36 protein-coding genes and 7 pseudogenes are annotated in these 43,371 nt (G+C 53.6%); 19 read left to right on the forward strand and 24 right to left on the reverse strand.

Annotated features, from left to right (window positions below; all coding sequences use genetic code 11):
* Positions 1–359: 359 nt before the first annotated feature.
* Positions 360–1,802 (reverse strand): IS701 family transposase, encoded by a 1,443-nt coding sequence (locus ACWUI7_RS12825; RefSeq protein WP_496642602.1) that lies wholly within the window; start codon positions 1,800–1,802, stop codon positions 360–362.
* 162 nt (positions 1,803–1,964) lie between these two features.
* Here ACWUI7_RS12825 and ACWUI7_RS12830 point away from each other — a divergent pair, with 162 nt between their 5' ends.
* The 3 genes from ACWUI7_RS12830 (at position 1,965) to ACWUI7_RS12840 (ending at position 5,044) form a co-directional block, all read left to right on the forward strand.
* Positions 1,965–3,902: an archaea-specific SMC-related protein gene (locus ACWUI7_RS12830; RefSeq protein ID WP_496642603.1), complete on the forward strand. Its 1,938-nt coding sequence runs from the start codon at positions 1,965–1,967 to the stop codon at positions 3,900–3,902.
* A 111-nt stretch (positions 3,903–4,013) separates the two neighbouring features.
* Positions 4,014–4,610, forward strand: coding sequence for a rod-determining factor RdfA (gene rdfA, locus ACWUI7_RS12835; protein ID WP_496642604.1), 597 nt, complete (start codon positions 4,014–4,016; stop codon positions 4,608–4,610).
* Complete coding sequence (locus ACWUI7_RS12840) at positions 4,586–5,044, forward strand: DUF7260 family protein (protein ID WP_496642605.1); 459 nt, start codon at positions 4,586–4,588, stop codon at positions 5,042–5,044. The genes rdfA and ACWUI7_RS12840 overlap by 25 nt, the downstream gene beginning before the upstream one ends.
* Before the next feature lie 366 nt (positions 5,045–5,410).
* Here ACWUI7_RS12840 and ACWUI7_RS12845 read toward each other — a convergent pair whose 3' ends face one another.
* Positions 5,411–5,764 carry a hypothetical protein gene (locus ACWUI7_RS12845; protein ID WP_496642606.1) on the reverse strand — a complete coding sequence of 118 codons (354 nt, stop codon included), beginning with the start codon at positions 5,762–5,764 and terminating at the stop codon, positions 5,411–5,413.
* A 955-nt stretch (positions 5,765–6,719) separates the two neighbouring features.
* On the opposite strand from ACWUI7_RS12845, the pseudogene ACWUI7_RS12850 reads away from it, so the two are divergent.
* Positions 6,720–7,463: pseudogene (locus tag ACWUI7_RS12850) on the forward strand (IS5 family transposase); the annotation flags it as partial.
* Positions 7,464–7,468: 5 nt separating this feature from the next.
* On the opposite strand, the gene ACWUI7_RS12855 reads toward ACWUI7_RS12850, so the two are convergent.
* Complete coding sequence (locus ACWUI7_RS12855) at positions 7,469–8,521, reverse strand: IS630 family transposase (RefSeq protein WP_496642607.1); 1,053 nt, start codon at positions 8,519–8,521, stop codon at positions 7,469–7,471.
* A gap of 47 nt (positions 8,522–8,568) precedes the next feature.
* Here ACWUI7_RS12855 and ACWUI7_RS12860 point away from each other — a divergent pair.
* Positions 8,569–8,658 (forward strand): annotated as a pseudogene (locus tag ACWUI7_RS12860) (IS5/IS1182 family transposase); the annotation flags it as partial.
* A 609-nt stretch (positions 8,659–9,267) separates the two neighbouring features.
* Here the strand turns inward: ACWUI7_RS12860 and ACWUI7_RS12865 are convergent.
* The 5 genes and pseudogenes from ACWUI7_RS12865 to ACWUI7_RS12885 all read right to left on the reverse strand — a co-directional run bounded on the left by ACWUI7_RS12865 (position 9,268) and on the right by ACWUI7_RS12885 (position 11,651).
* Positions 9,268–9,606: a toxin-antitoxin system TumE family protein gene (locus ACWUI7_RS12865; protein ID WP_496642636.1), complete on the reverse strand. Its 339-nt coding sequence runs from the start codon at positions 9,604–9,606 to the stop codon at positions 9,268–9,270.
* 86 nt (positions 9,607–9,692) lie between these two features.
* Positions 9,693–10,213, reverse strand: a pseudogene (locus ACWUI7_RS12870) (DUF7342 family protein).
* Between the two features lie 94 nt (positions 10,214–10,307).
* Positions 10,308–10,769 carry an HTH-type transcriptional regulator Lrp gene (gene lrp / locus ACWUI7_RS12875; protein WP_496642608.1) on the reverse strand — a complete coding sequence of 154 codons (462 nt, stop codon included), beginning with the start codon at positions 10,767–10,769 and terminating at the stop codon, positions 10,308–10,310.
* 53 nt (positions 10,770–10,822) lie between these two features.
* The gene (locus ACWUI7_RS12880) at positions 10,823–10,960 is read right to left on the reverse strand and encodes a hypothetical protein (protein WP_496642609.1); all 138 of its coding nucleotides are present in this window, start codon (positions 10,958–10,960) and stop codon (positions 10,823–10,825) included.
* A gap of 121 nt (positions 10,961–11,081) precedes the next feature.
* Positions 11,082–11,651 (reverse strand): Cdc6/Cdc18 family protein, encoded by a 570-nt coding sequence (locus ACWUI7_RS12885; RefSeq protein WP_496642610.1) that lies wholly within the window; start codon positions 11,649–11,651, stop codon positions 11,082–11,084.
* A gap of 1,111 nt (positions 11,652–12,762) precedes the next feature.
* On the opposite strand from ACWUI7_RS12885, the pseudogene ACWUI7_RS12890 reads away from it, so the two are divergent.
* The 4 genes and pseudogenes from ACWUI7_RS12890 to ACWUI7_RS12905 all read left to right on the forward strand — a co-directional run.
* Positions 12,763–13,017, forward strand: a pseudogene (locus tag ACWUI7_RS12890) (DUF7983 family protein); the annotation flags it as partial.
* 119 nt (positions 13,018–13,136) lie between these two features.
* The gene (locus tag ACWUI7_RS12895) at positions 13,137–13,430 is read left to right on the forward strand and encodes a hypothetical protein (protein WP_496642611.1); all 294 of its coding nucleotides are present in this window, start codon (positions 13,137–13,139) and stop codon (positions 13,428–13,430) included.
* Positions 13,431–13,531: 101 nt separating this feature from the next.
* On the forward strand, positions 13,532–13,969 hold the full coding sequence (locus tag ACWUI7_RS12900; RefSeq protein ID WP_496642612.1) for a TRAM domain-containing protein: 438 nt from the start codon (positions 13,532–13,534) through the stop codon (positions 13,967–13,969).
* A 341-nt stretch (positions 13,970–14,310) separates the two neighbouring features.
* Entirely contained in the window at positions 14,311–15,894 is a 1,584-nt protein-coding gene (locus ACWUI7_RS12905) for a pentapeptide repeat-containing protein (RefSeq protein ID WP_496642613.1), read from the forward strand.
* A 1,044-nt stretch (positions 15,895–16,938) separates the two neighbouring features.
* Here ACWUI7_RS12905 and ACWUI7_RS12910 read toward each other — a convergent pair.
* Both ACWUI7_RS12910 and ACWUI7_RS12915 read right to left on the reverse strand, forming a co-directional pair.
* Positions 16,939–17,196, reverse strand: a complete 258-nt coding sequence (locus tag ACWUI7_RS12910) for a restriction endonuclease (RefSeq protein WP_496642637.1) — start codon at positions 17,194–17,196, stop codon at positions 16,939–16,941.
* Positions 17,157–18,644 (reverse strand): restriction endonuclease, encoded by a 1,488-nt coding sequence (locus ACWUI7_RS12915; RefSeq protein WP_496642614.1) that lies wholly within the window; start codon positions 18,642–18,644, stop codon positions 17,157–17,159. Before ACWUI7_RS12915 ends, ACWUI7_RS12910 begins: the two co-directional genes overlap by 40 nt.
* Before the next feature lie 110 nt (positions 18,645–18,754).
* Here ACWUI7_RS12915 and ACWUI7_RS12920 point away from each other — a divergent pair, with 110 nt between their 5' ends.
* Positions 18,755–19,390 (forward strand): IS6 family transposase, encoded by a 636-nt coding sequence (locus tag ACWUI7_RS12920; RefSeq protein ID WP_496642615.1) that lies wholly within the window; start codon positions 18,755–18,757, stop codon positions 19,388–19,390.
* Here ACWUI7_RS12920 and ACWUI7_RS12925 read toward each other — a convergent pair.
* Positions 19,383–19,772, reverse strand: a complete 390-nt coding sequence (locus ACWUI7_RS12925) for an AAA family ATPase (protein WP_496642616.1) — start codon at positions 19,770–19,772, stop codon at positions 19,383–19,385. The genes ACWUI7_RS12920 and ACWUI7_RS12925 overlap by 8 nt on opposite strands.
* A 512-nt stretch (positions 19,773–20,284) precedes the next feature.
* Positions 20,285–20,599 (reverse strand): DUF6788 family protein, encoded by a 315-nt coding sequence (locus ACWUI7_RS12930; RefSeq protein ID WP_496642617.1) that lies wholly within the window; start codon positions 20,597–20,599, stop codon positions 20,285–20,287.
* A gap of 204 nt (positions 20,600–20,803) precedes the next feature.
* On the opposite strand from ACWUI7_RS12930, the pseudogene ACWUI7_RS12935 reads away from it, so the two are divergent.
* Positions 20,804–20,902, forward strand: a pseudogene (locus tag ACWUI7_RS12935) (RNA-guided endonuclease TnpB family protein); the annotation flags it as partial.
* A gap of 94 nt (positions 20,903–20,996) precedes the next feature.
* On the opposite strand, the gene ACWUI7_RS12940 reads toward ACWUI7_RS12935, so the two are convergent.
* Both ACWUI7_RS12940 and ACWUI7_RS12945 read right to left on the reverse strand, forming a co-directional pair.
* Positions 20,997–21,398: a type II toxin-antitoxin system VapC family toxin gene (locus ACWUI7_RS12940; protein ID WP_496642618.1), complete on the reverse strand. Its 402-nt coding sequence runs from the start codon at positions 21,396–21,398 to the stop codon at positions 20,997–20,999.
* The gene (locus tag ACWUI7_RS12945; protein WP_496642619.1) at positions 21,398–21,667 is read right to left on the reverse strand and encodes an AbrB/MazE/SpoVT family DNA-binding domain-containing protein; all 270 of its coding nucleotides are present in this window, start codon (positions 21,665–21,667) and stop codon (positions 21,398–21,400) included. Before ACWUI7_RS12945 ends, ACWUI7_RS12940 begins: the two co-directional genes overlap by 1 nt.
* Before the next feature lie 175 nt (positions 21,668–21,842).
* On the opposite strand from ACWUI7_RS12945, the pseudogene ACWUI7_RS12950 reads away from it, so the two are divergent.
* From ACWUI7_RS12950 to ACWUI7_RS12960, 3 genes and pseudogenes are all read left to right on the forward strand, one after another.
* A pseudogene (locus tag ACWUI7_RS12950) lies at positions 21,843–22,023 on the forward strand (type II toxin-antitoxin system HicA family toxin); the annotation flags it as partial.
* 454 nt (positions 22,024–22,477) lie between these two features.
* Positions 22,478–22,690: a hypothetical protein gene (locus tag ACWUI7_RS12955; RefSeq protein WP_496642620.1), complete on the forward strand. Its 213-nt coding sequence runs from the start codon at positions 22,478–22,480 to the stop codon at positions 22,688–22,690.
* Positions 22,691–22,915: 225 nt separating this feature from the next.
* On the forward strand, positions 22,916–24,082 hold the full coding sequence (locus tag ACWUI7_RS12960) for an ISH3 family transposase (RefSeq protein WP_496642621.1): 1,167 nt from the start codon (positions 22,916–22,918) through the stop codon (positions 24,080–24,082).
* A gap of 566 nt (positions 24,083–24,648) precedes the next feature.
* Here ACWUI7_RS12960 and ACWUI7_RS12965 read toward each other — a convergent pair.
* The 5 genes and pseudogenes from ACWUI7_RS12965 to ACWUI7_RS12985 all read right to left on the reverse strand — a co-directional run bounded on the left by ACWUI7_RS12965 (position 24,649) and on the right by ACWUI7_RS12985 (position 33,049).
* Complete coding sequence (locus ACWUI7_RS12965; protein WP_496642622.1) at positions 24,649–25,983, reverse strand: IS4 family transposase; 1,335 nt, start codon at positions 25,981–25,983, stop codon at positions 24,649–24,651.
* 84 nt (positions 25,984–26,067) lie between these two features.
* Positions 26,068–26,764, reverse strand: a pseudogene (locus tag ACWUI7_RS12970) (IS630 family transposase); the annotation flags it as partial.
* 260 nt (positions 26,765–27,024) lie between these two features.
* Positions 27,025–28,485, reverse strand: coding sequence for a PGF-CTERM sorting domain-containing protein (locus ACWUI7_RS12975; protein ID WP_496642623.1), 1,461 nt, complete (start codon positions 28,483–28,485; stop codon positions 27,025–27,027).
* Positions 28,486–28,700: 215 nt separating this feature from the next.
* A complete protein-coding gene (locus ACWUI7_RS12980; RefSeq protein ID WP_496642624.1) occupies positions 28,701–30,896 on the reverse strand; it encodes a PGF-CTERM sorting domain-containing protein in 2,196 nt (731 codons plus the stop codon).
* Positions 30,897–31,009: 113 nt separating this feature from the next.
* Entirely contained in the window at positions 31,010–33,049 is a 2,040-nt protein-coding gene (locus ACWUI7_RS12985; protein WP_496642625.1) for a hypothetical protein, read from the reverse strand.
* 1,024 nt (positions 33,050–34,073) lie between these two features.
* On the opposite strand from ACWUI7_RS12985, the gene ACWUI7_RS12990 reads away from it, so the two are divergent.
* Genes ACWUI7_RS12990 through ACWUI7_RS13000 form a run of 3 tightly spaced genes read left to right on the forward strand, consistent with a single transcriptional unit; the run spans position 34,074 to position 36,483 of the window.
* On the forward strand, positions 34,074–35,069 hold the full coding sequence (locus ACWUI7_RS12990; RefSeq protein ID WP_496642626.1) for a DUF58 domain-containing protein: 996 nt from the start codon (positions 34,074–34,076) through the stop codon (positions 35,067–35,069).
* Positions 35,066–35,620 (forward strand): DUF8163 family membrane protein, encoded by a 555-nt coding sequence (locus tag ACWUI7_RS12995; protein WP_496642627.1) that lies wholly within the window; start codon positions 35,066–35,068, stop codon positions 35,618–35,620. Before ACWUI7_RS12990 ends, ACWUI7_RS12995 begins: the two co-directional genes overlap by 4 nt.
* Entirely contained in the window at positions 35,620–36,483 is an 864-nt protein-coding gene (locus ACWUI7_RS13000) for a DUF7982 domain-containing protein (protein ID WP_496642628.1), read from the forward strand. Before ACWUI7_RS12995 ends, ACWUI7_RS13000 begins: the two co-directional genes overlap by 1 nt.
* A gap of 58 nt (positions 36,484–36,541) precedes the next feature.
* Here ACWUI7_RS13000 and ACWUI7_RS13005 read toward each other — a convergent pair whose 3' ends face one another.
* From ACWUI7_RS13005 to ACWUI7_RS13015, 3 genes are read right to left on the reverse strand one after another with little or no spacing between them, the layout of a single operon-like run.
* The gene (locus tag ACWUI7_RS13005) at positions 36,542–37,522 is read right to left on the reverse strand and encodes an AAA family ATPase (protein ID WP_496642629.1); all 981 of its coding nucleotides are present in this window, start codon (positions 37,520–37,522) and stop codon (positions 36,542–36,544) included.
* Positions 37,515–38,630 (reverse strand): DUF4350 domain-containing protein, encoded by a 1,116-nt coding sequence (locus ACWUI7_RS13010; protein WP_496642630.1) that lies wholly within the window; start codon positions 38,628–38,630, stop codon positions 37,515–37,517. The genes ACWUI7_RS13005 and ACWUI7_RS13010 overlap by 8 nt, the downstream gene beginning before the upstream one ends.
* A gap of 1 nt (position 38,631) precedes the next feature.
* The gene (locus ACWUI7_RS13015; protein WP_496642631.1) at positions 38,632–38,907 is read right to left on the reverse strand and encodes a DUF8044 family membrane protein; all 276 of its coding nucleotides are present in this window, start codon (positions 38,905–38,907) and stop codon (positions 38,632–38,634) included.
* A 232-nt stretch (positions 38,908–39,139) separates the two neighbouring features.
* Between ACWUI7_RS13015 and ACWUI7_RS13020 the strand changes: the two genes are divergently transcribed.
* Entirely contained in the window at positions 39,140–40,414 is a 1,275-nt protein-coding gene (locus tag ACWUI7_RS13020) for an RNA-guided endonuclease InsQ/TnpB family protein (RefSeq protein WP_496642632.1), read from the forward strand.
* 945 nt (positions 40,415–41,359) lie between these two features.
* Here the strand turns inward: ACWUI7_RS13020 and ACWUI7_RS13025 are convergent.
* Both ACWUI7_RS13025 and ACWUI7_RS13030 read right to left on the reverse strand, forming a co-directional pair.
* The gene (locus ACWUI7_RS13025) at positions 41,360–42,598 is read right to left on the reverse strand and encodes an RNA-guided endonuclease InsQ/TnpB family protein (RefSeq protein WP_496642633.1); all 1,239 of its coding nucleotides are present in this window, start codon (positions 42,596–42,598) and stop codon (positions 41,360–41,362) included.
* Positions 42,599–42,603: 5 nt separating this feature from the next.
* Complete coding sequence (locus ACWUI7_RS13030; protein WP_496642634.1) at positions 42,604–42,732, reverse strand: AbrB/MazE/SpoVT family DNA-binding domain-containing protein; 129 nt, start codon at positions 42,730–42,732, stop codon at positions 42,604–42,606.
* 137 nt (positions 42,733–42,869) lie between these two features.
* Between ACWUI7_RS13030 and ACWUI7_RS13035 the strand changes: the two genes are divergently transcribed.
* The gene (locus tag ACWUI7_RS13035) at positions 42,870–43,262 is read left to right on the forward strand and encodes a hypothetical protein (RefSeq protein WP_496642635.1); all 393 of its coding nucleotides are present in this window, start codon (positions 42,870–42,872) and stop codon (positions 43,260–43,262) included.
* The last annotated feature ends 109 nt before the right edge of the window (positions 43,263–43,371 follow it).

A 43,371-nucleotide genomic window follows, 5' to 3' on the forward strand; every position in this document is an offset into this window, starting at 1 on the left:
CCAACGTCTCCGTTTCCACGACATTGAAGAACGATTCTACCGAAGGATCATCCTGCAGGGTCGCTGAACTCATTCCACCTCAGCGTTCACCCTGCTCTTTGGTATGTGAACTGTTCTATCAGTACTTCCGAGGTTCGGCGGTACAGATCGGAATTAACGACCAGATTTTCGGTGAGCATGCTGGCTGAAACTATGAGCCGTCGGAACCAGTGGCAACCGAAGCCAATGCCCGAGTCGATCGGGACATGACTCCACCCGCTGGTGTAATATTGTCCGACTGAACAGGATTCTACTTCCGATATACGGCCGGTGAGAGAGCGCTGCCGCTCAGCGGCAGGCGCTCTCGTCGAGCTTAACGCCTACCACGGAGAGTAGCTCTGGAGCATATACTCCGCTAACTCCTCTGCTCTCTCTCGATCACATCCTTTGTCATCGATCAGCCCTTGGATCGCTGACTCTCGCACAATCTGGTTGATTACCTCCTCGAACGACGAGAAGTCTAAACGGTTCTCACCTGTCTCAAACCGTCGCCGTACCACGAATGCATGGGCTAACATCACCACCGCGAGGTGGTGATGGACACCCTTCCACGTTTGCCCCTGATACTCGTCAGCTCCAAGATTCTGCTTGATGTCTCTGTGAAACTGTTCTACGCACCAACGGACTTGTGCCCAAGACACTAACTCCTCCAGAGATGCCTCGTCAACCCCCCAACACATCCATGCTTTGAGTTCACCATCTTCTCCATCACCGTCTTCATCGTCAGTTTTTCTCAGCAGTAACCAGCCTGTTTCGTCGCTCACCCACCCTGTATCCCGTCGTTTCACCTCCCGAATCCGTGTTCGATAGAACTCACCAGAGAGGGATTCCTTCGTTCCCTCATTCCACGTAATCTCGGTCCAGTCGTCGCCGCCGAGTGCCTCGGCGACTTCCTCTGGTGTCTCTGAACTCACGTCATCAGGATGAGCAGCATGTTTCCGGTTAGGATGATCGTCTGGCTGGATGAGATCGGTATCTTCAGGAACAAATCGGAGCTCCGTTGGCGAGACCTCTACAACATATGGTTCGGGAATCGCCCGGAGTTTCCGTCTGAAACTCCGGGCTTCTCCGAAGTGTCTATCAGCAACGACACAGACGTGATCGACACCAGCTGTAACCGCCTGTTCAATAAGATTCAGAGGTATGCCGGGCTTAGACCGGTGTTCAACGTCAGCAGGGACATCTGTGTCTTTCCGTCGCTGAGCGTAGCGTTCTCGTTCTTGTTGACTGTCGTAGTCTGCGCCATCGTCACCAGTCCACTTCTCGGACAGGAATAAGCGCATCCCGAGTGGCCAGGTGAGTTGATCGGCATTCTGCCGCTCGCCAGGTCTGGCGAGCGTGCAGTTAACCGTGACTTGACAGTTGTCGAGTTTTCCAGTCGCACCGCACCACTGACGGGCGACGCCGACGCTTTCATCGCCTGATTTCGGGATGCCCATACCATCGACAATCAGTGCAGCTTCTGGGCTCTGAATCGCTTCGGGAACACGTTCCCGAAGCTCGGTTTCAACGTTCTCGTGCGCCCACGGACTCTCACGAACAAACCGTTCGAGTCGTTCTTGATCGATATGCATTTTCTCAGCGATGTCAGTGACGGTGTTGGAACTTCCGGGGCGTAGCAGGCCCCGGAAGTACCGGCCTACATTCAGCCACGTTCGTTCGTGTTTTGGCCACGACGATCCGTCTGCCCGAGTTGTGAATGCTGTTTGGTAGTCGCTAAGAAACTGTAGCCCTTCCGCCTGCTTTGGTCTTACTCTGCTCATCCTGGCTCAGCCCACTCGTCCTGTGCCTGAAAATCAACTGCCAGAATTAAACCTCGGAAGTACTGCTATGACACCCTCAACCGACAAACGGTTTACTATTGTCTTTAGCAACCTCTCCTTCCAAACATAGAATATATATACGGTGGAAATCAATTAACTGGTATGACAACTACAGAAAAAACAGTAAATATCTCGATTGAAAACGTTGGAGGAATTGAAGAGGCAAATATCTCTCTATCAGATGTTGCTACAATCCTAACTGGCGAAAACGCCACAAACCGAACCTCAGCCTTACAGGCCATCATGGCTGCACTTGGTAGCAACCAAGCCTCGTTAAAAGGTGATGCCGATGAGGGGTCGGTACAGCTAGATATTGGAGATGCGACGTACACGCGATATCTTCGCCGCGACGATGACCAGGTCCGGTATGAAGGTGAACCGTATCTTGACGATCCAACAGTCGCTGATTTGTTTGCGTTCGTGGTTGAATCGAATGCTGCACGGCGGGCCGTGCGGCGAGGGGATGACCTCAGAGAGATCATCATGCGACCAATCGATATAGACCAGATTGAGTCGGATATCAAGCAGTGCCAACGTGACCGTGACGACATTGAGACCCAATTGGAGCGGCTTGAGGAACTCGAGACAGAGGTGTCGTCGCTTACGAAACAACGTGACAGCAAACAATCGACACTTGAGGACATACAGGCTGAACTCGACACCATTGAATCTCAAATTGACCAGCATGACGCCGACGTTGCAGATGAGCAGACAGTAAAAGAAAACCGCGAAGATGCGTACGCTCAACTTCGTGAAGCACAGTCCACGCTAGATTCGCTCACATACGATCTCGAAACAGAACAGGAAACGCTTGAAACGTTGAAGCAAACGCGCGAGGAGGTTACTGCAACGCTTGATGATGTCTCTGAGATCGTCCAAGACGATACTGAACTTCAACAGCGTATTGAAGACCTTCGTGAACGGAAGACTTCTCTAACACGGCGATTAACGGATCTGAACTCGATTCTCGAATTTAACGAGGAGATGCTTGATGAGCGGCCTGAACAAGTACTCCAGCAGACGCATAACCGAAAACAAGACCAAGCTGCGCTGACTGCCCAGCTGGCCGAAGAGACTACAACGTGCTGGACATGTGGTAGCGACGTCTCGACTGCTGCTATTCGAGATACTGTTGACGATCTAAAGGCCGCCAGGCAAGACATCGTTGCTGAGCAAAACGAGGTCACCTCAACGATTGATGAACTTGTTACCCGGCAGAATAAGATTGAAGAGCAAAAACGTGAACGAGAAGAGCTCACCGAACGGCTTGAGAGTGTTAACAATGATATCAAGACTACCCAGGAGACCATCGAAAAACTAGAAACACAGATTGAGGCTAAAGAAGCTGAGATCACAGAGCTCAAAGACGAGGTTGAGTCGCTTGAAACGGATACCGACGACACCATCATCCAACTTCATCAGGACGCGACCGAGAAGGAAGTTCGTATTGAACGGCTCGAAGACGAGATAGAAGAGCTCACTGAGACAATCACGACCCACGAAGCAACAATTGCGACCCGGTCAGATCTCGTCGACGAACGCGACGCACTTACCGAACGGTTGCAAGACCTCCGGAATCGTGTCGACCAAATCGAAGCAGACGCTGTCAGTGAGTTCAACGACCGGATGGAAACAGTGCTTGAGTTGCTTGGCTACGACAATCTGAACCGGATTTGGATTGAACAGAAGGAAACAGACGTTCGAGAGGGCCGTCGTACGACCTCACAATCAACGTTCGATATACATGTGGTGCGTACAACAGCTGACGGCGCTGCGTATGAGGATACCCTCGCACACCTCTCAGAGAGCGAGCGCGAAGTGACGGGACTTGTATTTGCGCTGGCTGGGTATCTCGTTCACGATGTTAGTGATACAGTGCCGTTCATACTGTTGGACTCGCTTGAAGCAATCGACAAGGACCGTATTGCCAAACTTATTGACCACTTTGAATCAGAAACAACACATCTGGTCGCGGCGCTGCTTACTGAGGATGCTGCTGGTCTCCCCGACGAATATCACTATATCGAGTCAGTAGCGTAATTTATAACTGTACGCTTGTAATTAAAGATGTTTACGCTCCACTGTGACACGGCAGTAGCAAGCATTACATCGGTACTATTGTAAGCGTAGCGTGCATATACACCGGTACTCATGCCGACACAGCAATCAAAGGTTGCGCGGGTCATCGAGACGTATGATTTGGACGATCTCGGTGCCGAACTTGAAGCTGCTTGGACTGATCCCACCGGTGATCGGACAAGCCTCCGCGACCTTGCCGATTGGTTCAATCAGAACGTCCTCGCAGCGGCACTCGATATGGAAACTGCCTCGCAGACCGAACAGGAGGTACAGCGATTGTACGAGGAGCTCATAAGTGATGCTGCCGGTGACACGGTGGCAGCACGCCGCGAATTGGAACGATACGGTATCGACGTTGACGCTGTCACAGCCGACTTTGTCACTCACCAAACGATTTACACATACTTGACAGAGGTACGTAGTGCTACTCTGCCAGCTGACGATCGTGACCGGACTGAACAACGTATCGAGACGATTGAGAAACTTCAGGGGAGGCTACACTCCGTTGTCGGTTCAACGCTCACCACGTTAGCGAACAGTGACGAGCTTGATCATAATGAGTATGAGGTACTCATCGACATGCAGTTGCTCTGTCCGCACTGTGGAGCAACCACCCCGCTCAAGGAACTATTACGTATTGGTGGGTGCTCTTGTGGAGGAGGAGCGTAGCGGACGGTCGTGAAGCAGCATCGGCGCGTGAGTCCCTCTCTGAAGCGATTGAAACCGAACTAGATGCATTAGTAGATATCAGCAAAAAGTTAGCAGCGATCGACCAACGTCGCTGTCAGTTTCTCGATCATCTAACTGATGTAGATACCAACGTCATTGGTGGGGCACTTGATATTTGGAGCCAGCTTCAGGATCTTGAATCAGAGTTGGAAGCAATAGCGCGACAGCGCCAGCAGTCGTTACATGATCCGCCGATACGAACTAACCCCCGCATTGCCAATGAGGATAGTGAGATGGGATTTTATAATTACTTGTATGGTCCGACCAGCGGCCCAGACTATCCAGTACTGGCAGAAGTTACTATCTTGATAAACAAACTAGACGAAGACATCAACCATGTTGAACATAAGATTGCAACTAGCAAAATAGAGTAGAGGCATTTCTACCTAGTATATATACTATGTAGTATCACATCATGGTATGCTATTTCAATCTAAATGAACTCAAATACGTGAATTTGCCGTGCTAATATCTATATATCTAAAATTTTGTGTGTTGTAAAGTAGCCGCTAAGAATTATTGAAGTTCTATCTATATATCTAAGCGTGACGAAGTAGTATCTTAGTCTTAGATCTTAGATATACCGGGTTTATATTACCTAGCAGAATTGAGGAAATCTACAATTTGAGACAGCACTGCAGCACTACAAGCCGGGTATCCAGAAACACGCTACGCCGGTCTTTGGACTGCTAATCGATAAAGTGGAACACCCCATATCGGTGGCCATCGACGTTGTCCGCTCACGTAGCGTCTTCACCGTACAGGACCCCATCGACTCTCGCAGATACGCCCGACTCGCCTGAGGCACCGGGTTCGAACTCCCAGAACGGATCCCCCGCGTGCACGCCTCGCGTGGGACTGTGGTCGTCCACGAGCCACCACACGACCCGTCCGGCTGTTTTGCGACTGGCAACGTCGCCTCGATCCTCCAAATTGTGAAGCTTCCGACGGGCCGTCTCTCGGGAGCACGCCACCCTCTCTGTAACGTCACCAGACGTGACCACTGGGCCCGGTACAGCGTCGAACACACCGAGGACGTGCTCGAGCGTGACGGTCTCAGTGTACTCTCCAGTATCGTTGCGTTCCCGAGACATACGATATCAGGAGGACTCCTCTGGCAAATACCTGTTGGCGTGCACCTTGTGGTGGACAGCTTATGCTGTAACCATATGGAATACAGCATGTGATAATACTCCTTGATCGTTTACAATACTATTTCCCAGCTGACAAGGCGAACATCCTGAGGCCTGACTCCAAGGCGATTCACACATGGCAAGGAGAATACATTCGGCTTGACCGAGGAGGATGTCGATGAGTGTTCTCAGCTGACTGAACTCTGAGAGCTAGGCTATGTGCAACCACTTCTGCTGTGTCTGATCAGCCGAGACTCTCGTACAACTGAGCGTAAACCTGGACGCTGGTTGATTTGCAGTGACAGCGTAGCCAGTACACTCCGGGTATCGACTGGTGAACGCCGCTAACCAGTTCACATCCCCGTCATAGATGCTGGCTCTGTCAAATTTCCACTCAATCACGGCTACGGGCGGGACCGTCGGATTTTGATCGTCGTCCCAGCAGGTCATGCGAGGGGAAGGCCAGATGACCAAATCCTTACACACCTGATCTTTTTGATTCGTGCTATCCTCATTGCCTACTGTTACCTGAGGAATTGGGACCTCTAGCCCAACCTGCGAGGGGCTGTGAAGTACCCCATCCGGATTCACCTGAGTGAGCAATGCGCCGAAGGCAAAGAGACTGACAGCTTCACGCTCTCTTTGCCCACTCCAAGATCCATCTAATGCTTTTTCAGCGAACGTTTCCAGTGCCGATTGCACAGTATTATCAAGTTTATTCACATATTGATTTGACTATAGTTTCATATAACTCTTCGCTAAGATCAAAGCAGTTGCACTCTTCTGAATCATAGTGGGATTCCTCATCCAAAACCCGGCATCCGGGAAACCCAAATAGGGGCTGTGTTGAATCGCCATACGAAGGCGAGGTAGGCCGCTAAATCAAAGGAGTTGAAGCGGGAGAGTTCCGTTGACCATGACGCAAATCTCCCGCTTCATCGGGGAGGTTGTACCGGTTGCTCAAAGAGTTACTGGCGATGGAGGCGAATCCGCCGCCCCGGAAGGTGGCGGCGGATTCGCCGACTATGCACTCGTTTCCCTTCACTGTCTGCGGATTTACCTCGATTCGTCGTACCGCATGACGATCGACCTGCTCAAAGAGATGCCACAAATAACCGGGGAGATCAGCCTCAACGCGGCCGATCTCCCTGCGCCGTCCACGTTGTGTAAGGCGTTCGACCGGATCAGCATGAGCGTCTGTCGAGTGCTGCTGCGCCAGTCGGCGCAGCTACACGATCTCTCTGAACACGCCGCGATCGACGCCACGTTCTACGACCGCTCACCAGCGAGCCGCCACTACTGCCAGCGAATCAGCTACCGCGTTCAGAAGCTCAAAGTCACGAAACTCGTCGATACAGCGTCTCAAGCCGTCCTTGACGTCCACTGCTCTACAAATCGGAAAGGAAGCGACGCAGACCTTGCTGAGCAGATCGCCCGCCGGAATGCGGGCGATCTGCGGTCTCTTGCGGCCGATAAAGGCTATGACAAGCAATCGCTTCGTGAAGGATTACGCGAGCTCGGGATCAGACCGCTGATCAAGCACCGTATCTTCGCTCCGTACGACCACGCACACAACGCCAGAATCGACGATCACCGCTACAATCAGCGCTCTATGACCGAAACCGTGAACTCGGCTGTGAAGCGCTCGCTCGGCTTTAGTGATAGTCATAACCTTTGAATAGATAGGAAGCGATCTATCCACGACTCTGCGAAGCTTATCCGATCGGCGTAGCCGTGAAAGATTGAACAGATCAGTTCTCGATACGTTTCAAGATCTGACGCGTTAAGCGGCGAGAGATCGCGTTTTACGCTTTTCCAGATCTGTTCGATCGGATTGAGATCCGGCGAATACCGCGGCAGTGCTACGCTATGTAGATCGTGTTTATTTACTATATTATCGACATACTCGGAAAAATGAGATGAAAAGTTGTCACAGACGAGTATGATCGGCTGATCTGGGTTCTTTTCTCGTATCTTGAGGGAAAAATCGCCCACAGATTCCTTGCTCAGATCATCTTTACACGAGACAGCGCTAGTTCCGTTCAGTGCGTAAAATCCGAAGACGACATCATCAAAGTTCGCTGTCGGCGTCTCCTTTTTCAAGATTGGTCGGCCGAAGCTCCACAGCCGCCGGCTGTTGTCTGTTGGACGAGGCCAGGCTTCGTCGAGAAATCCGACGACTACACCGCCATCAGCTACTGCGTCGTCGTCAAGATCATCGAGAGCGGCCTCAAGACGCTCTTCAAGTTGTTCTTCTGCGTCATCAGGTCGATCCGGCGATTCTGGTCGAAGGATCGCATAATTTAGTCCAAGATTGTTGAGAAGTCGCGATGTGTGTCGCTGAGAGTATGATACATCGAACCCATCTTCGATGAGTTGTTGAACTTGGTGGGTGGTGAGCGGTTGGTGCCGTTCGAGCACCTTTCGAAGCCGCTCGCGTTGGTGCTCGTCAAGTTTTGGCGGACGTCCACCACCAGAATTTGGTCGGAGACCGTCCACAGCGTCGTTATTCCAGCGATCGACCCAGCGGCTCGCGGTCGGCGTCGTGACGCCGACACGCGTCGCCGCTTCCGTGAGTGTATCACCGAGATAGATATTTTTGATCAGGCATAATCGCCGGACGAGATAGGATTCTTCGTCGGATTGAGCCTGATCGATCGCCTCATCGAGTTCTTCTTCACTCAGATGTTCGAGATGATCTTTCGACGGTCCAGGCATAGTTTGTGCTCGCGCTCTAACATTACAAATTTTCGGCTATCACTATCGCCGTGCGAGCGCGCCTATGGTTTCGTGAGTTCCGCGAAATCGCGCTGGTGTGTGTCGTGTATAACATCAAGCGCTTCGTCAAACGGTGAATCACTCCGCCTTACAGCGATTCAACACAGCCGTTACAGGCCTTCGACGAGTCGATCTCGCGGTCGGAGTTGGAAGCCGCGGTCGCCCTTTCTCCCGAAGACGTCGACGAGGCTTTCAAACATCTCGTAGAGAAGAACGTCGTTGACATTGACGAAGACATTATCGTCCGGAAATCGACTAATCTGTGAAGAAGATACTGAGTTCACGTCTCATCGCGTATCAAGATCCGCTTACAGGAGACGATCAATTCGACCGCAGTATGCTACACAAAACCGCTGTGGCAAAGTTCCCGAGGATGAGACACGTGCTACAAAGTGTGCGTGTAGCCTTAGGACACTGGTATCCTCACAGTAGGAGTAGTATAACTATCATACGATGACAGAATACAAATGACGATGCGCCAATCATTAAGTGAGCAGGACTACGATCAGATTGCTAAGTTTCTCGCAACCCCAGCCTACGAGCGGCGGCCAGAGTTGCTCATCCCAGAAGAAGTGGCTACTGATGAACCTACTGAGACAGAGCAGCCAAATAAACACAGCTTATCGTGACACCTATGTCCACAGCAAGCAGCACACCCAGGGCATCAGTCGTCGGAAAGCGCAACTCTACTTCCAGAGCGTATCAATGCGGTCTTCAATTCGCTTGAGCACAAGACGACTCACCTCACGATGGTCGGGAGGCCACTGAGAATTCTCTGCATCGGTACGACTGGCGGCTGGCGGTGTATGGAAATGGTCTCTGTAGTTATGGGTATTTGGATGTCGGTCCCAGCGGTATTTCCACGTGCTACCCGGGTGGTCCTCTTGATAGTGAACGCTGAAGTCGTCATTCCGGTACCACCAGATCTCAATTCGAGCAGAGACCTCACCCGGATAGTACTCGTCCGAGAGTTCGACGTTGAGATACACGTGTCCTTCCTCAATGATTTCCACGGACTCGAACAGCCGACTTCCGGCGAATCGGAGCCGTATCCGCTCTAACACCGATCGATCTATCGGCGCAGGAGTCGCGCCGTCGTCTACCGGCACCATCAGCTATGTGATGGGGCTGTGGAGCCAGCGACTTTCCGCCGCGCGCGCTCATGGAGGACACGCTCCTCAATGACAGTAGCCCACTGACCGAGCTCAACGTAGACATCGTCGATCCGTTCCGGGTCGAATGCAAGAACATCAACCTCAGCGGGTGAGTCAACGCCGTATTCATCCTCATACGTTCCGATGCGGTCTGTCAGCTCCGACACCTGTGTCTGTAGCTCCTAAACGCTGTTCTCGCGCGCCAGTTCGTTCACCCGTCGCCACTCAAAGTAGTCGTCGTTGCGTTCATATCTCACTGGCCGCCCCTCGTGTCTGACGACGATACCTAGGTCAGTATAGAAGGAGAGATGTGTCCGTGCCGACTCTGTAGAGCAATCTGCCTGTTCAGCAATCTCAGCGGCTTTTCTCGGGTCGCGAGCATGAAGCACTGCACCATAGACGCGCTGCTTCGTATCCTCGGCCTCAAATGGTTGATCAAAGGGGGGGGTGGACCGTTTCGACTGCCGGCGTCAGTCATATTTCTATCAACGTGGTTAACATATATATTCCTTGTTCCAGTCAAAATATATTGGGTGAAACTCTGATCTAAACGAGGTCGCTACCGGGGACGTTCACTCACTATCCACGTCGAGCTCGAACGATCGGTTTTCGGTCACGATATTCAGCACAACGCTTGTGTTTGATTCGTTGATATCGGCATTGCTGAGCACGGCCTTGATCTGCTCGTTCATGTGATCCGTATCGATGAACTTCCCGACCGCAATCACGTCGTAATCGCCGGTCGTCTCGTACACGCTCACCATCTGTTTTTCATCGCGAAGAGAATCTGTTACTGCAGGAAGCGCCTCGCCACGCACTTTCAGTTGGAGGATAGCCGTGACGTCGTAACCCAACTTGTCATAATCGACGATAGGCGTGAACCCCTCAATGACGCCCGCCTCCTCGAGATCAGCAAGGTGATTCGACACCGTCGTCACGGAGACATCAAGTTCCTCAGCGAGACTCCGTAAGCTTGCGCGACCATTGTGCAATAGTGTATTGACAAGCTTTCCATCCAGATTTTCGTACGTCATTGGATAAATGTACATCTGTTGGCGTAAATAGTTGTATGATTGGATATGTCATCTCAAGCCTTCGCATTGTGTTCTCGCCCGGACAGCGGCGTGAGCGGCAACTCTGCGTCAATCTCGCCGTACCACACCACCGGGCGCTGTGCGCTGCCGTTTGTCTCGGACACACGGCCGTAGTCAGCGAGTTTGATCACATTCGCAACGACCTCCAATGGGTTCTAGTCAACAAGACAGCGGGTTCACGGCGATAGCAAGGCGGATGCCCCCGGCTTTGCCGTGGGAAGAAGCCGACAAGTTGTTGTCTGAAACGAAAACCTAAGTGTAGCGACCAAGCCCAGACCGGTCGTTGGAACCGATACTGTTGAAGTCAATTGATGAAAATCGGGTCACATCCTCTAACACATCCTTGACGATCTCTTTCTCAACTTGCAGTTCAAAATGATATGCAGGACCGCCCACTGACCCACCAGTCTTTTTTCTAGCGTCAATGATTCCCTGCATGTCGAGTTCTTTCAGATGGTCGCGCATACGCCGCTGAACGAGTTTGTCGGAGCCAACCTCCTCAGCGATGCTTTTGTAGACGCCATAGATTGGTTTGGTTCGAACCGGCGTGTCGCCCGCTAACTCAACAACCGTGATAGCAGCCAGTGTGAGTTGAGCCTGTGTTGTCATTTCAAGCATCGCCTCGCGGACCGTTTCTTTCTCAACCTGTGACTCAGCAGCTCTGACGTGGCTTTCCTCAACTTGTGTATCACCGGCTTTGTCAGCTATTTCGCCTGCCTTTCTGAGGTACTTGATCGACTGTCTAGCATCCCCCTTGTCCTGAGCAGCAATTGCGGAAACGAGTGGGATCACTTCGGTTGAGAGAGCACCGCTTCGAAACACGTACTCGTCTTCCGAGTTGTCAATCGTGACGACCTTATCGTTGGACTCATTGACAGACGTGTGCTCGTCATTCGTCTTTAGTTAAGAGCAAAATCGCGGTACAGCGACCGGATCTGTTAGCAGAGAGCAGTTTTCTATTCGCCTAAGGCGGTTCCGATATTAACACAGTCAATTTGTGATTTCGAATAACGCTCTAAGAAGTCCGTGCACCGAGTGCACGAACTTCTCTACGAGTTAGATTGTTTCCGATTGCGGATAACCAGCTCTCGAGTCTTTTCTATTCTCTCTTCATCACTCTGCAAATATGCTGTGAGGATCGCTTCAACGATCTCGGAGCGGCTTGCTCCGAGATCTGAGCACTCATCGACGAGTGTATCGAGCTCTTCGACGAGTTCAGTTCGTACGGAGACACCCATTTTGGTTCGGGTCATAATCTTAGACGCTCTTAGAAACACGTGCACCAAATGCACGGTAAGCTTATCGGCTTATCGTGATTCAGATCAAAATATTATCATAATAGATCTCAGCCGCTACTTGCACAGTGAAGTAATCGTGCTGCTGTCTTGCGATTCCTTAACTAAAGACGAATGCTGTCACCCATACAGAGATACCGGCAACTGTCGAGACAGTGATCAACTGCTTGTGACGTGCCGACGTATTCCTCTTTGTAGCCGAGAAACTCTTGAATCAGGTGTTCACAGTTGTCGGACACCAACAGCCCCGCCGACCACTGTCGTCAAGTTCCAGTCGGTTCCGCACCTCATCGATCCCGGCGTCGATCGACTTATCAGCTTTTTCGCTCCGGTGGCCCGCGGCGTCAAGTTGATTCCTATATTGGCGAATCATTTCATTCCCAATTAACAGATATTTCGCCGCCAATTGTCGTTTTGACCAAGCAACCGTAAGATCATCAGTTGAAACATCACCGGAGATTTCGTACGCAATCCACCCACTCCGTTCAACACCGGGCTGTAACTCTCCACCCTCAAACGGTTCTCCTTTGTTTATCGCCTATTCATCTGGGTTGTAGAGTAGTGTACCCACAGAACCTGTCCTGAGCGATTCTTGATTCCCCTGTCTTGACCGATCTACTCTGATCGAATTAGAGAATGATTCTGTGCGAGATACGCGCTCTCTCTCTGAATCCGATGTGTGCGAAATTGAAGACAGCGAGTATGTACGGAAGGCAGACGTCGACGAAGAGATGAAACAAACCCGTCTCCAAGGGCTCAAAGACCAGTTGGCTGGAGCCGACGAAGACACAACCGAGCTCCAAGCTGAAATCGAAGAACTGGAGCAGCGTATTACCGAGCTCACCAGCTTTGACTCCGGGACATCCTTCCATACTCGTTCAACTAGTGGGTAGCCAGTACCCACATCCGTACCCGTTGGGAGACGACAGACCGGCCACGGAAATTGACTTGATGCTGTATCCGGACCTTCCTCGGGGCTGGTCTTTATCGGTGCGATGGACGAAACCACCGTATGAGCGACTTGGCGTCTCCAAGCGCCTCCATCTCGCTATCTGGGCCGACTGACGTTCCAGCAGTCCTGAATCGGGCTGGAATCGATTACGTCAGTGTTCACGATCGGCGACTACTCGCTATCTATCGCACCGGCATCTTCAATGTGGTAACTGAGCCGGAGTCAGTGTCGAATGCGCGCACACTCGAGATCGAATGCTGGGAAGCACCCCTCCCGTCTCGTGGTGATGAGCGATCTCCACAGGAGCTTCTTGACGACTTTGCTGCTGTGTTTGAGCGTGGCGATAAGCCCTGAATCGCCTCTCGGGTCTCTCGCTCGCAACGACGGTGATCAGTTGAGAGCAACAGAAACGCTAGAAACAAGTTCTCTAGCACGAGTCAAGACATACGCAATCTATGGATATTTCTGAGACACTCCAGACACTGTATACTGCGACTGTTGAGCAGGACGATGGGAGCTACCAGATCACCGTTCCGGAACGCGAGATAGCCACCGGGACAATCGCTGAAGATGAGACATACCGTGTTGCGCTTATTTCGACGACCGCATCAGATGTGGATGACACGGAGACCACTGACTCCATCCAATCCACTGATGATACAGATCAGCAGCACGAATACGATGGTCCGCCTGTTGAGGAGGGTGAACAGCGAGATGTTGAAATCGAGAATCTCGGTGACCAAGGTGACGGGATTGCGAAAGTTGAGCGCGGCTACGTTGTGATCGTTCCCGAGACGACCATCGGGGACCGCGTCACGGTCGAGATGCAACAGGTGCGCGAAAACGTTGCGTTCGCGGATGTCATCGATCGTAACCCTCGCCAAGAAATCTAACAGCTACTGATTGAACACGAACGAGGGGATGTCATAGAAGAGTTCCACACCCAGCGAGAATCATTCAGAACAGGGGGTACGCATCGATTCCGAACACAGACTTCTCCATAATATGTCAGTAGCGGCGTGTAAGATACAGAGGGTTAATTTATCACTACCTCAGGGACAGAAACCGGCCTGAAAGATTGAACACTCGGTATGGAACGTTCTGAAGGTGTCAACAGACGAATTCAAGCCGGAACAGAAGATTCGTTTAAAAACTTCGCTTTCCGGACCGCTGTCGCAATTATTCGACTTCTCTGTGCCCAAGTTTTTAATCCAAACTAGGAACAATATTTTATATGACCGCGAGTTGTAACTACCGCCACGAGTTGTCGGCTGATTATTTTGACGACGAGTCGTCGTGGGATTGTCCACATCCTGCCGACGAAAACTACTGTGTGTTCCACGGTGAGGCGTCCGATGAGGCCCGTAGACGTCGGTTTATTGAAGCGGTCGAGGAACCGGCCCCGGCGACAAATCAGTTTCTTGGTGCGACGTTTGGGGCAATCGATCTCGATTATGAACGACTTGACGGGCCGACTAACACACCCATCGACTGCCGTGACGCATCATTCGAATCGATCTCGCTGCGATTTGGGACGGTAAATCACCCGCTTGATCTTCGGGGGAGCACAGCCACTGGACAAGTTACGTTCGACGAAACACAGTTTGCCCGGCGCGTTGACCTCGGTCACGCCCGGTTCGCGGACGTCTCAATGCGGCTTACAAAGTTCGAATCTTGGCTCGACACGCGCGAAGCGACGTTCGGGGAGGTTTGTGGACGTGTCGCCCGGTTTGCCAACGGAATATACAGCGTGGACGCACGGTTCACTGGAGCCGCAGACTTCACTAATGCCCAGTTTGACGACGTAGCAAACTTTTATCGTGTACAGTTCGACGAGGGGGCGTGGTTCAAACGAACAGACTTCGCAGACAAGGCCCGGTTCAAAGAATGCACACTGGCTGGACCTGCCGTTGAGTTCGGGTCTGTCGCTGGCAACCCGAAGCGCGACCGACCAACTGCAAATGGTGCAGCGGGGATGTTTCTGGGAGTAGACTGTGACGGACCATTGCTGTTTGACGGCGCGACTCTTACTGGGGGGCTTCGTATTGACGATGCTTCCCTCTCAGATGAGGTGAGCTGTGTCGATCTCACAGTACAAGACGGACCCGTTACGATCGATCTCACAGGAACGGAGCGCGTGACCGGTACTGTCGCAGCAACCGACGGTAGCGTTGAATATGAGCTCACTCGAGCGGTGTTGGGTGATCTTGTATTAACAGAAGAGACAACGATTGATTCGCTAACGTTTAATGAGACGGTGTTTGATGGGTTCGATTTCACTCGCTACCGGAAGCAACTCGCCGCACTGGAGTACAAGATCCATGAGTCGGACGACCCGCCGTCGGTTCGTGAGATCATATACGTGCGGGCCAAAAACGGGGCCAAGCAGGTCGGCGATAACCGTGCGGTTTCAGAGTTCTTCTTTCATGAGATGGCTGCCAGACGCGGGAGCCACCGCCGAGAGTTTGCCCAGTCGGACGGCTTGACGCGATTCCGACACGCCGGACGTTACGTAGGAAACGTAGCGATGGGATTGAGTTGCGGATACGGCGAGCGACCGTTATGGACCGTGTTGTCGTCTGTGGGAATCATCGCCGTGTTCACCCTGATCTACGCCGCTGCCAGCGTTCCGCTGTCAATCGGTCAGTCGATATTGAGCTATCTCACGTTCAGCGTACAATCGTTTGTTTCGCTTGTGCTCGGCGGACCGACGGTGGAAAATACGTTCGTAAGTTTCATCGGGGCTGCTGAGGGGTTCCTCGGCGGATTCATGATCGCCTTATTCGTGTTCGCTCTCACTCGGTCAATCGCTCGGTAACCACGAGAACTTGGCGCGGGAATCCGTACAGTGACGATCTTCTGTCTCTCGGACCCACGCTTGAAGCGTAAGCCTCCGCCCGCTGATTGTTATTCGTCTTTAATTACGTCTCGCACCTTGGTTGTGTAGCGGAAGCGAGGATCGGTCGATCGCACTGGACCAGAGCAGGCGTTTAATTAGCGGGGAGTATAACGACATCACTCTATCCCAAATAAGAATGAGTAGGTCGTGGAGAGGGAATCTAGCCCCTCAGGCAGACGATATTAAAATCACTCTCAATTGATGAATTCCTTTTATGATCCTGACTAATCTGGTGGGAAAGCTACCTGAAATCCGATACCGGAGAAGCCGCGTACAAAATGTAGAGCACGAAATCAGCACTCTGTATGAGTCCTATCCAGTCAGATCAACGAGATTAGCGCCGGAACGAGCGCGTGTATTTAATCGAAAGGGATGTGTCTCCGTTGGAGACAGTCAAGCGTGTGAACGCGTTCTAACTGATTCTCTTCGATCGGTATGTGAGCGGATCGTCCTGCAAGACTCGCGCCCTGTATCTTGCACGGCTACTAGAACCTATTATCACCTGAGAATTTAATAGAGCAGTCTGGTTCAATTTCGGTGAATCTGGTGTTCGTTTCTTTATTACTCGTCTTTCATATTGTCGTATTGACATTATAAATATCGAAAGCGTCGTAATAAGCGTTCTATACGGGATTCACGAATCAGCTCAACAGAGTCGAGAGATCAGTGGAGACGCTGAAGACGATCGTCATACTGTTTGATCCGTCAGCGGAGAGCTTAGAGTGACCGACTGAACCTCTCTGTTCTGTTTGAACACCGTCTTAGCCGCCATTTTCGAGCGATAAAGTATTAGATTATCAACATTAAAATCCGAGTTTGCTTAGCTAAAGACGGATGGGGATAAAATATTCCCGCTGGGTCAATATAAAATTTGTTACAGGTTGTGGTAAAAGAGCTCACAGGTAGCTCGGACGGTGGGGCTTACTTTATTTCACGATGCTGTTGAGTGTGCTCGGTATCTTTTCACACTTTCTTTGGAATACTATGGAGCGTTAGCTGATTGATTAAATCTTCTCCGTCAACTAACTCTACCTGACTTGACCCAGCAGCATAATCTGAAGCTGTGCCAGCAAACGAAGAGCTAGTTACGATTACGATTTTGTCTGCACTACCCCGAGCTAATGTGCTCTCAAGCTTTTGGATTACTTCGCGACCGACGGTGTTCCCCTGTGAGAACTGCTTTACCTGATTGCAAGGCTTTTTATTTCGGTCTCCGCCCAGACATCAACCCCCATATCACGAGAACCTGATGTAACAGTCGTCTCGTACCCTTGTTCGGAATATAAACTGGCAATCAGATGTTCAAATTCTTGCCAAGAGAAGTTATGTAGATCCGTATAGGACCATACTGTTCCTTGCATCTGTTTCATCACTTGATATGGCTCAATCAGCGGTGAGGGGTCATCTGTTCTGCGTGCCTTAGACACTGCACGGTTCCACCCACGATATTCGACTGTCGGATGATCATGCCACTCATCAATAAATTTCTCAAGTTCATCTGAGAGCCGCCTTGTTTCCCTTCTAACAGCTTTTTCAATTTGCTCTGATGCTTGAGTAAATATACCAGAATCAACTTTTTCAATTGAACTGATTTGTTGTATCACCTTTCTTAGACTTGTTGCAATAGAAAACGATGGAAACTCATCATTATATGTATTGACTGCTCCAATCTGGTCGACCAGCACTTCAACCTGACATATACCTGTTCCCTGTTTACTTATGTTACAATTGAGAAGCGCAGATTTAATAACTAGCAAGCATTCATTAATCAGCGAGTTTGTTGTATTATTTCTTAATGTACATATCTGTTTAATCGACTGGGCAAATATCCAGCTATTATCTAGAACAGTTCGCACTTTTTCTATTCCCTCTTCATGTGTGAGGGTTAATTGACTCATAGGCAGACCGGTCATAATACCATCATCAAGTTGGGCGATGAGGGGCTTTGGATCGTCGCTCACCGCTCTGAGTTGTTCTTTGATCTGATCGTAGTTATTAATCTGAGTGGTAGCTTGGACTATATTTTCAATATCCGATTCTGTTAGTATATTGCGATAGGCTGTATATTCTAACGTGCCGCGGTAGATCTCCTCGAACTTTTTACTAGCAAGGGCTGGCAGAGCTGTGGCGAGGATTCGTTTTTCAACAGAAGATGGCGGGTCAGACACCGTGGAGAGAATCAGACCGCGAGTGGATTTTATCAGCTCAGATTGAAAACGATCAACAAAATCCTGATATTTGGGTTCAATTTCACTAATGTCCTCAAATGTCTGTAGTCGCGCCTCAATATCAAGACAACGCTTGATTGCCAATCTCTGATCACCCGCTACATACGCTTCTTCCGCTGTGGATATGATGTCACGCAGCTCATCAACCTCTCTGCGAAATCGTGCTGCAGATTTTAAAGCCGCGTTCTGATCAAGCTCCGAATTTACTTCGCTTGTGTACTTTCGAGTATCCAATTGCGCGTTAAGCTTTTTTGCAGCCTCAAAACAGTCTTCAGCATATCCATATTCTTTTTTTGAGCGCTGTTGCTTGCCGATATCTAATAATAACTCAACCAACTCCTCTGATTGGTAGGTACCTGATAACTGCGCCGCTATCTCATCTGGTAATAGCGAGCAGATCATCTGTTGATCTTTTGTTTCAGCTTTCTTTTCTTCTGACAACGTTTGGTACGTGTTTAGACTACTGTTGCTAGCAAGCTGGTTAGCAGTCTCAAAACGGCGGTGTTCAGATAAGGATTGAAGAATGAGGCGTTACGTTTTCAAAGTGACTTATGCCCGAAAACGAACGCCTCAACCGTAGTATCGACCAGATCGAGTTAGGTTTTGTGGAACGAGAAGCGACACCGGAGTTTCTGATGAAGCTCAGTATTCAATTGCATCTGTCGGGTCTCTCACTTTCGAATACTGTTCGAGTTATTGAGGTATTCGGTGTCCAACGTGCTCGATCAACCATTCATAACTGGGTTCATAAGGCAGATCTACAGCCGGAATCTGGGAAGAATCCGGATCACGTTGCGGTTGATGAGACCGTGATCCAACTCAATAATGAGCAGTATTGGCTGTACGCTGCGGTCGATCCAGCTACAAACGAATTGCTGCACACAAGCCTTGAACCAACCACAAATACGGTTATTGCTCAAAAGTTCCTCGCCGAGATTGACGAGAAACACGATGTTTCTGAGTCTGTGTTTCTCGTTGATGGCTCACACTCGTTGCAAGCTGCGTGTCACCGAGCAGGCTACGATTTCAGATATGAAAAACATGGAAATCGGAATGCCGTCGAGCGTGTCTTTCGTGAGATAAAACGCCGAACTGTCTGTTTCTCAAACTGTTTCAGCAACGCCTCAGCAGAAACTGTCGACGACTGGATCAGCTCGCTCAGCTTCGCATGGAATCAGCTTATCTGAACACTACCCGATTAACAATGCCAACAGCAACTTGATAGGAGGAAGTTTTGTGATTACCGGTCGTGAAGTTCTCGCAATTTATCCAAATGATGTTCAGCGTTACCCGTTCGTCTGCCGAGAGGTCAGCATTCTTCTGTTCAATGTCGGTAACAAGCTTATTGCGAAGATGCTTTGTGACGGCTGTTTTGCCTACGCCGGTGTCACCGTATAAAAAAGCATTCTGCGGCGGTCGGCCTTTGTATATGGGTTTGAGGACATCTGTGAAGTCACTCAACGCGTCGTTCCGGCAGAGAATCTTGTCTGGAGTGTAGTCCTCTTCAAGAACCTCAGCGTCTTCTATCAATTCAACGTCATCAGCGAAAATTGAATCGGGATCTCCCATTTAGCCTTCATTAACGTGTCCATCCATATGACTTTTCTTGAGTTTCTTGAGTTTCTTGAGTTTCTTGAGTCCACGGTAGAGCCGCCTCACACACAGCGGTTTTCTTGAGTTATTAGTTGATCGACTCTCAAGAGAGAAGGACGCCGTCTGAGAGATCATATATAAACACGATTGAGTATACGATAGATTACTCAAGAAAACCGCTGTATGACATACCGTAGTAATGCGATTACGATCACTAACATAACCAGCAATATAACGCTACTATACAAAACTATTTATAATAGTTTAGTAGTAGTATAGCCTCGTCTACTTAGATAGGCGACTGTTCTAACGCGTTACTCAGAGAAGCTACCGTCGAAACCGGTTATTGGACTGCATTCAGGCTCATCTTCTCGTCTAATTACTCAGGAAAACTGCTGTGTGAGAGGCAGCATATACTCTTTTCAACCGCTTTGAGCCGCTGTGAAGTTACCATGCAAGGCGGGAGTAGCAGCTGGCCGTGCTTGGACCTACTCAACCGATCCCTTGTATTTTGACTCTACCTTCTCGCCCTCTCGCCACTGCCAGTAATAGTAGCGGTTGTCGTTGATCTCCTTGATCGTGATCGTTGCCTTCAACGGGACCTCGGCTGGAAGATCATCGGGTCGGTCGCCGATCTCGTCGTCCTCTGACTCTTCCTTGAGGCGCGCTTCGCGAGCTTTGTGCTCTGCCAGCTCCTCGACATAGCGTGTGACGTGCTGGAGCTGGTCTAGCGAGTATCCGTTGAGCGCATCGACGATGTCTGTCGGGAGTTCCGCCGGCGGCGTCGGTGATTCGTAGAGCATCAGCGGTCCTTCACATTAACCAACAAAACGCGTATTGGAATAGATGTGTTGGTTAATTAGGTTTTGTCTCTCCACGGACAGGGAGTGAATAGCAAACGATATCGGATTGGCTTCCTCCCACGGTTGAGCCGTGGGCTCTTGGCTTGTATGGCTATAACACGTCGACTAATGTGATCTGTGGAAGTGGATTCATCGTCTGTGTTGAATAGGAGTACCGGCTGGTTGGCACAGCCCGGAGTCTACCTGTATGACTCGTCCAGTGGATTCCAACCGCAGGCTCAAGTGGTAGGTTGTAAACCCTAATATCCCAATCCAGCGGCGCGGTGTCGTAGGATTCCTGTGTCTTCGGGCGCGGGAGGGTGTCAATTGTCAGGCGTGGGTCAGGGACGTGACCCGCTCAGACACCGTCTTCGCGAAATCGCTTCACGGTCACATCGACGTCGTCGAAATCGTCGTCAGCACCTGTGTAGGCTGTCGCCTCTTCCATCGCTGCTGTGGCTAGGGTAAAGGCGTCGCCGAGTGCGACGTTGTAGTCGCGCTTGTAATCGGCGGCTGATTCCCAGACATCTTCAGCGGTAACGATATCGCACCAGTTTCGAATCCGAGTGGCGTATGCTTGCGCTGTCTGCGGGTCGTCTCGTCCGCATACGTACCGCACTTCGGTACACGTCACCGTGTTCACTGATCCCTTCAGCTGGCCGTCTTCTACGCGGTTAATAATCGCTTCGACGGCATCACTCTCAGGCTCGTCCCAGTAATAGGCAATCAGCGGTTCCGCGTCGAATACAATATGGTCCATTAGTCATCTCGCTCGAGGCGTTGACTTCGCTTCTTGTCGGCTTTCCGCTCCTCACGAAGAATGGCCGTTCCGCGCTCTGTCGTGGTTGCGGCTCCACGGAAGTCTTGGAGGCTGGGGAGTGGTTCAACAACGATCTCTCCTTGCTCGTTTTCATGAATGCGAACCCTGCTTCCCGGTTCGATTCCATGCTTCTCCCGGAGTTCTTTGGGAATCGTCGCTTGGCCCTTCTGACTCAGGTTCACGATTCGGCCTTCGTTAGTTGTACTCATGATAGTATTACTATTCGATGTACTACCTTGAAGCTTTGCCCAGTCGCTCTGAGACAGTTACGAGCGCATACCCCCGTCTTTAGACCTGCCCCTTACTGCCCTGTTTGACTGACACTCACTCATCGCTGGGTTCACATTTGTGAGGAGGTTCGTTGAGATCAGTGGCCTATTATAGCAGCGGACGGCCGGAGACCACGCACAGTTGTACTATGTGCATCCAACGAACGAAGATGGTCGCCGCCAGGTGACTGTTCCGTTGCCCAACGAGCTTTTGAACTGGGACGCTCCGTGAGATCGCCGACGGAGTGGGTGCGCAGAACTGTGACGAGGTTTGTGACTGGATTGATCGGAACGCGTGGCATATTGAGAAATCGGATATGTGTGGACTAATTCTGTTTGATCGATCAGTTATCCTCTGAGCGTTTGACGATGACTACCGTCTCCGCCGACCGCATTTGTCTTGCATGATTGCTGGAGGTGATTCGGTTCCATAACCTGTCAACACAGCCATGAGCTCACCGTTCCGAGCCACGTAGTCGTAGCCACACACGTCGTACACTGATGGGACACCCGGCTTGACAACGCGTCAAGCCGCTAACTCACCATCTGTGTGCCGTCACGCAGCGCCGTACGATCGCTTTCCCTAAACCTATGAGTAACAATACTTCTACCGACCAGAGTCGTATCGACAGTGCACACCCAGCCGACGACGACCAGCACAGGGCATCTGAGAACGCTGCTACAGGCCGTGAGAGGCCGTCCACGCCGGCGTCAGCTCACGAGAGTGACCGTGACGCGATTGCAGGATCGGTGAGCAACGTCCAGATCCAGATGCACGATAATGAGACCACCGTCACCGTGTCGCCGATTCGTGATGAGCCGGCGTTTACCGGTGTCGACCTCCGGTGGAAAACTGATACAGCTTCGATAGGAGTCGCTCTCGACACGACCGCTGCCCGGGCGCTCATCGACGAACTGCAGTCAGTTGTCGATGCGGTTGACAACGGGGCCCACGACGCGTAGGGACCTTTTGCTCAACTGCCTCACAGTCAACCTCAGAGACATTTTGCCTGTGAGCAATTCTCTGTGTTGATGGTACTCATCGCTAACCCTGCCGGGGATGGCTTCTCCTCGCACCGTATGCACCTTCTCACGGCTTGACAGTCGGCACTTCCCAATTGAGGATTTGGAAGTCAAGTTTCAGTACATCACAAAGCCGGTTAGTTGAGACGTCTGCTTGCAGAAGGTGTGTCTAAAACCCAGCAAGCAGACGATGAAATCCACGAAGACCAACTCCTTAACTTCCTCGTCAACGCTCTTGACGAGGAAGTTGCTCTCACACTCGCTGAAAACGCCGAGATCGATGCTGAAGACATCTACGAGGTCCTCGTCGGCGCGTGCGCCGACGGGACCTCGGTCTCAACGCTCTGTGAGAAAAGTGAAGACGCCCCCCACAAAAATTCGGTTCTCTACCATCTCCGCACCAAATTCGATCTTGAGACGCTTGAGCAAGTCGGAAACGCGCTCCTTCAGAAGGACGTTCTCGACGTCCTTCCCCAGCAGGTGGAGGTCGTTTCAGACCTCCACCTGCGGCCCTACTACGGCGACGAAGATGAGACAGACGGCCTGTACCACTCACAAGCGAAGTGTGGAACGACTGCGTTCCACGCCTATGCCACACTCTACGCGCGTGTGAAGAACAAACGCTACACGCTGGCGGTGCGCCGTCTCGAAGACGGCGACACCGCCAGCAGTGTCCTCGCAGAATTTCTCGGTATCCTCGACGGCCTTGACTTCGATGTCAAGGCCGTCTTTCTTGACCGCGAATTCTACGACAGCAAGTGTTTGACGCTGCTTCACGCACACAATCACGCCTACGTCATGCCGATCGTCCGCTGGGGACAGACGATCAAGCAAGAACTCTCGGAAGGCTGGAGTCGCGTGATTCAACACGACATGACGGCGAAACTCGACGGTCACAGCTGGACCGTCGAGTTTCCCGTCTACATCGACTGTACGTACCAGAACGGACGGTACGACGAACATGGGGTGGCGCGTCACGGCTACGCCGCTGACGCGCCGTTCATCGACTCACCACGAGACGCCCGATACCACTACGCGAAACGCTTCGGTATCGAGGCCAGCTATCGACTCTCCGAGCAAAGTATTGCGACGACCTCGACACAAAATCCGGTCGTACGGCTGCTGTACGTCGTGGTGAGCTTGTTGTTACAGAACGTCTGGCGGTATTTACACTGGGAGTACGTGGCGACGCCCCGCCGTGGGGGGCGTCGCCTCTGGAAGTGGTCGTTCAAGGAGTTCATCACCATGATTCAACGGGCAGCGTGGACGGCCCTCGCGACGCGTCGGGCCGTCCCCGCAAACCGACCACCAGACGACCGGTTTACCCGCTAATCTCCGACCGAGTTAGCCTTCGCCAGGAGTGGCGACGCTGTCGCGTCGGCGGCAGCCGCCGCCGACAGCGACAGCTCTCCGTCGGTTCGTCAACGATCTTCTCGTCAAGACCACCCAGCACAACCGCTCCGCCACAGAACTCAGGCTTCAGAAACAGCTAGCCGAGGATGTTTTCTGAGGTACTGAGTTTAGTTGGTGTGAGCCATTCATTCTCGGAGCGGTAGCTAAGTGAATCGAAGCGCTGAGAAGCATAGAACAGAGACAGTGAGAGCAACATTTGGGTTCATCACTTAAATGTGTACCACCGTTGACTCCCTGTGCAGGTTCCATCCGTTGTAGTTTAGCGGCGCGTCAAGGCGGTGTTTGTGCGGATAGTTGAGCAAGACGGTGTTGAGTCGAATCCCTGATGAAGCGTGATCGGAGAACTGAACGGATGTTCTTCTGTCTCGGGTTATGAGATCTGTGTCACTCTCTGAAGGCGGCGCACTCACTCCGGTGAGTGCGTCGCCGATCCAGAGCTGTCGCTACTACCTCCGTCTGAGCTGACCGGCTTCTCAGGCGAGTTTCTACCAGAACTCGCCTGACTCAACCTGCTCACGTAATCTTGGTCGATGTGGATTTGGATCTCGTGACGACCACAACAGCAATTCGTCGAGATCTGGCAGTTCATACCCGAGATCCAGCATCAGGTATAGCTGGACTAGGTGTGCGTGACGTTCGAGCGCGTGAGAACACCGACGACGTGGAAGACGCGTCGACGACGCGGCCGCGTCGTCGTCGCTCCCCTGCCGCTTTGCGTCTAATTTGCGGAGTTCATCCACGATAACGCGGCTCATCAGCAGCGAGAGCGCCGCTACGATGATCAGCGCTTCGATGATGTAGGGATCTGTCGTATTGATCTCATCGAGACCGAAGCGCGATTTGAGTTTCTTGAACAGCAGCTCAATCTCCCAGCGCGCCCGATAGAGCTGTGCGATATCGGGCGCGTGGTAGTTGTCTCTGGCAAGATTCGTTAGGTAAAGATGGTACTCATCGCTGTCCTCGTTGAGCACACCGGCGAGTCGGAACGTTCGGGTCGTGCTGACGCCCGACCCTCGCTTGCGGTCGAATGAGAGGGTAATCCGAGCGTCGATCTCCTGTCGCTGCAGGTCGTCAAGGACGTCCTGTAGCGACTTGCCTTCGAGTGGAATACTGTTTCCCCGCCATGTGCGAAGCTCTTCGATGATCTCGAAGTTTGCGTCATCTTTGACCCGTGAGACGAACCAGCCGTCGTTTTGGTCGATACGGTCGAACAACCAGAAGTCGTAGAAGCCGAGATCGAGTAAGACGAGTGCGCCAGCTACCCACTCGCCGGTGGGTAGCTGGCTCCGTTCCTGCGTTTTGGCGTCAGTCGTTTGAAAACGCGTAGGAAGTCCGGTTGAGAGTGATTCTGTGAGGTGAAGCTTCACGCCAGCTTGATCTTCGCCAGTCGCTGCGTAGACGTCTGTAGCGTCTTGGTAGAGTGAGACGATAGAGGCGTCAACAATGAGGACGTCTCGAAAGCGTTCGAGACGTCCGCTGAGGTTGGTTTGTCCCGGTTCGAGATTCTCGATGGCGTCATCGAGAATCTCTCGCAGGAGTGCAACGAACGCGGGTGAAAACCAGCCGTGGAAGGTTGGATAAGCAAGTTCGTCACAGTCAGCCATTTCGACGAACCGTTCGAGAAATGCCTGAATAGAGCGATCCGATCCAGCAGCGAAACCCAGTGAAAGGGTGTAGAACAACGCGACAGTGTCGAACTTGCGCTCTCGTTGGACGAGATTCGTTGCGCGAGCGCGCTCGCGCAACTCATCAGAGGGAAACGCTCTTTTGATCCGGTCGACAATCACTGAATCCGGTGGTTTGTAGCTCACAGCAGCCACCGGGTTTCTCTGACAGGTAGTCCCAACGGTATTCAGATCAGGAGACGGCGCTGGCGTGAGACGTTAAACTACAACGGATGCCGCACACGGCAGAAAGAACGTCTCGCCGGAATCGCTGACTGCACCGAGCAGCTTGATGCTATCCCACGCGCCCGTCACCGGCAGTGACGGGCGCTCCCCTTCCGGAAACCACGCATAGATCAGCGTCGAGAGTACCTGACGCGTCTGATCGATGGTCAGGACGGTGTATTCGTCGTCCAAGTCGTTGCGCTTTTTTTGAAACCCTCTTGCCAAGCGTCCTGAGCTCTCTCGTCGGATTTATAGACTCCGGCCGGGCTGTCTTCCAGGACAGCCCGGCCTCAGACATCAATCGTCGGATGTGCCGTTCACAGTACTCAACGTCAAATTCCTCGGAGAGATAGTGACGAGCTAGTGGAACAGACCATGCGGGTGCGTCTAGTCCAACTTCTTCAGGAAAGTCGTGAAGTACCTCAACGAACTGGTCGTGCTGTTCATCAGAGAGTTTGGATGTTCTGCCTTCACGCGGATCGTCGTAGACAACTTGCTCGACCGGCTCATCAGCGAGCCGGTCGAGCCGGCCGACCCAGCGAGACAGCCATGGACCGGTGTATCCGTACCGTTCAGCGACTTGCTTCATCGTTGCGTTGTCTTCTTCGAGGTAGTTAATCACCGCTATCAGCCGCTGTGTCGGCTTCTTGACCTCAACCTCCGCGAGAGCATCGCGGAGGTCGTCAAGAGTGGCGGCGTGGAGCGTAGCCATATGCTCTGATCATCCTCTAGCCTAAAGAATATTCAACCAACAGTATTAGCAGTAGCTGGAAGTCACAGCGGGCAAGGGTGATGCCACGCGGAGGAGGATGTCAACGACGAACTGCACTCAGTTGTTGATGCGGTCGACAGTGGAGCGCACGACGAGTAGGGAAATTTTGCCTGGGAAGGATGTCAACGCAAGCAAGCTGCTTCGGTGAGTTGGTAACCGGTACCTCTGTGGGATCCGTCCCGTTCACGCGAGGAAAGAGGTCACCGAGTATATTTTGCAGCTAGTGTCGCAACGAATAACGCGGTCAGTGCGACAAGTACCCCAAATCCAGGGGTATTTGTTTCTGTTGACTCAGTAGAATTATTGCTACTCTCGGTTGCTGATACGTCTTCGTCAGATGGCTGTTCAGCTGACGTCTCGTCTCCACCGGATGCTGCTGTCTCCGCTGGGGCCTCAACTACGGCGAACTCTGAAAATCCGGGTGTCCGCGCAGTAATGACCACATCGCTATCGTTAGTCTGTGTTATCGTCGAGGATAACACCTGAGAGTCACTCGTCGTATTCTTCACCACCTGAAGATCGGCGGGCGCTGTATTTCCAAGTTCAGTATCATTTAGCCGGAACTGAATCGTTGTCGGGGTGTCCTCAAACTGTTTTGGAACAGTTATCGAGACGGCTGTTTTCACGCGATCACTACCGAACTGTGCCGTGAATGCATCAACTATGGCCGCAGACTGACGCACTGTCATCTCACCGCTAGCTGCGTCAGATGGTGCGTCAAATGCGACATGTTCAATCGGTCCGGCGTTGACTCGGACGCGGACACCGCCTTCTCCGGGAGCTGCATCAGTAATAGACCGTGTTACTGGACCATTGGTTAGGGAGGCGTACTCAGAGGCACTTGCGCCCTCGTTTTGCGGTTCCTCTGAGGTCACTGTCTCACTGCCGCCACTACTGCCGCCGCCGCCACCGTCATTACTACCACTACCGCCTCCACTGTTACTCTCTGCTTGTTCAATTTCGAGCGTCTGTGGTGTGCTTAATCCCAGTATCTCTCGCTCATCTAACACCGTGTCTGGGCCCCGCACAACGGCATAGACGTCGTACGAGCCAGTGTCTAACTCTGCTGACGAAACATCTGCGGTGAACGTTTCACCGTCTACGCGTGCCTCTGTGACGATCTGTTCGTCAGTATCAGCTGCAGCAACGACAACATCGATGTGTTCAAACGCCTCACCACGTACCTGAGTGAATTCACCATCAATCGTAATCTCAGTTTCACGTGTTACCGATCTCGGCGGGGTAGTCGTTACCGTGTAGCCGCGGACGACGAGCGGGTGAGCCGCTTCATTCACGCCATCTGACTGGACGACAAACGCATACGTGCCTGCAGTCGATGCACCGTGGTCAGCTACTGGAATCGTAAACTCGGTGGGGCCAGTCCCTTCGTAGCCTCGCCGAATCGTCTGATTCTCATCATACAGATACATTCGGAAATCCGTCTCTGCTGGTGCATCTACGCTGACCTCAAGCTGCTCACTTGGGTCTACTTGACTCACCGCCGTTATTTCAAATGTGCTTCCACCCTGCTGGACTGTCCTATCAACGACATCAATTGTTTGATCAGATGTCACTCCATACTCGTCTGCAGCTACAACGCCTACTGACGTGAGTACGGCGAAGACACAGATGAGTGCAAAGAGCAGTTTTTTCTCAGCCATAGCTGAATTGACTACAAATAGCTAGATAATTCTTGGGGAGACCCACTGAGTCGTGGACAGCGAACGGCCTCAAAAACGTGGGGGAGTCAGCCCCGTCGTCGTCGGTGGATTGTTGCACGAAGCGGATGCGCTTCCTCCCACCCGTGAACGGGTGGGTTTCCGTGCTATTACCGCTATGAAGTATATCGGAAATGCCCCTAAGGCGCTCGCCTCGACTATTGCTGTCGGCGGGCAGCGAGGAGCGCTGCTGCGAGGAGGGCGATTACCGCGACGAGTGGGCCAAAGCCAGGCGTTCCGTCGTCGGTTTCACCGGTTTCCGTTTCAGTTTCTTCAGCCGCTTGGTCATCATCAGCCGGTTCTGTCTCCGCCGTTGTGTCGGATTCGTCTGTCTCTGCGGACTCATCTGTTTCTGCCGGCTCATCCGTTTCGGCTGGCGGCGTCACAGTGAGCGTTCCTGTCTGACTCGACTCACCGGTGTAGACCCCGTGTTCGTACTCTCCTTCAAGCCCACTGGTGTTGATTTGCGTGAACTCAACCGTTGTGTTTTCTTGCCCTTGGAGCGTTATAGACTGGCTAGCGATTGGTTCTCCCCCGATTTGGAGCTCGACGTCTCTTGTATCCTCGAGATAGCTGTCCGTTGAGATAGTTGCTGAGACACTGAGTTCATCGCCTTGTGTCACTTCGGCGGTTTGCGGTGTCAAGTTAGTAACGGTAAAGTCTGTCGAGATGCCGCCGCCACCACCACCGCCACCGCCGCCACCGCCACTATCGGCTCGCTGGATCTCTCCGAGCGCAAAGAGCGAGAAGTCTGACTCAAATTGGACGGTCAGGGTGTCACTATCAACATTCACGACTGATGTCGCGACCTGGGTGTACTCGTCTGCATCCTCATCATAGCGGAAGACTTGTGCGTCGTCCGGGTCACTGAATCGGCTTCGATCAACAGTAATCGCGGTCGTCGGGGATGAATCAGCTGTTTCTGGCTCAGCGTTGATCTCGAAGTATGCTGGTTCTGTATCACTCTCTGGAGAGACCGTCACAGAACTTGGTGCATCGGATAGCCGCGCAACACTAGCGGTGGTTCCCGCTTTGAGCCCACTAAATGAGACCGATGAGACGGTTTCATCGGCGTCGAACTCAATAGAAGTACTACCGTCTTCGGTGACGGTCTGTGAGCCCTGCGTCTCAACGCTCACATTCTCTTGGACAGAGATGGTCCCCGTCGTTGTGACGACTGCGCTCGCATTGTTGGCTGGCTTCCCGATATACACGTACTGGTATGTGCCAGGCTCCCAATCATCGGCGGTTTCAACATTGATCGTCTGTGCCGGATCCTGTTCTGCTCGTGCCGTGACAGAGGCGTCAAATCGAACGTCACCCGTTGGGGTCGTCTCTGTTTTGCCGTTAATGTCCTCTGCGACGAAGTCGACAACCTGCCCGACTGAAACAGCTCTTGATACGCGTCCATCAGATATATCAACTCCATTTACCCGAACTCCATCATCAACAGACGCGAACCCATTCACCTCCTGAATAGTATGTGATAAAGTCGCGTCTTCAGACAAATCGAGATCACGGTTGATGGCCGACTCGTTTGGAAGTTGCAACTGGAATCGACCCTGGTTGACATCGCTAAACTTTGATTGGTCATGTACTAACACGGTATGCGTGGCTGTATCTGCTGATGAGAGCGGAGTTGATGCGTCAACATCAAACGACAGTGTTTCCCCTGGTTCGGCAACTGCTGGCGCTGAGACACGTGGTGAGCCACGCTGGTAGGTCACCTGCTCAACGCCTATAATCGTTGGTGTGCCTGAATCCGATGGTGAAATTGAGCCATCTGACACAGAGAATGCGCCCTGTTCCCTGTCCACTACAAAGTACACGTAATGACCGGCACCTCCAGTGTGCTCAAATGTGGTTGCTCCATCAGACAGCGTTCCATTTTCAACGATCTCAAACGTTGCGTCCGTGTTGCCAGACTGACTGATCAGGTCGATTGCGCCAGACAAGGTATTAACAGGCTCTTCGCCGCTTGCAACCCGCGCGGCGATAAATTGTACTTCTGTATCAGAGATATCCGCACCTGATAATTGAGCCCGACTAGGATCAAAGGTTAACTCAACGGTTTCACCAGCTGTCCGAACGCCAAGGAACTCTCGATTTAACGATGCTTGCCCCCCACTTCCGAGGCTCGCTTGATAATCTCCTGTTTCAATCGTAGTTGCGGCACTCTCGAAATCATGCCGTAAGGTGAGTATCGAATCTTTCCATACGTCGACGTTATCTGTCGCACTGAATGTGTTCTCCTCTGTAAGATTATCGGGACTAGCTGCGAATGCTGGAGGAGCAAACGCTGCTGTCGCAATAACAAGGGCCATGAGAATGGCCACGCCTGACTCTGTCCTCATTATCAATTGTCAGCACGTAGGGTATCGTTAAAATACTTGTCCTGTCAACCGACACATATTGAGTTGAGCCAACGACGATTCTGCTTCAAAGAACACCAGCGCTCAACGCTATCTCACTCTTTTGGAGATTCCGCTGTTTCAGCAGGGCGCTGCGTGGATGTGTCCTGGGTATCGGAGACTGACGCTTCTGCGTTAGTGATCGCCTCTGAGGCAGTGGTCTCCGACACAGTCTCCGGGGTAAACACAGCGCGTTCAAACGCCGCCGTGAGCGAGCGCAACCGAGTTGTGTCAGCCTCTTCATCACTGCGCCACTGCTGGTAAAACTCACGATGCGTTTTGCTTGTATCTGCTGTAGACCCGCGCATCAGTCTCTGTCGAACAACTCCATACGCAATTGTAATGGCTGTCTTCGAGAGACCGCGTGAAAGCACGTCCCTTGCTCGAGTAAGCAGGGTTGCAGGAACACTCATCCCTGAGCTGTCGTCCGTGCGAGATTGTGTGCCATCAGCCCTATGCGCAGCGTCGGGAGTATCGCTAGTTCCTGACGGAGTCGCTGACCCATCTCGATCCGCTTGCGACCACTGACGAGCAGCCAAGCCAAGCCCTCCAAGAATGAGAAGCGCTATCAGTATCATCGCGGGCCGGCCGAGCGATATCAGTGCCAGGATCCCAGGGAATGCGACTGACCGCTGTATAGAACTTGCAGCTAAATTCGATGCTGTCCGCTTAAACCTCACCGAGACGAGCTGGTCACTGCCGCTTGGCGGAGGTTCCACAGGCACCTGTACGCTGTACGTTCCATTTTCAGCGGTCTCAGTGGTAGCCATCTGTTGGCCATCAATGGTGACGCGTATCGGCTGGCCTGAGAGCGCATCTCCTTGTGCGGTTTCCAGCTGACCGGTTACTGTTAGATTCGTCGCCTCCTCGTTGAGCGTGGTTGTTGCTGAGACCGTCGTTGGCGTCTCCTGAACAGAGATAGACCGTTGTACCGCTGTCGGGACAATTGCTAACTCTTGTTGCGGTGAGGTAACGCGCAGCATTTGGTCGCCGACTGGAATATCCGCTGGCAGCTGCGCTTGCAGTGCGACCTCACCACTTGAGCGTATCTCAGCCCGTGTGAGTGGAGTTTCGTCTATGCTGAGCCTCATAGGGAGTCCGCTAAAGCGTGCTGGCTTGACGCCGTCTCTCCCTATCCGACCCGTGGCGGACACAGGAGAGTCAAACTGTGCTGTCTCTGTCGCGTTGGTCAACACTAGTGGTACGGGCGTCTGCTCAGTAATCGAGACGTTAAATTGCGTCTCACTCGCAAGCAACAACCGATCGGGTGCCGGTGTATACGAAACACGGAGTGTCGAGGCTGTGAGCGACGCTTGAATCGGTCGATAGGTTATGTTGAATGTGCCCTGGGATGTGGTTCGGGTTTCTATCGTCTCGCCACCAAATCGGAGCCTAATTGATGCGTTGTCAACGGGAGTTCCATTTACCGTGCGCACAGTCCCCGCAACCTGCACTGGTGACGTTGTTGAGAACTGTGTCTGATTAACGGTTGCATTGAGCCGTGTTGGCGTGGACTCACGCTGGCGAAGCCGCCTGTTTGCTTCCTGTGTTGTAAGCTGGACCTGTCGGAGCGCCTGCTGGACCTCATCGAATGACACCCCCGTTTGGTTACCCAGTTCCGCATATTGCTGATTGAGATCGCCCGTTGTTTGATTCACCTCTTCGGCAGTAACTAGCAGTTCCCGTGCCAGTTCACGAGCCTCTTCATCGTTTCCGTTCTCAATGGCCTGCCGGTATGCTCTCCCAATTGTTTCAGCTTCGCGCACTGACTCGATCAGTGACGCCTGTTGTTCACGCGTGAGATTGAGCTGCTCAACGACCGCTTCTTCATCAACCTCTGCTGCGAGTGATGCATACCGTGAGAGATTTCTTCCGTAGCCCTCAGCAATTGCCGCCTGCGCGAGCTCAAACTCTTCATTGCTTAACGAAACGGCACTTTGTGCAAGCCGCCCTTGGAGCTGGCCAACGAGTCGGTCAGCAACGAGGTCTGGATTTCCCTCTGCTTGGACCGTTGCGGGATCGACGTGGGGTGATGGTGGCGTCGTATTTGTCGTGTTGTTTGCAGGTGGCGTTGGCGCAGTCCCTGCTGTACCCACGACACCCCCAGCACACACGCTCAGCACTAACAGGCTTGCCGCACAGAGCGCCCGCCATTGCTCGCGTGATAGCACGTTTATTAACGATACAGGTCCCATATATAAAGGATAACACATACTGGCAAGCGAGTCGCCTGCTTGACATCGAGCTGTCGATTGACCTCCACCTCTGGGTACCGCGGAGGAATTCGACCCTCGGATTCGGGCGGTGGTAGGCTTTTATTCTTATCCCGCACTCGAAGGAAACCGGCGACACACCAGGGGAACTCTTGTTTGTCTCCCTCGTAGGGCAATGGCCCGGCCAATGAGGCTCCATCGGAATCCGTGTTGTTGCCGTGCGAGCCACCAATGGTTTGCCATCGCTTATACCGATTGAGGAGAATACTGGTGGCTTGGCGTGGGAGGATGTCACGGCTCGGGGACGGCTTCTCACCGACTCCGTAGCATCCATGACAACTGAGGTCACGGACTTCAAAACTGCCGGGACAAACGAGCCGGGTGTCACTCGACCTCCGCCCGAAGACGGAGGTATGCGCTTGGATCCCTCTCATTGTACGAGAAGCGAATGTTCAAGAAACCGGGGGCAGATCGATGAACTATGATCCCAACGACTCGGTGGTGGGCAGGTGTTCTCGCCGCGGGTCTGTTGGTGATACTTGCGATTCTTGCTCGGGAACCGCTGCTGTTTGCGGGGCCAATCGGGGTCGGTGCGTGGATATTGGGCGTCGCTATCGACACCAGCCGGCGGGCAGTTCAAGCCCAAGAGACACTGTCCATCGAGTATACCGTGGCGGCGACAAATCCAGCAATTGATTCAGAAGCGTCAGTAACACTCGCGATTGAGCGGCCAGAAACACAGGCCGTACTACCGATGGCGGTTGAAACTGGCTCACCACCAGGTATTACGCCTGAGCCGTCTATGCCATCGGTCTCACTTTCCCCTAAACAAACGCTTGCTACTGAGACAAGTCGGGTATCATTCCCGATTGCTGGCGAGTTCACTTTTTCACGACCATCGGTCACGATGACTGATCCATTCGGTCTGTATCGGATCTCAGTAGACGGCGGATCAGCACCAGTTGTTACTGTTCAAGAACAGTCATCATCTATCCATGTCGGACAGCGTGGTGAGGCTGTCGTCAGTGCGTACGGCGAGCACAGTGGTTCTCGCGCTGGACCTGGAATTGTTCCTGAGGAGATCAGAGAGTACGTTCCTGGCGATGATCTCCGTCAGATTGATTGGAAGACAACCGCGCGATTGGCTGACCTCTATGTGCGCGAAACCGAAGGAGAAAGTGATCAAAGCACGCTCGTTCTCGTTGACCATCGCGCACGCATGGATTGTGGTCCTGCCGGTGAAACAATGCTTGATTATGTTCGAAGCGTGAGCACTGGCATTGTTCGGACAGCGGCATCGCAAGCTGATCCTCTAGCGCTGTATACCATTGGGGCTGAAGGAATTTCACATGCGGTCCAGTTGAGTACGGCTGCACAGACGTACGGGGAGGCGATAACAACGCTGCATGGGCTGACGCCGTCTGGCGAGACCGCAACCGAGCCCACCCGGTCGGCAACGGCCGCCACCGAGGTTGCAGAGCAGCTTGATACGGAGACGCAGTTCGGCCGCGTACTGGCCCCATACGTGTCTGAGAGAACATCGTACACCAAACGGCTTCGCGATGATCCACTCGTTGGAGCAGTCCAACAAGCACAACTCGCTGACCGCGCTGAGTCTCTCATCATTTTGCTCACTACCGACAGTGACCCAGCCCGGCTCACAGAGGCGGTCTCGGTCGCCATTACTCGCGGCAATCGGGTGCTTGTCCTGGTGACCCCACAGTGTCTCTTTGATACGACTGACCTGACCGATCTTGATGCGCTGTACGACCGGTATCTTGCGTTTGAAACGCTCCGACAGCGACTTGACCACCACCCACGGGTGACTGCATTCGAAGTCGCACCGGGAGCCCGACTGCAACGACTCCTTGCACACCGCCGCGCTCAATCAGCTACGCCATGACACGCACTGATCTGCACTCCCAGCGGACGATTCGGTCGAGTATTTCGCCTCGTGCACGCGATCCGCTGAGCCTCCTCGGGCTCGGGTTTGTCGGTGTGAGCCTACTAGCGGTACAGCCTGTCCAACTCATCGTTGCTGACGCACCGAGCCTTGTCATGATTGGTAGCATTCTTCTCGGTGCCTTAGTACTCCCAGCGCTTCCTGCATTCCTACTTGGCCAGGTGGCACTTATCCCCCTCCTCTCGGCCACGATAACCCCGGAATTTGCCCTTGCACAGGCGGGGCTTGCATGCCTTTTAGTTGAGCCCGCTCGAGAGTACAGACTTCGATTCCTCGTCGGACTCACCGTCGCGGTGGGGAGCATTCTTGCCGTAGGAACATTCGTTGCTAGTACACGAGGGCTCGCGACTGCTGGGCTGATTCTGTTTGTTACTGTCGGCACTGGCGTCTACCTACTCCACCGAGTTACGCTCGTCCAACTTGGACAGGTCACGCGCACACCTGCTGATGATGAAGCGGCCGACAACGCACCAAGAGCAGGTATACCTTGATGAGCCGCGATTTTACGACGGAGCAATCAACTGCCGAGTCGACACACGAGAGCACAGCGACTGCCGAGGAACCGATAGACCAGACACTTGAGCTTGCCACGCTCGCTGCGGAAAATAAGCAACTTCGCGCCGAGTACGCGCGAGCACAGCAGGCACGCTATCGCCGGACAGCAGTCGGACTATTTATTATTGGGCTTATCGCTGTAGGCGGGGGAATCAGCTTTCCTGACGCACAGACGGTGTTGTTTGCACTTGGAGGGACAGGTATCTTTGCCGGAGTGCTAACTGCCTTTCTCACCCCTGAGCGATTCATGACCGCTGCCGTTGGTACCCAGCTATTCAGGGCTCTTCGGCGTGATCGCCGCGCAATTATCGATGAACTCGGGCTGGCGGGTGACCCCGTCTACCTTCCTGGAGAACCATGTCGGCTGTTCGTGGCACACACTGACCCCGGAGTTTTACCGGACGCCGATGAGGCGTTGTCGTTGTTTGTTGCATCCGACAATTCCGCTGAGGGAGTTGCCTTTCACCCCACTGGTGAACAACTGTATCACGAGTTTCAGTCGGTTGCAACGCTTCCGGAGACACCGACCGTTGAAGCAGTGCTCCCGGCCATTACCGATGCAGTCGTTGAAGCGTTTGAATTAGCAGATAGTATGTCATATGACCATGATTCTACATCCCAACGCGTCGTATTCGAAGTGACTGGCTCAAGTATGGGAGATCCGACAGCCATTGACCACCCACTTTCTTCGCTCATTGCGGTCACACTCGCGCATACGGTTGACGCCCCGGTGACCGTTGAGATACGCGATGAATCGCCACTGCTCATCACCTGCCAGTATAGGTCAACTGCCCCATGAGGTATACCCACAGGCGGTGCAAGACAGATGCCACGAGGCTTGACCCTGAGGCGATTGACTAGGCCGATTCACCGACTGCGTCGCTTAGCGACATATCCCCACTGGGTGTCGTAACGGACGCGAGCAGGTCCTGGATAATTGCTGCTGGAGACTGTTCAGCGAGTTCAGCATCGGTCGTGCGGATAATACGGTGTGTTAACACCGGCTCGGCAAGCGACTTGACGTCATCTGGAATGACGTATCCTCGGTCACGGATCGCCGCTCGAGCCTTCGCGCCAACAAGGAATGCAAGCGAAGCCCGTGGCGAACCGCCATGGCGAAGTGCAGCCGCTTTTCGGGTTGCAGTCACAATATCTAGGATATACTCTTTGACTGGGTCAGCGACGTACACGTCGTCGACGACGTGTCGTGCAGCGTCAATTGTGCTCGCGTCGACCACCTGTTGTACCTCACTGACATCGATTGGAGGATTTGTGTCAAACTTATCAAGTACGGCCCGCTCTTCATCCCGTGAGGGAAGTTCAACAATGTATTTAAACTGGAACCGGTCACGCTGGGCTTCCGGGAGCTCGAAGACGCCTTCCATCTCGATCGGATTCTGGGTTGCAACGACGATGAACGGCTGGGGAAGCTGTAGCGTCTGCCCATCGATGGTTACGTTTGACTCTTCCATGGCCTCTAAGAGCGCGCTCTGTGTCTTCGGTGTTGCCCGATTGATTTCGTCGGCGACGACCACGTTGGCGAACACCGGCCCCCGACGCAGCTCGAACTCACCGGTCTGCTGGCGGTAGACGTTCGTCCCAGAGATATCGACGGGGACCATATCTGGTGTCATCTGAACCCGACTGTATGACAGCCCGAGCGCCCGGGAAAACGCCTGCGCGATGGTCGTCTTTGCCACTCCCGGCACACCCTCTAACAACACGTGCCCATCGGTTAGCAGTGCGATCGTGAGCCCCTCAATGACGGCCTCATTGCCGACGACCACCTGGCTCATCTCCGCGCGAAGCGTTTCATACAGCGTCTCGGGGCTACTCATGGTCTGTCTCTCGTGTGTCCGATGACAAAACGGCTGTCATCACGCGGTCACGCGTTTCGCGCTCACTATCTGGATACCGAGCCGCGAGTGATGCACGTATTGCGTCACGGTCGATGCGTGGCTCATCAGCCATCGAGATGAGGTCACTGAGCCACGGCGGCAGCCGACTCTGGACGGCTACTGGGATGAGGCGACTGAGTAGCCGACGGCCAATCACTGGGGTCGCCGGCCACGACCACACGACACTCCACGTGACGCCGACACCCATGAGTCCGAGTCCCAGCTGCGCTAATGGAGTTGTTTGTAGCCGAAGACGTGCCACAGCGAGCACCGGCTGTGGGCCCGTCTGTGAGTAATCAACGACGACACGCGTACTCGTGGCCTGGAGCTGGGTGGTGAACGCCTGATTATCGGGCTGACCGGCCATCGCGTTGATGAACACGCTTGGGTCACTAACGGCGATGACCGTTCCATTCCCAACTGTCTCCGCTGTGACAACCGGGTACCGTCCCAGCTCGTCTTCGGGAGTCAACGAGCCGGTCTGGTTTCGGTCGAGATACGCGATCGAGGACGTGGCAACGATGACCCGCGCTGAGCCGGGGGTGACGGCTGTCGCCCCGTTTAGCGTGAGTTGGTCGACTCCCTCGGTGTACGGCGACGTCGAGACGTTGGTCGCGACCGGCAGCGTTGGGGCGCGGTAGTAGTTCTGCTCATCACGAAGCTGGTCGCCGTCAAACCGGGCCGTTGCGCCAACCGCCTGGAGCAGCTCATTGCCGTGTGGGCCGTAATCATCCGCGACGACGAGGGTCCCGCCCGCGTCGACGAACGCTTCGATCCGGGCTGTGTCCGACGGCGTATACGGTGTTGTCGGCGCGATCACGAACGCCGTCGTGTTCGACGGCGTCGTCTCGGCGTACACCGTCGATTCCAGCGCGACCGTTCCGTTCGGGGCTTCGACGACCTGCTCGCGCAGCTCACTCGTGCCGTCCCATGCTGGGTTGTACGCGCCAAAGGCCGTCGCGCTGGTGGTTGCGGCGACGAGTAACGCCACCGCGACCAGCACGGTCAGGCCATACAAGACGAGCCGTGGGACGGGTGGTGTCTGCACGTCAGATCACCCCCTCGGGGAGAATCTCGAGGATCCGCTGGATCACAATGTAGCTGAAGCCGATGAGTCCGGCGACGATCACCGGAATGAGCCGGCGTCGCCAGCGTGGCGTGATGTTGAACGGGGCCGTGAGTTCAACGACGACCAGGAGGCCGATGAGCGAGATGACGAACGTCAACTCAAGCGTGAGTGCATCAAGCGTGGCGAGAACGACGATGGACCCGAGCATCCAGGCGACGACCCCGTAGATGAATCGCCGTCGTCTGTCCGTAGCCATTATCGTATGATTCACTGGCTGGGATTTGAACCCACTGCTGTGAGCTGTCTGCCTCTGTGTTGTTGGTAGCGGGTCACATTTTATACAGAATCAAGGAGAATACCTGACCCTTTAGGGTCAGAATGAATCCGACAACTCCTACGCAATCAACCGTCGATAGCAGGGCCGGATATTCCACGCCAACCGACACTATTAACAAAGCAGCACGCATAACCAGTTATGAAGCCAGAAAATGACTCGAACCATCCGAACCTTTGAGGCTACTATCACGAATCAGCAACAGGTTCGTGACGATCTCGACCAACTCGGATGGGCCGCCTCAAAACTCTGGAACGTCGGTCGCTACTACGCACAAGAACAGTGGGACGAAACGGGCGAGATTCCCGATGACGGGGAACTCAAAGCTGAACTCAAACGCCACGAACGCTACACGGACTTACATTCTCAGTCCAGTCAGCGCGTTCTCGAAGAACTCGCTGAAGCGTTCAACGGCTGGTTCGGTAAGCGTCGGAACGGCGACGACCGCGCTCGACCGCCCGGCTACCGCAAAAATGGAGACTCCCACCCGCGTTCAACCGTGTCGTTCAAAGCGGCTGGCTTCAAGCACGACGCACAGTTCACCCGCGTCCGCCTCTCGAAAGGCCGCAACCTCAAAGAACACCGTTCAGACTTCATCCTGTGTGAGTACCAGACCCGCCCGGATGTTGACCTGACCGAGTGGGACATTCAGCAGGTTCGCGCGATCTACAAGCGCGACGAGTGGCGGCTTCAATTCGTCTGTCGCACCGTCATCGACCCGGACCCACCGGGCGACGAGGTGGCTGGTGTTGACCTCGGGATTTGCAACTTCGCCGCCGTCTCGTTCGGCGGCGAATCGGTGTTGTATCCCGGCGGCGCACTCAAAGAGGACGAATACTACTTCACGAAAACGAAGGCTAAGTGCGACGATTCCTCGTCTCGTGAGGCCGCCCGTCTTGACCGGACGCGGAGGGGTCGCCGGACACACTTCTTGCACGCACTCTCGAAAGCGATTGTCGAGGAGTGCGTTGAACGAGGTGTTGGAACGCTTGTCGTTGGCGACCTCGGCGGGATCCGAGAGGACGACGAGAACGGCGAACCTCGAAACTGGGGCGACCACGGAAACCGCGACTTACACGGCTGGGCGTTCGACCGCTTCACGACGCTGCTCGACTACAAGGCGGAAGCCGAAGGCATCGACGTGGAGTTGGTGTCGGAACGCGATACGTCGAAGTCGTGTTCGGCGTGCGGCCACACAGATGACAACCAGCGAGTTGAACGTGGGTTGTACGTATGTGGGGCGTGCGATACGGTTGCGAACGCGGACGTAAACGGTGCGGAGAATATTCGCCAAAAGGTACTCCCGAGTCTCGCCATGGATGGCGGTGATAGGGATAACGGCTGGTTGGCACAGCCAGTGGTTCACCTGTTCGACCGTAGTGAGGGCCGTTTCGCCCCACGAGAACAGGTTGCTAACCGCGAACCATAATATCCCAACTCAGCGGTGTGGTGCCGTGGGATTCCCGCGTCTTCAGGCGCGGGAGGATGTCAAGACGATTGACGCCGTGTTCGCGGCTGTATTTGTGCCTGTGTCAGTAACAGTAAAGCTGTGCACGCCCGTTGTGTTGATACTTCCCGGCCCACCAGATCGACTCACGTCCGTCCCGGTGACCGTTATATCTCCAACCTGCACTTTTGCGCCGGTAGCTGTGAGTTGACTCAGATCGGCGGTGATCGTCGCCGACGAGTTGTTCGCAACGACAACATCAAACGAGACGGTTTGTGTGGCGCGTTGTTGCCCAATCGGTACAGTCTCCGCCGTGGGCGCGGTCGTGACCTGTGTCACGTTCGCCGTGGCCGGCTGGGCAGCTATGCCAACAGCTCCCATGGCTACGACGAGCGCGATGAGTATTCCAACTGCCACCTGCGTCCGACACCCTGTCATCTGCCGCTCTGCCGTGGTGGCTTCTCCACACAACGGGACGCATGTGTCCAACTAATACGCGATGGCGATGTACAAATCACGGGTGGTCTAGCGCTGATGAGGAGCGGTCAGGATAAAAATTCCGGGGAGTGGTTCGACCGGTCTGCGTTCCTAACTCACGCTCGGCGTGCTGCTCGTTTGCTGAAGGCCGGCTCCCCGTTCGACCCTCTTGATCGGTGTTCGCCGGCGCATTACTCGATACCTGCCTGCGAAGCCATGCTGCGATGGCAGCAACACCAACACGGTCGTCGTCGACGGCCAACTCACCCGCCGTGATGGCGACCCGATCGGCGCACAGCTGTTGCCGGTGTCCGTCGGTGATCAATCTGTTGGCTACGTCCAGACTGATGCCCGCGGTCGGTTCGCAAGCGAGTTCACCCTGACGCGTGATCATCCCGCGATCGACGGCACCGAACAAACCGTCCCTGTTACGGTGAACCCACCCCGGGGTCAAGCCCCGGGGCTTCCTGCTTCCACGATGCGCTTTGCATCCACGACCTCTCGCTGAGGTGTGAACGCAGAGAGCCCAATCTCCACAGGCGTTGCTTCGGAGCGTCCCGCCCCTAACTGCTTCAGTCCGCGATAGAGAATATTCTTCGCCGCGTTCAGGTCACGATCTTCCGTATGGCCGCACGCCGGACACGAGTGTTCTCGCACCCACAGTGGCTTATCCGTCTCAACACCACACACAGCGCACTCTTTTGTCGTCCCTTCCGGTTTCACCTTCTCAACATGGGTACCGTGTAGGTCAGCCTTGTATTCCAACAGTTCAATAAACCGTGACCACGCAGCGTCTTGCTTGTTTTTCGCGTTCTGACTGGTTTCCAGCATTGGCTTTACGTCTAAGTCTTCGACAGCAACGACATCATACTCTGTGACTAGCCACGTCGTGAGCTTATGCTGGTAGTCTCGCACCTGCCGCTTGATTGCTCGTTTCGCTTGGGCTACCTTCCGGCGTTGGTTTTCCCAGTTGTTCGACCCGTGTTCTTTCCGGTCGAGTTTCCGCTGTTCGCGGGCGTAACGGTCGTACTCATCGGACAGGTCAAGCGTATCCACAGACAGGTTTTCAGAGGTGTGGATGTAGTTCGTGATACCGAGGTCAACACCAACACAGTCCTCTGGGTCAATCTCGCTGAGTGGCGGTTTTTCGGGTGTGTCTTCGATAGTGGTGACGAGTGAGACGTACCACTCACCGGTTGGCTCTTTTTTCAGGATAACCTCGTCAATATCCTCTGCCGGTGGTACGTCGCGGTCTGCCCGGATGTTGAACCAGCCAATCTTTTCGAGTCGAAGTCGCACGAATCGGTCGTCGCCCGTGTTGTGATCCACGTTGAAGCGACTAGACTGATTGTACGATACCGACCGAAACTCACCGTTGCCTTGCCAGCGCAACCGCCCGACCTCGTAGCCTGCATCTCGGCGTTCTTGAAGCGTCTCCAGATCGCTGTGAATCTGGCTGATAGCCTGTTGTGCGGCGTGTTGCGACGGTTCTGCAAAGGTCGGCCACTGGTCTGTCCAGTCTTTGAGCTTGCTGTGTTGGTCGTAGTCAGATGGCTTGTCGTTGTAGTCACTGCGGTAGTAGTCTCGCACGGCATGGTTACGGATCTGCCGGAGGATATCGATGTGCCGCCACGCTTCGCTCGCCACGTTATCGGGTAGGTATGCGCGGAAGCGGAGCGTGTGTTTCATTGTGATTAGTTGAGCTTTTCGACAGTGAGTTTCAGCTGGTCACCTTCTTCCAGATCAAGCCCATCTCGGACTTCTTCGGGAATTGTGACGACGCCACGCTGTCTGATTTTTGGATAACACTCCATCTGACTCATACTGTATCATACTGTATCAATCATAATAATCCTGTCGGCTTCACCCTCGGGGTCAAGCCCCGAGCCAGTCGCCTTGACCGCGTGTACAGTTTACCGATCCGACGACGCATCTGGCATCCGCGACCGCGACCTCGACGGTGACGTTCTTCCCGGTGTCGGGCGTGTTTGGCTTCGGCATTCCAGCGGTCGGCTGGGCGCTCGGTGGCGTTGGGGTGGTTGGACTGCTCGGGGGTGGCCTCGTGGTGTGGTGGTACCGAGACGATGCGGCTGCATCCGAGCCCGAGCAGCCACTGGAGTCTGTGTCTGCTTCACCGCCAGCGGTCGATACCGAGCCGCCGACGGCGTCGCCGGAGACCCTGTTTGAGCGGGCTGACAGCACTATTGAGTCGGCCCCCGCACAGGCCGTACAGATCGGGTATCTTGCGGCCCGCCGCGCGCTGGCGACCGATCTTGACGGCGTCACAACCGGCCCTGAGTCGTCGACGACCCACTGGGAGTTTTACCGTGCTGTTGCGGCTGCTGAGACTTAATCGAGCGGAACCCCACCCGTTCACGGGTGGGTCTGAGCGGACGAATTGGCCACAACCGCCGACGATGGCCCGACCGGGGTCTCAATGGATGTGATACACTTATTGGTGT

Source organism: Halorubrum orientale (genome assembly GCF_059623105.1).

Coding starts and splice junctions, on each gene's coding strand:
- ACWUI7_RS12825 (WP_496642602.1), bottom strand. CDS start 1,802: ATGAGCAGAGTAAGACCAAAGCAGGCGGAAGGGCTACAGTTTCTTAGC.
- ACWUI7_RS12830 (WP_496642603.1), top strand. CDS start 1,965: ATGACAACTACAGAAAAAACAGTAAATATCTCGATTGAAAACGTTGGA.
- rdfA (WP_496642604.1), top strand. CDS start 4,014: ATGCCGACACAGCAATCAAAGGTTGCGCGGGTCATCGAGACGTATGAT.
- ACWUI7_RS12845 (WP_496642606.1), bottom strand. CDS start 5,764: ATGTCTCGGGAACGCAACGATACTGGAGAGTACACTGAGACCGTCACG.
- ACWUI7_RS12855 (WP_496642607.1), bottom strand. CDS start 8,521: ATGCCTGGACCGTCGAAAGATCATCTCGAACATCTGAGTGAAGAAGAA.
- lrp (WP_496642608.1), bottom strand. CDS start 10,769: ATGACGTACGAAAATCTGGATGGAAAGCTTGTCAATACACTATTGCAC.
- ACWUI7_RS12895 (WP_496642611.1), top strand. CDS start 13,137: ATGAGCGACTTGGCGTCTCCAAGCGCCTCCATCTCGCTATCTGGGCCG.
- ACWUI7_RS12900 (WP_496642612.1), top strand. CDS start 13,532: ATGGATATTTCTGAGACACTCCAGACACTGTATACTGCGACTGTTGAG.
- ACWUI7_RS12905 (WP_496642613.1), top strand. CDS start 14,311: ATGACCGCGAGTTGTAACTACCGCCACGAGTTGTCGGCTGATTATTTT.
- ACWUI7_RS12920 (WP_496642615.1), top strand. CDS start 18,755: ATGCCCGAAAACGAACGCCTCAACCGTAGTATCGACCAGATCGAGTTA.
- ACWUI7_RS12925 (WP_496642616.1), bottom strand. CDS start 19,772: ATGGGAGATCCCGATTCAATTTTCGCTGATGACGTTGAATTGATAGAA.
- ACWUI7_RS12930 (WP_496642617.1), bottom strand. CDS start 20,599: ATGCTCTACGAATCACCGACGCCGCCGGCGGAACTCCCGACAGACATC.
- ACWUI7_RS12940 (WP_496642618.1), bottom strand. CDS start 21,398: ATGGACCATATTGTATTCGACGCGGAACCGCTGATTGCCTATTACTGG.
- ACWUI7_RS12945 (WP_496642619.1), bottom strand. CDS start 21,667: ATGAGTACAACTAACGAAGGCCGAATCGTGAACCTGAGTCAGAAGGGC.
- ACWUI7_RS12975 (WP_496642623.1), bottom strand. CDS start 28,485: ATGGCTGAGAAAAAACTGCTCTTTGCACTCATCTGTGTCTTCGCCGTA.
- ACWUI7_RS12980 (WP_496642624.1), bottom strand. CDS start 30,896: ATGAGGACAGAGTCAGGCGTGGCCATTCTCATGGCCCTTGTTATTGCG.
- ACWUI7_RS12990 (WP_496642626.1), top strand. CDS start 34,074: ATGACTGATCCATTCGGTCTGTATCGGATCTCAGTAGACGGCGGATCA.
- ACWUI7_RS12995 (WP_496642627.1), top strand. CDS start 35,066: ATGACACGCACTGATCTGCACTCCCAGCGGACGATTCGGTCGAGTATT.
- ACWUI7_RS13000 (WP_496642628.1), top strand. CDS start 35,620: ATGAGCCGCGATTTTACGACGGAGCAATCAACTGCCGAGTCGACACAC.
- ACWUI7_RS13005 (WP_496642629.1), bottom strand. CDS start 37,522: ATGAGTAGCCCCGAGACGCTGTATGAAACGCTTCGCGCGGAGATGAGC.
- ACWUI7_RS13015 (WP_496642631.1), bottom strand. CDS start 38,907: ATGGCTACGGACAGACGACGGCGATTCATCTACGGGGTCGTCGCCTGG.
- ACWUI7_RS13020 (WP_496642632.1), top strand. CDS start 39,140: ATGACTCGAACCATCCGAACCTTTGAGGCTACTATCACGAATCAGCAA.
- ACWUI7_RS13025 (WP_496642633.1), bottom strand. CDS start 42,598: ATGAAACACACGCTCCGCTTCCGCGCATACCTACCCGATAACGTGGCG.
- ACWUI7_RS13030 (WP_496642634.1), bottom strand. CDS start 42,732: ATGAGTCAGATGGAGTGTTATCCAAAAATCAGACAGCGTGGCGTCGTC.